Source organism: Methylobacter sp., from assembly GCF_030680395.1.
GTDB lineage: Bacteria > Pseudomonadota > Gammaproteobacteria > Methylococcales > Methylomonadaceae > Methylobacter_A.
In genome coordinates, this window is record NZ_JAUXVR010000007.1 from 340,674 (window position 1) to 398,344 (window position 57,671).

50 protein-coding genes (2 of these 50 cut by a window edge) are annotated in these 57,671 nt (G+C 48.2%); 27 read left to right on the forward strand and 23 right to left on the reverse strand.

Going from position 1 to position 57,671, the window contains the following annotated elements; genetic code table 11:
* Positions 1 to 832 carry the 5' end (the start) of a TonB-dependent receptor gene (locus tag Q8L79_RS04205; RefSeq protein WP_305268252.1) on the reverse strand. 1,646 nt of this gene lie to the left of the window's left edge, so the window shows 832 of its 2,478 coding nt (coding positions 1–832); its start codon is at positions 830 to 832; the stop codon falls past the left edge of the window.
* A 270-nt stretch (positions 833 to 1,102) separates the two neighbouring features.
* Between Q8L79_RS04205 and Q8L79_RS04210 the strand changes: the two genes are divergently transcribed.
* Positions 1,103 to 1,342, forward strand: a complete 240-nt coding sequence (locus Q8L79_RS04210) for a hypothetical protein (RefSeq protein WP_027148760.1) — start codon at positions 1,103 to 1,105, stop codon at positions 1,340 to 1,342.
* Between the two features lies 1 nt (position 1,343).
* Positions 1,344 to 1,616, forward strand: a complete 273-nt coding sequence (locus Q8L79_RS04215) for a type II toxin-antitoxin system YafQ family toxin (RefSeq protein ID WP_305268253.1) — start codon at positions 1,344 to 1,346, stop codon at positions 1,614 to 1,616.
* Positions 1,617 to 1,636: 20 nt separating this feature from the next.
* Here the strand turns inward: Q8L79_RS04215 and Q8L79_RS04220 are convergent, their stop codons facing one another.
* On the reverse strand, positions 1,637 to 2,617 hold the full coding sequence (locus Q8L79_RS04220; protein ID WP_305268254.1) for a FecR family protein: 981 nt from the start codon (positions 2,615 to 2,617) through the stop codon (positions 1,637 to 1,639).
* Between the two features lie 61 nt (positions 2,618 to 2,678).
* Positions 2,679 to 3,194 (reverse strand): RNA polymerase sigma factor, encoded by a 516-nt coding sequence (locus Q8L79_RS04225; RefSeq protein WP_305268255.1) that lies wholly within the window; start codon positions 3,192 to 3,194, stop codon positions 2,679 to 2,681.
* 357 nt (positions 3,195 to 3,551) lie between these two features.
* Between Q8L79_RS04225 and Q8L79_RS04230 the strand changes: the two genes are divergently transcribed.
* Positions 3,552 to 4,901: a PepSY domain-containing protein gene (locus Q8L79_RS04230; protein ID WP_305268256.1), complete on the forward strand. Its 1,350-nt coding sequence runs from the start codon at positions 3,552 to 3,554 to the stop codon at positions 4,899 to 4,901.
* Positions 4,902 to 4,971: 70 nt separating this feature from the next.
* Here the strand turns inward: Q8L79_RS04230 and Q8L79_RS04235 are convergent, their stop codons facing one another.
* The 3 genes from Q8L79_RS04235 to Q8L79_RS04245 form a co-directional block, all read right to left on the reverse strand.
* A complete protein-coding gene (locus Q8L79_RS04235; RefSeq protein ID WP_305268257.1) occupies positions 4,972 to 5,457 on the reverse strand; it encodes a cupin domain-containing protein in 486 nt (161 codons plus the stop codon).
* Between the two features lie 177 nt (positions 5,458 to 5,634).
* A complete protein-coding gene (locus Q8L79_RS04240; RefSeq protein ID WP_305268258.1) occupies positions 5,635 to 6,135 on the reverse strand; it encodes an OmpH family outer membrane protein in 501 nt (166 codons plus the stop codon).
* A gap of 229 nt (positions 6,136 to 6,364) precedes the next feature.
* Entirely contained in the window at positions 6,365 to 6,694 is a 330-nt protein-coding gene (locus Q8L79_RS04245; RefSeq protein ID WP_305268260.1) for a TraR/DksA family transcriptional regulator, read from the reverse strand.
* Positions 6,695 to 6,796: 102 nt separating this feature from the next.
* Between Q8L79_RS04245 and Q8L79_RS04250 the strand changes: the two genes are divergently transcribed.
* The 4 genes from Q8L79_RS04250 (at position 6,797) to Q8L79_RS04265 (ending at position 12,174) form a co-directional block, all read left to right on the forward strand.
* A complete protein-coding gene (locus Q8L79_RS04250) occupies positions 6,797 to 7,702 on the forward strand; it encodes a MoxR family ATPase (protein ID WP_305268261.1) in 906 nt (301 codons plus the stop codon).
* Positions 7,699 to 8,634: a DUF58 domain-containing protein gene (locus Q8L79_RS04255; protein WP_305268263.1), complete on the forward strand. Its 936-nt coding sequence runs from the start codon at positions 7,699 to 7,701 to the stop codon at positions 8,632 to 8,634. Before Q8L79_RS04250 ends, Q8L79_RS04255 begins: the two co-directional genes overlap by 4 nt.
* Positions 8,635 to 8,639: 5 nt before the next feature.
* Positions 8,640 to 10,580 (forward strand): DUF3488 and transglutaminase-like domain-containing protein, encoded by a 1,941-nt coding sequence (locus tag Q8L79_RS04260; protein ID WP_305268426.1) that lies wholly within the window; start codon positions 8,640 to 8,642, stop codon positions 10,578 to 10,580.
* Between the two features lie 217 nt (positions 10,581 to 10,797).
* On the forward strand, positions 10,798 to 12,174 hold the full coding sequence (locus tag Q8L79_RS04265) for a TolC family outer membrane protein (protein WP_305268264.1): 1,377 nt from the start codon (positions 10,798 to 10,800) through the stop codon (positions 12,172 to 12,174).
* 105 nt (positions 12,175 to 12,279) lie between these two features.
* Here the strand turns inward: Q8L79_RS04265 and Q8L79_RS04270 are convergent, their stop codons facing one another.
* Positions 12,280 to 12,723 carry an NfeD family protein gene (locus tag Q8L79_RS04270; protein WP_305268266.1) on the reverse strand — a complete coding sequence of 148 codons (444 nt, stop codon included), beginning with the start codon at positions 12,721 to 12,723 and terminating at the stop codon, positions 12,280 to 12,282.
* Positions 12,724 to 12,734: 11 nt separating this feature from the next.
* A complete protein-coding gene (locus tag Q8L79_RS04275; RefSeq protein ID WP_305268267.1) occupies positions 12,735 to 13,655 on the reverse strand; it encodes an SPFH domain-containing protein in 921 nt (306 codons plus the stop codon).
* Between the two features lie 222 nt (positions 13,656 to 13,877).
* On the opposite strand from Q8L79_RS04275, the gene Q8L79_RS04280 reads away from it, so the two are divergent.
* Positions 13,878 to 14,174, forward strand: coding sequence for a hypothetical protein (locus Q8L79_RS04280; protein ID WP_305268268.1), 297 nt, complete (start codon positions 13,878 to 13,880; stop codon positions 14,172 to 14,174).
* A gap of 18 nt (positions 14,175 to 14,192) precedes the next feature.
* Complete coding sequence (locus Q8L79_RS04285; RefSeq protein WP_305268270.1) at positions 14,193 to 14,987, forward strand: hypothetical protein; 795 nt, start codon at positions 14,193 to 14,195, stop codon at positions 14,985 to 14,987.
* 64 nt (positions 14,988 to 15,051) lie between these two features.
* On the opposite strand, the gene Q8L79_RS04290 is transcribed toward Q8L79_RS04285, so the two are convergent.
* The 3 genes from Q8L79_RS04290 to Q8L79_RS04300 all read right to left on the reverse strand — a co-directional run bounded on the left by Q8L79_RS04290 (position 15,052) and on the right by Q8L79_RS04300 (position 16,975).
* Positions 15,052 to 15,798 carry a DUF5765 domain-containing protein gene (locus tag Q8L79_RS04290; RefSeq protein ID WP_305268272.1) on the reverse strand — a complete coding sequence of 249 codons (747 nt, stop codon included), beginning with the start codon at positions 15,796 to 15,798 and terminating at the stop codon, positions 15,052 to 15,054.
* Positions 15,799 to 15,913: 115 nt separating this feature from the next.
* Positions 15,914 to 16,342 carry a heme-binding protein gene (locus tag Q8L79_RS04295; protein ID WP_305268274.1) on the reverse strand — a complete coding sequence of 143 codons (429 nt, stop codon included), beginning with the start codon at positions 16,340 to 16,342 and terminating at the stop codon, positions 15,914 to 15,916.
* A gap of 30 nt (positions 16,343 to 16,372) precedes the next feature.
* Positions 16,373 to 16,975: an arylesterase gene (locus tag Q8L79_RS04300; RefSeq protein WP_305268275.1), complete on the reverse strand. Its 603-nt coding sequence runs from the start codon at positions 16,973 to 16,975 to the stop codon at positions 16,373 to 16,375.
* 1 nt (position 16,976) lies between these two features.
* On the opposite strand from Q8L79_RS04300, the gene Q8L79_RS04305 reads away from it, so the two are divergent.
* From Q8L79_RS04305 to Q8L79_RS04315, 3 genes are all read left to right on the forward strand, one after another.
* Complete coding sequence (locus Q8L79_RS04305) at positions 16,977 to 17,714, forward strand: ABC transporter ATP-binding protein (RefSeq protein ID WP_305268277.1); 738 nt, start codon at positions 16,977 to 16,979, stop codon at positions 17,712 to 17,714.
* A gap of 16 nt (positions 17,715 to 17,730) precedes the next feature.
* Entirely contained in the window at positions 17,731 to 20,214 is a 2,484-nt protein-coding gene (locus Q8L79_RS04310; protein ID WP_305268279.1) for an ABC transporter permease, read from the forward strand.
* A 175-nt stretch (positions 20,215 to 20,389) separates the two neighbouring features.
* On the forward strand, positions 20,390 to 20,785 hold the full coding sequence (locus Q8L79_RS04315) for a glycine zipper family protein (RefSeq protein ID WP_305268282.1): 396 nt from the start codon (positions 20,390 to 20,392) through the stop codon (positions 20,783 to 20,785).
* Positions 20,786 to 21,042: 257 nt separating this feature from the next.
* Here Q8L79_RS04315 and Q8L79_RS04320 read toward each other — a convergent pair whose 3' ends face one another.
* Entirely contained in the window at positions 21,043 to 21,669 is a 627-nt protein-coding gene (locus Q8L79_RS04320) for a DedA family protein (protein ID WP_305268283.1), read from the reverse strand.
* Between the two features lie 383 nt (positions 21,670 to 22,052).
* On the opposite strand from Q8L79_RS04320, the gene Q8L79_RS04325 reads away from it, so the two are divergent.
* Entirely contained in the window at positions 22,053 to 22,250 is a 198-nt protein-coding gene (locus Q8L79_RS04325; protein ID WP_305268285.1) for a hypothetical protein, read from the forward strand.
* 45 nt (positions 22,251 to 22,295) lie between these two features.
* Here Q8L79_RS04325 and Q8L79_RS04330 read toward each other — a convergent pair whose 3' ends face one another.
* The 6 genes from Q8L79_RS04330 to rpe form a co-directional block, all read right to left on the reverse strand.
* The gene (locus Q8L79_RS04330; RefSeq protein WP_305268287.1) at positions 22,296 to 22,976 is read right to left on the reverse strand and encodes a tRNA1(Val) (adenine(37)-N6)-methyltransferase; all 681 of its coding nucleotides are present in this window, start codon (positions 22,974 to 22,976) and stop codon (positions 22,296 to 22,298) included.
* Positions 22,977 to 23,191: 215 nt separating this feature from the next.
* Positions 23,192 to 27,328 carry a hypothetical protein gene (locus tag Q8L79_RS04335; RefSeq protein ID WP_305268288.1) on the reverse strand — a complete coding sequence of 1,379 codons (4,137 nt, stop codon included), beginning with the start codon at positions 27,326 to 27,328 and terminating at the stop codon, positions 23,192 to 23,194.
* A gap of 484 nt (positions 27,329 to 27,812) precedes the next feature.
* Positions 27,813 to 28,403, reverse strand: coding sequence for an aminodeoxychorismate/anthranilate synthase component II (locus Q8L79_RS04340; protein WP_305268289.1), 591 nt, complete (start codon positions 28,401 to 28,403; stop codon positions 27,813 to 27,815).
* Entirely contained in the window at positions 28,400 to 29,887 is a 1,488-nt protein-coding gene (gene trpE / locus Q8L79_RS04345) for an anthranilate synthase component I (protein ID WP_305268292.1), read from the reverse strand. The genes Q8L79_RS04340 and trpE overlap by 4 nt, the downstream gene beginning before the upstream one ends.
* Before the next feature lie 267 nt (positions 29,888 to 30,154).
* Positions 30,155 to 31,165 (reverse strand): Swt1 family HEPN domain-containing protein, encoded by a 1,011-nt coding sequence (locus tag Q8L79_RS04350; RefSeq protein WP_305268293.1) that lies wholly within the window; start codon positions 31,163 to 31,165, stop codon positions 30,155 to 30,157.
* A gap of 61 nt (positions 31,166 to 31,226) precedes the next feature.
* Entirely contained in the window at positions 31,227 to 31,898 is a 672-nt protein-coding gene (rpe, locus tag Q8L79_RS04355) for a ribulose-phosphate 3-epimerase (protein WP_305268295.1), read from the reverse strand.
* Positions 31,899 to 32,016: 118 nt separating this feature from the next.
* Here rpe and Q8L79_RS04360 point away from each other — a divergent pair, with 118 nt between their 5' ends.
* The 7 genes from Q8L79_RS04360 to Q8L79_RS04390 all read left to right on the forward strand — a co-directional run bounded on the left by Q8L79_RS04360 (position 32,017) and on the right by Q8L79_RS04390 (position 40,758).
* Positions 32,017 to 32,907 carry a fumarylacetoacetate hydrolase family protein gene (locus tag Q8L79_RS04360; protein ID WP_305268297.1) on the forward strand — a complete coding sequence of 297 codons (891 nt, stop codon included), beginning with the start codon at positions 32,017 to 32,019 and terminating at the stop codon, positions 32,905 to 32,907.
* Positions 32,908 to 33,084: 177 nt separating this feature from the next.
* On the forward strand, positions 33,085 to 33,612 hold the full coding sequence (locus Q8L79_RS04365) for a GspH/FimT family pseudopilin (protein WP_305268299.1): 528 nt from the start codon (positions 33,085 to 33,087) through the stop codon (positions 33,610 to 33,612).
* Positions 33,613 to 33,632: 20 nt separating this feature from the next.
* Positions 33,633 to 34,169 (forward strand): type IV pilus modification protein PilV, encoded by a 537-nt coding sequence (gene pilV / locus Q8L79_RS04370; RefSeq protein ID WP_305268301.1) that lies wholly within the window; start codon positions 33,633 to 33,635, stop codon positions 34,167 to 34,169.
* Positions 34,166 to 35,212: a PilW family protein gene (locus Q8L79_RS04375; RefSeq protein ID WP_305268303.1), complete on the forward strand. Its 1,047-nt coding sequence runs from the start codon at positions 34,166 to 34,168 to the stop codon at positions 35,210 to 35,212. Before pilV ends, Q8L79_RS04375 begins: the two co-directional genes overlap by 4 nt.
* Before the next feature lie 12 nt (positions 35,213 to 35,224).
* Positions 35,225 to 35,731: a PilX N-terminal domain-containing pilus assembly protein gene (locus Q8L79_RS04380; RefSeq protein ID WP_305268305.1), complete on the forward strand. Its 507-nt coding sequence runs from the start codon at positions 35,225 to 35,227 to the stop codon at positions 35,729 to 35,731.
* Between the two features lie 47 nt (positions 35,732 to 35,778).
* Positions 35,779 to 40,266: a pilus assembly protein gene (locus tag Q8L79_RS04385; RefSeq protein ID WP_305268307.1), complete on the forward strand. Its 4,488-nt coding sequence runs from the start codon at positions 35,779 to 35,781 to the stop codon at positions 40,264 to 40,266.
* A gap of 63 nt (positions 40,267 to 40,329) precedes the next feature.
* On the forward strand, positions 40,330 to 40,758 hold the full coding sequence (locus Q8L79_RS04390) for a type IV pilin protein (protein WP_305268308.1): 429 nt from the start codon (positions 40,330 to 40,332) through the stop codon (positions 40,756 to 40,758).
* 25 nt (positions 40,759 to 40,783) lie between these two features.
* Here the strand turns inward: Q8L79_RS04390 and Q8L79_RS04395 are convergent, their stop codons facing one another.
* Both Q8L79_RS04395 and Q8L79_RS04400 read right to left on the reverse strand, forming a co-directional pair.
* Positions 40,784 to 42,385: an ATP-binding protein gene (locus tag Q8L79_RS04395; RefSeq protein WP_305268309.1), complete on the reverse strand. Its 1,602-nt coding sequence runs from the start codon at positions 42,383 to 42,385 to the stop codon at positions 40,784 to 40,786.
* A gap of 170 nt (positions 42,386 to 42,555) precedes the next feature.
* Positions 42,556 to 43,215 (reverse strand): response regulator, encoded by a 660-nt coding sequence (locus Q8L79_RS04400; RefSeq protein WP_305268310.1) that lies wholly within the window; start codon positions 43,213 to 43,215, stop codon positions 42,556 to 42,558.
* Positions 43,216 to 43,386: 171 nt separating this feature from the next.
* Here Q8L79_RS04400 and hemW point away from each other — a divergent pair, with 171 nt between their 5' ends.
* The 3 genes from hemW (at position 43,387) to Q8L79_RS04415 (ending at position 47,363) form a co-directional block, all read left to right on the forward strand.
* Entirely contained in the window at positions 43,387 to 44,520 is a 1,134-nt protein-coding gene (gene hemW / locus Q8L79_RS04405; protein ID WP_305268311.1) for a radical SAM family heme chaperone HemW, read from the forward strand.
* A 30-nt stretch (positions 44,521 to 44,550) separates the two neighbouring features.
* Complete coding sequence (pyrE, locus tag Q8L79_RS04410; RefSeq protein WP_305268312.1) at positions 44,551 to 45,207, forward strand: orotate phosphoribosyltransferase; 657 nt, start codon at positions 44,551 to 44,553, stop codon at positions 45,205 to 45,207.
* Between the two features lie 209 nt (positions 45,208 to 45,416).
* Entirely contained in the window at positions 45,417 to 47,363 is a 1,947-nt protein-coding gene (locus Q8L79_RS04415; protein WP_305268313.1) for a dynamin family protein, read from the forward strand.
* Positions 47,364 to 47,495: 132 nt separating this feature from the next.
* Here Q8L79_RS04415 and trmB read toward each other — a convergent pair whose 3' ends face one another.
* From trmB to Q8L79_RS04430, 3 genes are read right to left on the reverse strand one after another with little or no spacing between them, the layout of a single operon-like run.
* Complete coding sequence (trmB, locus tag Q8L79_RS04420; RefSeq protein ID WP_305268315.1) at positions 47,496 to 48,185, reverse strand: tRNA (guanosine(46)-N7)-methyltransferase TrmB; 690 nt, start codon at positions 48,183 to 48,185, stop codon at positions 47,496 to 47,498.
* Positions 48,186 to 48,237: 52 nt separating this feature from the next.
* The gene (thiS, locus tag Q8L79_RS04425) at positions 48,238 to 49,215 is read right to left on the reverse strand and encodes a sulfur carrier protein ThiS (RefSeq protein WP_305268316.1); all 978 of its coding nucleotides are present in this window, start codon (positions 49,213 to 49,215) and stop codon (positions 48,238 to 48,240) included.
* A complete protein-coding gene (locus Q8L79_RS04430; protein WP_305268318.1) occupies positions 49,212 to 50,300 on the reverse strand; it encodes a 3-deoxy-7-phosphoheptulonate synthase in 1,089 nt (362 codons plus the stop codon). Before Q8L79_RS04430 ends, thiS begins: the two co-directional genes overlap by 4 nt.
* Before the next feature lie 593 nt (positions 50,301 to 50,893).
* Between Q8L79_RS04430 and Q8L79_RS04435 the strand changes: the two genes are divergently transcribed.
* The 4 genes from Q8L79_RS04435 to Q8L79_RS04450 all read left to right on the forward strand — a co-directional run.
* Positions 50,894 to 53,278, forward strand: a complete 2,385-nt coding sequence (locus Q8L79_RS04435; protein ID WP_305268319.1) for a TonB-dependent receptor — start codon at positions 50,894 to 50,896, stop codon at positions 53,276 to 53,278.
* An 86-nt stretch (positions 53,279 to 53,364) separates the two neighbouring features.
* Complete coding sequence (locus Q8L79_RS04440; RefSeq protein ID WP_305268320.1) at positions 53,365 to 55,785, forward strand: TonB-dependent receptor; 2,421 nt, start codon at positions 53,365 to 53,367, stop codon at positions 55,783 to 55,785.
* Positions 55,786 to 55,926: 141 nt separating this feature from the next.
* Positions 55,927 to 57,180 carry a sialidase family protein gene (locus Q8L79_RS04445; RefSeq protein WP_305268321.1) on the forward strand — a complete coding sequence of 418 codons (1,254 nt, stop codon included), beginning with the start codon at positions 55,927 to 55,929 and terminating at the stop codon, positions 57,178 to 57,180.
* A gap of 117 nt (positions 57,181 to 57,297) precedes the next feature.
* A protein-coding gene (locus tag Q8L79_RS04450; RefSeq protein ID WP_305268322.1) for an ABC transporter ATP-binding protein crosses the window boundary here: on the forward strand, positions 57,298 to 57,671 show its 5' portion. Its footprint extends 352 nt past the window's final position; 374 of the gene's 726 nt are visible here — the first part of the coding sequence; its start codon is at positions 57,298 to 57,300; its stop codon lies off the right edge, out of view.

Below are 57,671 nucleotides of genomic sequence, written 5' to 3' on the forward strand. Positions count from 1 at the left end.
TATTGCCTCCGTGTGCATCGCCATTGCTGCGATAAAAGACCGAGCCCTGGCCTTTTACCAAGGGAGCCTCGCCATCCTCGGCAAATTCGGGATCGGCTGAATTAACGCGAATAGTGCCGCCGATACTGTCGCCACCCATGCTGACCGGCGTGATTCCGGCAAGCACTTGGGTGCTGAGCACACTGGATGGCGCGACATAAGAGAGCGCAGGATTCATGTGATTGGCGCAAGCCGAAATCAAATTCATACCATCGACTTGAACCCGTAAACGATCGTCCGCCAAGCCGTGGATAACGGGTCGGCTGGAAATACCGCCACCGCCGGAGAAGCTCACGCCCGGCGTACCTTTGAGCATATGTGCGGTATCGCTGACAGCGGTTCTGGACAGCGCTATTTTGGAAGGGTCGAGATAGCTGCCGAACGGCTGATCGATGTTGGACTTTTGAGCTTTGATGGTCAGCATGTCCAAAACCAGCGGTTCTTCTGTATTTTTTGTACTTTTGTCTTTTTGATCGGATTTGGCGACGGCCACAGGAGCCTTAACCGCCACAGTGTTGTCCCCGGTGAACGTATAGTCTAGCCCGCTTTGCGCCAGCAGTTTTTCCACTGCCTCGCGTTTACTGTAGTTTCCTTTCAGCGCCGGGCTTTGTTTGCCGACTAAAGTGCCGTCCGCGTAAAAGGGTTGCAATCCTGTTTGCCTGCTCATGGCCTCTATCGCTGCGGCTAGCGGTTGCGCAGGGATGTTGAGGTTGAAAGTGCTTTCTTCGGCTACGGCAGTTCCCATGACCATCACCATCGGCAGGGTTGCTATCAGTTTGGGTAGTGTACGCATCAGTTCTCCTTTAAAGTTTGTTTTGTTGTGACACTAACTTATAAGACTGATTTGGCGGTATTAGACCGCCACTTAGTACGAAAAAAAATTGTATCGTTCCCATATTCCAGGTTCGTAGGGGGTAAATTCACTTCTACAATGGTTTTTCATGGGAGCCGCCTTAGCTTAATAGCACCCTTATAGCGACGCAACGGTAGCAAATGAATGCCCTTTGACTATTCTATGGATACCTAATAGACTGACTAACTATCATTTATCAGGGGAATCACCATGCGCAAAGAAGTACAAATGTCCATCAAGATGGAGCCGGAATTGAGAGATCAATTTGTGGCTGTTGCCGCCAGTGTCCATCGTCCGGCCGCTCAAATTGTACGAGAACTGATGCGGCTTTATATCGCTCAGCAACAACAGCCGAATCAAGCGACACGCACCGCAATGGAAGAACTGGAACAAGGTAAGGGAATGCGCTTCGCTTCGGCAGATGAGTTGTTTAAAGATTTGGAAATTTAATGTGCTCAACCTAATTCGTTCCAGCCAATTTAAGCGTGATGTAAAAGTTGTCAAGAAACGTAGTAAAGACATGGATAAGCTAAGGACATTACTTATTCTGCTACTTGAGGGAAAAACGCTTCCCGCAGAATACCTGGATCATCCTCTTAAAGGTAACTGGAATGGTTATCGAGACTCACACCTCGAACCGGATTGGCTATTAATCTACCGTATTTCAGGCGATGATTTATATCTTGTAAGAACAGGGTGTCATGCTGATATTTTTAGCAGTTAATGGTTACAAAACTCTCTAAGCTAATCAGCCGGGGCTATGACGAAGGTATTTGTTACGGTTTGGCTTACTTTGATCGGCAAGGCGCCGGCAATGGTGTTGAGCGCAAGGCTTAGATTGTTGGTGGGAAATACTCCGCTGACCTTAAGCGACTGCAAGCGCGAATCGGGCACTTGCAGCGAGGTATCGTGATAGCGACCCAACTGCTCCAGCACGCTATTCAAGGGCTGGCCTTTGAATACCAGTTGTCCTTTTTGCCAGGCGGTGGCAGCATCGATATCAATAGGTGAAATGGCGGAGGTTTGCCCGGTCGAGTCGTAACTGATCTGTTGGCCGGGAATCAGGTTTTGCGTCGTGGAGCTTTGGCTTGATGCAACGCTGACTTCGCCTTCCAGCACCGTTACCGAGACGCGATCGGCTTGCCTATAAATATTGAAGCGAGTGCCGATGTCCTGAATACGGCCCCCTGCGGCGCTGACTTCAAAAGGTTTTTCCGGGTTGTGAACGACTGAAAACAGAGCCTCGCCGCGTTCCAGTTTCACGCTACGCGCTGTCCAGGTGTACTGTACGCTCAGTTCGGTATCGGTATTGAGGTCGATGCGCGAGCCGTCGCTAAGCTCGATGCTGGTGGACTCGCCTTTGGCGGTACGGTAAATGTCGGTGCTAAGCCATGTCCACCCAAACGGACTGAAACCGGTTATAAGGATAAGCGACAAGATTCCCGCCAGACGTTTTTTAGTCAATGCGCGCCGGGACTGCCGGGTTTTGCGCAGATAGGCGCGTGCGGCCGCAAGTTGGGGCGCGGCAAGCGGCTCAATTCGACTTAATCCTTCCCAAAACGCTGCAACGTCCTGGTGAGCGATGCGATGAGCCTCGCTTTGCGCCAGCCAGACTTCGAAATCATGCCGTTCCTGGTCGGTACAATCGCCGGAATGAAGTCGTGTTACCCAAAAAACGGCTAGTTCATGGACGGAGCCTGATGAGGTGTCGTAAGTATCAGTCATAGAATAATGGAGCTGTGAATGGCGCAGTATAAAACAATAGCGGCTGCCGGTGTGCGCCGATTTAGCCCTGACTGCGCAGAGTATGGGTAAAACAGTGGACAAGCGCCTTGGCGCAATAGCGTTCCACGGTTCGCCGGGGCAGCTGCAAGGCATCGGCGATTTCGAGGTGGGTCAAGCCGTCGATCCGGTTCAGGAAAAAAACATGACGGTATACCTCGGGCAATGTTTTCAGCGCCGCCAGACAATTCCGCAGCAAAAGTTCTCCTTCCATTAGCGCTTCCGGTCCCGGCAGCGGCGAAATCAGGTCATCCGGTTCGACTTCATCGGTCTCGGTGGGCTTGTTGCGAACGGTCTCCTTGCGGTGGTGATCGAAGCCGAGATTGGCGACCACCTTGTAAAGATAAGCGCGCGGATTACTGATGGAGGCGGGTTCTGGATGCTGTAGGAAGCGCAGATAGGTTTCCTGCACCAAGTCTTCGGCCGCGAAATCGCCCACCCGCCAACCGGCGAAGGCCAACAGCTCTTTGCTGTGATGCTGGAACAGGCTGTTGAGTAGATCGTGTTTGGATTTAGGCATTGTTGGGCAACTGTTAAAGTCGGGAGTCAGGCTATGATTTGCAAGTTTTAATAAACAAAAGCAGTATCCATGCCACAATTAGATATGACTTGCGTACGCGTGTTCGGAAGCCAGTGTTGGCAGGGCTTGCGCTGTATCGAACAAGATTATTTTGGTATTGATTGGAATAGGAGGGAGTTGGTGTCGCTGGTAAAACTGTGTGATATGACACAGTGAAATAAGGCATATCACGTACGGTTTTTGGGTAGGGTTAGCCTGTTGGTATTGCTGATTTTACTTGTCGGCGCGTCGGACAAAAATAAACAGCGCATAATCCGGTATGGGATAATGATCGCTTTTTAAGCTCACAATAACGCCATGCAATTCCCGATTCAACGCCTGCTTAGCCGGGCAACCTGGCTTAAGGTTCATCTTTATCTGGCATTAATCGCCGGCTTCTTTTTTGCGCTGATGGGACTGACCGGCAGTCTTAGCGTTTACCGCGAAGAACTGGACGAGCTGTTGAATCCAAAACTGGTTATCGAGCAGCCGGAAAGCAAGCGTCAGTCGCTGGATAAAATTATGGCGGCGGTGCATGCGGCACATCCGAACCGCTACGGCTCCTGGACGTTGGAGCTGCCCAGGTCTTCGCATGGCATGATTACGGTCTGGTACGATAAACCCAGAGAGACTTTCTTTGAGCTGTATGCGCCGCTGATGGTGTCGGTAAATCCTTATACCGGCGAGGTCGTTGCCAGTCGGTTCTGGGGGCAAACCGCGACTACCTGGTTGCTTGATCTGCACTCCCAGCTTCGACTTGACCGCTTCGGCTGGAATGCGGTGGGTATTTTTGGAGGATTGCTGATGGTGTCTATCGGTACCGGCGTTTACTTGTGGTGGCCGGGTTGGCGGGGAATCCTGAGTGCTTTAAAGATTCGTCATAATGCCGGTATGATACGGTTTGCGTTCGACCTGCACCGCCTGATCGGGCTGCTTAGCGCATCGATCTTGTTGCTGCTGGCGTTCACCGGTTTTAATCTGAGTTATCCTTCGGTGTTGGAAACGCTGGTCGGTTCGTCCGGCATGGAACATGGCGAAACGGGGCGCAATATCATCAGCACGGCGACGCCCAACAATCATCCGGTCGGCCTGGAATCGGCGGAATTTGTTGCGCGCGGCCCGTTCCCCCGCGCCGAACTCAGGCGGGTTACCACGCCCGCCGGCGACAGCGGGATTTATCGGATTAATTTGCGCCAAGGCAGTGAAGTCAATCAACGGCATCCCTATACCACGGTTTGGGTGGATAGATGGAGCGGGCAGGTCAAAGAGGTACGCGACCCGTCCGCATTTACGCAGGGTGAAACTTTCGCGACCTGGATATGGCCTATGCATACCGGCGAAGCTTTTGGCGCCACGGCGCGGTTTGTTTGGTTTCTTAGCGGTATAGGGCTGTTCGTTCTCTACGTCAGCGGCTTGCTGCACTGGCTGCATCGGCGCGGCAAGGTCAAGGATCGGGAGATTGATGTTGCCGCGTTGCGACCGCTGTTGTACCGGCTGCAAGAAGTGGGCTGTCGCGCCGGGTTGGCGCTTTTTAAGCTGACCGTTTTGCTGCTGCAAAAGGCAAAGCTCCATGCACCACAGGTTATGAAAGGCTGTACAACACTATTGCAACGGCTGCATTCGATGCTAAACCGACAAAAACGGCTGGGGAAAAATGATTGGGAGTGACTTAAATGACAGGGGAAATTATATAGAGGGCAAAGGTCTTTTGCTCCCGGCCGTACCGATTAAGCCGGTTTTACCTGACGTATTTTGAAATTCGATCCCAACTTTGCGGAAATTGATTTTTTATTATGGTTTGTTCCGCCAATTCCATATCTTCATATTCAAATCCAGGCGATACCGCTTCACTGATCAAGCCGAATTCTCCCGTCTCTAACTCGGTTGCTTTCCAGCAGCCGCCTTTGACAATTAATTGCAGTTGTTGGCCGTTATCAAGATCAACGCCCAGTATCTTCTTCTCAAGATTACCGTCAGGATGGAGGATCAAGTAGGTTAAAGGGGAGCCGCCGTGAAAGTAATGGATGATATCCGATTTATTCTTATGCAAATAACCTATTGGGCTGTCGTCAGTCAGCATGTAAAAAATAGAGGACAGCAAACATCTCGGTTTCAAATCGGCAGCTATGCCGGTTTTTAGGTCGGAACTATAGGTTCTTGAAAAATAGCCGCCCTCAATATGGGAAACCAATGATAGCTTTTCGATGAGCTGTTGTTTGTTCATGTCATCCTGCCTAATGCAAGCTGTAATGCGGCGGCGAAAATATCCATCATTAGCCGCTGACTAATAGGGGAAAGACTGGAAGGGGATTGTTCTATGTTGTAAAGGCGGCCGATTGACCGCCTTTACAAGGGGACTTGGTGCGCCGTCAGTCGATTCAGGACTGACGATTAAAACCAATTAATTTGGCAAAGCTGATAACTTTTGTTGAACTTGAGCAGTGACATCAATCTGTTCGCTGGCATAAATAACGCCGTCTGTAAGCAGTAAATCAAAGTTTTGAGTTTTGGCTATATCGCGTATAACTTCAATGATACGGCTTTGCAATTTACCCAATTCTTCATTACGACGCACATTAAAGTCTTCGCTAAATTCTTGTTGCGCTCTTTTTGCATCTCTTTTCTTGTTCAGAATGTCTTTTTCCATGTTAGAGCGGGCTGACTCGCCCATCACCGCTGCATCACGGGTCATTTTTTCATCCATGCTTTGAATTTCTTTTTGTTGAGCAACTAATTGCTTATCGCGCGGCGAAAACTCTTGTTCCAGACGTTTTTTGGCTTTTTCAGCTTGGGGGGCTTTTTCAAGAACGGCGGGTATATTGACAAAGCCAATTTTTAAATCAGCAAAGCTCACATTAGTAATAAGTAGCAGTCCTAAAAATAAGGCAATTTTCATTTTCATCGTTAAACAAGTCTCTGGTTGTAGTGAAATAAATAGGAAATGGAAAAAAACTTGGAAGTTTTGTTGGATTATAAGGGGGGCAAGCTTATTAAACAAAAGATTTGAGCAAATTGTCTTGTAATTTCTAATTTTATGTTGAGAAGTTTCAGTTATGCGGACTGTACCAAATTAACGGGCGACCGACCGGTTGCCCTATGCGGCATCGTTTGTTCAGATTATTTGGATTTCCTTAACAGCCTGCCTGACTGGCGCATTTTATGCACATGTTGGAATAAGGGACGATTTTTAAGCGTTCCTTGCCGATCGGTTTGCCGCAAACCTGACACAGCCCGTACTGGCCTTTATCTATTCTGGCGATAGCCTGTTTGACCATTTCTATTTCCGTTCTGGCCGCATTGCCCAAGCTATCCAGAACTTCGTCATTCTCAGCTTGGGTCGCCTGTTCTTCAAAGTCTTTGTCTAAAGGTTCTTTGACATCATGAGTAATTTTAGCCAGTCGATCATCAAGGTCTTCCAGCATTTCAATTAAACTGTTGCGTACTTCTTTATATTCTTTCATGGCAAATCCCTCTTTTCGGTTCGGCCTGTGTGCGTTTGAATCTTGCTTTATAATAAAGTCGAATTTCAATACATTTATAATCCAAACATCCTAACACCCCTCATGCAAAATGCAATCAATCAGCTATTAGATTCAGCCAATAAGGTCATTCTCGGCAAGCCCCGGCAGGTTCGGCTTGCACTTTGCTGCCTGCTGGCTCGCGGCCATCTGTTGATAGAAGATATTCCCGGCGTCGGCAAAACCACGCTGGCCCATACCCTGGCAAAACTGCTGGGTTTAAATTATCAGCGGATTCAGTTCACCAGCGATATTTTACCGGCCGACATCATCGGCGCTTCGGTATTCGATGCTAAGAATCACGAATTTAAATTTCATCCCGGCCCGGTTTTTAACCAGATGGTGCTGGCGGATGAAATCAACCGCGCCACGCCCAAGGCGCAAAGCGCTTTGCTGGAAGCGATGGAAGAGCATCAGGTGACGGTGGAAGGAAAAACCTATCCGCTGCCTCAGCCTTTTTTTGTGATTGCCACGCAAAACCCGTCCCATCAAATAGGCACGTTTCCGTTGCCTGAGTCGCAACTGGATCGTTTTTTAATGCGCATTGAACTGGGCTATCCCGACCATCAGGCAGAAAGGCAATTGCTTATCGGACAAAGCCGCCACAGTTTGTGCGAATCGCTGCCCGTAAAACTGCCGCCTGCACAATTGCAAAGAATACAGCAGGCGGTTAATGAGGTTCATGTATCGTCCGCCTTGCTTGATTATTGCCAAGGCATCATTAACTTTACCCGCGATTCATCCGAGTATCACTGCGGTTTGTCGCCCAGAGCCGGGCTGGCATTGCTGACTGCGGCCAAAGCCTGGGCGTTTATGGATCAGCGCGATGCGGTTATCCCGGAAGATCTTCAAGCCGTGCTGGCGGCTGTTGCGGGGCATCGGCTACGAGCGGGCAACACCCAATCGGAAGCCATCGTCGCGCCCATTTTAGCTAACGTTGCCGTCCATTGAATTTAAAAGAACGCTTTAGGCTCAGCCGGTTTGTTTCCGGTGAAAAAGCCGTCGATGCGCCTGTTGTTTTAAATCACCGGCGTATCTTTATCTTGCCCACGCAACGGGGCTTGGGCTTTGTGTTGCTGATTACCGTGCTGTTGCTGATTGCCTTTGTTTATAACAATAACCTGGCCTATATGCTGGCTTTTTTACTGGCGAGTATTTTTTTCGTCACCATTTTGCACAGCTACAAAGCGTTAGCCGGTCTGGTGGTGCAAAAAGGCCGGAGTCAATCCGCGTTTGCAGGCGAAGCAGCCGGGTTCGACATTCATATCAACAACCCTACCGGTATGGAACGCCACCAGTTACAGATTACACTGCAAGACACTCAAAACCTGGACATGCAGCCGCAAAGCGCCGCTCATGTCACGCTTTATTCGGTAACTAAAAAAAGAGGCCGGTACCAAGCGGGATCTGTCACGCTCTCAAGTACTTATCCTTTGGGCTTGTTTCGCACTTGGTCGCCGATTCGCTTTAATCTTCATACGTTGGTTTACCCCAAACCGGCTCATCTTGAAATACCTTTTCCAAAAACGCCATCCGCGCAAGCCCAACAGGGGTTTAGCAAGAACGGCGATGAATTTTACGGCCTGCAGGAATACCAGTCCGGAGATTCCATCAAGCACATACACTGGAAAGCGTTTGCCAAAGGTTTGGGCGTATTTAGCAAGCAATACGGCGGCGAACAAGCATCAGAGGAAATCCGGCTGGATTACGACCAAACGCCCGGACACAATATTGAAGAACGTTTAAGCCAACTGTGTCGCTGGGTAATCGATGCGGAGCAAGCAGGCATCCGTTACGGTTTTTCTTTGCCGGGATTAACACTGCCTCCCGATAGCGGTTTGGTGCATTACCGAAAATGCCTGGAAGCATTGGCGCTGTTTTGATGATTATGAAACCTGAACTCGACAAAAACATTTTAATCTTTCTACTGTCTGCCATCGGGCTGATTGTTTTTCCGCATATTTACCATATACCGATAGCCATCTTTAGTTTTTTTTGCCTGCTGCTCAGCTGGCGTTTTATCGGGGTCTGGCAAAAGAAGTGGCTGCCCGGCAAACTCATTATTTTTTTACTGTTTGTTTGCGGCATCGCCCTGCTGTATAGCCGGCATCAAGGCTTATTCGGGCGTGATGCTGGAACCAATCTGTTTATAACCGCGCTGGGACTCAAGCTGTTGGAGATTAAAAAAGAGCGCGATCTTTATCTGATCAGCTACTTGGCTTTTATCGTCGCGGCCTCCCAGTTTTTATATGAACAAAGCATACTGATGGCGGCTTATATCCTGCTGGTCTGTTGTGTGTTGCTGGCAATGCTGGTTTCTATCAACAGTTATAAAATGCAAATCTTTGCGGCCTTTAAAACGTCAGTTATTATCATCGTTCAGGCCCTGCCGATTGCGGTGGCCTTGTTTATTTTATTCCCTCGGATTGAAGCGCCAAAATGGCTGCTGTTTAACGAGCAGCGCCAAGCCAGGACGGGTTTAAGCGACAGTATGGAGCCGGGCTCCATCAGCGATCTGAGGTTGTCTGACGAACTGGTTTTCCGGGTAAAATTTGCAGGCGCCATTCCACCGCAAAGACAACGCTATTGGCGCGGTCCGGTTTTGTCTTATACCGATGGAAAACACTGGACTCAAGCGAATTTCCAAAAGCCCTTGGTCAAACCTGTCGTTACCGGCGCATCTTATCAATACACGCTGCTGATGGAACCGCAGGATAAAAACTGGGTTTTTGCGTTGGATATGCCCAAAGAATTTTCCGCGCCTTTAACCCTGAATGCCGGTTACCAGCTCATTACTTCAGAAAGCCCCGATAAACGCGCCGAGTATAAAGTGACTTCCTATGCCGGGTACAACACCGGCTCGATCAATCGCAGCGAGTATCAAACCGCAACACAGCTGCCAGGCGAACCGTCGGATAAAATCAAACAGCTGGTCGGTCAGCTACACGGTTTCGACAGCGGCCCCGACAACTTTATCAACCAGCTGCTAAAGCATTTCAGGGTGGAAGACTTTCACTACACCTTGACTCCGCCAATGATGGAAGAAAATCCGATTGAAAGCTTTTTATTTAAAACCCGATACGGATTTTGCAGTCATTACGCTTCCGCCTTCGTGTATTTGATGCGCGTCGCTCATATTCCGGCGCGCGTCGTGACCGGCTATCAGGGCGGGGAATTGAACAAAGTCGGCGATTTTCTGGAGATAAGACAAGCCGACGCCCATGCCTGGGCCGAAGTCTGGCTGGAGAAGCGGGGCTGGGTTCGGGTTGATCCTACAGCCGCCATTGCACCGGAAAGAATCGAACGGGAGATTAACATAGACCGGCAAACCGCCTACAGTATCGTAGCGGCAAATAATTACCTGCTGCGACCTGCTTACAACTGGCTAAAACAGGCCCGGCAACTGTGGAGCAACGTCGATTATAACTGGCAACGCTGGGTCATCAATTACGACAACAAGAGCCAGTCCAACTTTTTGTCGTCATTCGGCATTAACGACATCAAGACCATGATTTACTGGATGATCGCCGTCATCGCATCGATAACGGCTGTGCTTTGCTGGTTTCTGCTCTATCAAAAGCCGAAAAGCACCGATAAAGTGCTGCTGATCTATAACCGGTTTTGTAAAAAGCTTGCCAAGCATGGACTGTTGAGAGGCGCGGGGGAAGGCGTTAAAGATTTTGCCGAAAGGGTAAAAATAAAGTTGCCCGAGCAGGCAACGGGCATTGATCAAATCACCGCAGTATTTATCAAGCTGCGTTACGAGCGGGTTGCAACCGGCGAAGATTTGCAGCAACTCAAGACGCTGGTGGGTTTGTTTAGAATTTAGCTCTGAGGATACGGCAAACTGCCACAGGCGACTTTAGCCGTTGCTGCATTCGTATGCAGAACTCAAGCCGGCCCGCTTCCTCCTGCTATAATGGCGCTTTCAAGTCAAACCGATTTAATCGCAATCGCCATGATGCATTGAGCAGCTACCTTGTGAAATATGCAAGGCGGCTGCTTTGTAAGGCCGTAAATGCATCTAACCAGAGAAATAAAATTGCATGTCAATTAATATAATCAAGCAAGCTGTCTCCAATTATTTATCTGGTTTTATTGTTATTTTTTTAACAGGAATTTCCCCTGCCGTCTATGCCCAGGACTTACTCGAAGTCTATGAGCTGGCGTTGCAGAATGATCCTGTTTTAAAACAAGCGCACGCCAGCCAGCTTGCCGTTGGCGAGTCAAAAAACCAAAGCATTGCGAATTTTCTACCCAATGTTTCGGCAACAGGCATTAGCACTCTGAATCGTTTAAATAATAAAAGGACAACTTTCCAAGGCAGTGGCTTGCAGAAATACTCCGACAACAATTTTAATGTGAACTTAACTCAACCTTTGTTTCACTGGGAGCATTGGATACAACTCAGCCAATCTGATAATCAAATTGCTCAAGCCGAAGCAGATTATCAGGCTGAACTGCAAAAACTGATGGTTAAAATCACTGAGGCTTATTTCAATGTCTTATCTGCCGAGGACAATCTTGAATTTAGCAGCTCGGAAAAGCAGGCGATTGCACGACAGCTTGAACAGGCTAAACAACGATTTGAAATAGGCGTTATTGATATTACCGAAAGTCGTCAGGCTCAAGCAGCTTTCGATGCAGCCACTGCCAATGAAATTGAGGCATCCAATAATGTGGATAACCAAAAAGAAGCGTTAACAGAGATTATTGGCGAGCAAGACATCGCACTTAATCCTCTGGGCGAGAATATTCCGTTAGCCAGACCGGAGCCGGATGAACTATCGGTGTGGAGCAGTTCTGCGGAAGTCGGTAATTTCAGCATCATTTCAGCGTTTAATCAGATGGAATTTTCTCGGAAATCGATTGATTTACAACGCAATGGGCATCTGCCGCAATTGGATTTAACTGCTTCTTTGGGCGAATATGACACTACCAGTAACTTTGGTTTACGAGGATCGACAGAAGTGGTAGGTCTGCGCTTAAATGTTCCTTTGTTTGAAGGCGGCGCGGTAAATTCCAGAACCCAGCAGGCCAGTTATAAATATGAACAGGCTAAAGAACAGTTAACTGCTGCGAAAAGAGCGGTAAATCGTCAGGTAAAAGACGCTTATCGAGGGATCACTACCAGCATCAGTCGCGTAGAAGCACTGAAAACCGCAGTTAGCTCCGCCGAGATTTCCCTGCAATCCACTGAAGCCGGTTTTGAAGTCGGCGTACGCACACTGGTTGAAGTACTGGACGAGCAAAGAAATCTATATCGGGCTAAACGGGATTATTCACGCACCCGGTATGATTATTTGTTGAACACCATCAAGCTAAAACAAGCGTCCAGCAGCCTTGCCCAAGAAGATATTGAGCAAATAAACCGGTTATTGGTAGCAAGCGCTGCTTCAAGGCACAAAAAACAGGCCGATTAAGTTTTTAGTGGTTCAAACCTGATCCGGCATTTACTGTCTTTTGTAACTACTTACATTCGCCTGCTTCTATCTACTCTAGATTTATATCAAAAGCGGTGTGGAGAGCTATTCAACTTTTTCCACATCAAACACCGTGCCGCGAACCGCGATGACTTTTACCTTGGTGTTAATATCGCAATCTTCGCCATGAACTTTCCAGATGGAATCGTCTACTTTGATTTTTCCCTCGCCGTTTTCTATCGGCTTGTACAGGGTAAAGACTCTGCCGATATACTGCTGACCGCGTTTGTTCAATAGCGGATGATCTGTTGTTATGGGGTGTTTTTTGCCGTAAAGCTTCCATACGGTAATGGCAGCAACAGACAGTACGGAAAAAATCGACACCTGTAATTTGATGTCGATTACAGGTATCAGTAATAGCAGGCATCCGGTTACAAAACCTGATGCCGCCATCCACAGGAAGAAAAATCCGGGAACCAGCAGCTCGACTACTAACAGAATGAGGGCTAATACCCACCAGTTCCAGAAAACAATCTCTAGCTCAGCCATATCAGCTCTTTCTAGTGCCCCGTGCGGGTATTAGCCATGGCTTCTTTCGCCAGTTCGCCAATGCCGCCGAGGGCGCCAATCACACTTGATGAGTCCAACGGCATGAAAACCAGTTTACTGTTGGTAGAGGCGCCAATATCTTTTAACGCCTCTATGTATTTTTGCGCGACAAAATAGTTAATAGCTTGGACATCGCCTTTGCCGATCGCTTCCGAGACCATCAGCGTCGCTCTGGCTTCGGCTTGTGCCAAGCGTTCGCGGGCATCGGCATCGCGGTAAGAAGCTTCTTTGCGGCCTTCCGCTTCCAGAATGGCCGCTTGTTGCGCGCCTTCTGCGCGTAAAATCTCGGACTGCCTTAAACCTTCGGCTTCAAGAATGGAGGCGCGTTTCAAGCGCTCGGCTTTCATTTGCCGGCCCATGGCTTCGACCAAATCTTTGGGCGGGGCAATGTCTTTTATTTCGATACGGGTGACTTTGATGCCCCAGGGTGTGGTGGCGTCGTCCACAACGGACAGCAGTCGCGCATTGATGTCGTCCCGGCGCGACAACAATTCATCCAGATCCATCGAACCCATGACAGTACGAATATTGGTCATCACCAGATTCAGAATAGCCCAGCCCAACTGGCTGACTTCATAAGCGGCTTTGGCGGCATCCATAACCTGGTAGAAAATCACCCCGTCCACGGTCACCATCGCATTGTCTTTGGTGATGACTTCCTGTGACGGCACGTCCATCACCTGTTCCATCATCACCATCTTTTTACCGATACGGTCGATAATCGGCACGATAATATTCAAGCCGGGCGTCAATGTATTGGTATATTTTCCGAAGCGCTCAACCGTATACTCCATGCCTTGGGGAACCGACTTGACGCTCATGAAAACTATCAAGACAGCAAAAACCAATAATGCTAAAACAAAGCCACCCATAGAACCTCCTGATTTGTATATAAAAACCCTGTAGATAAGAGTTCTTTGACACGGGATGTGTCAACTTTCAACTGCTTGAAAATCTTGTTTTGTTAGCCGACGTGAAAAAGCAATGCTAACAATTAAAGTAAAACCGTTAAAATAACAGCGTGCGTGTTGCAAACGGCCGCCCAACTAATAATAATATAAATCTGTCTAAATGTAAGTTAACGAGTAATTATAATGCTGATAACCGCCGCTTTTCACACAGGGATCTGGACTCTGCTTTTTCTTATTGTCGGAATGATTAAGCCGAAATGGCCTTTGTTCTTTTTGAAAAAGCCGGACAGATTTTTAGTCCTGATTATATCGACCGTCTTGTTTATGGTTTCCGCTACGCTTTATGGCGAAGGCAATCGGCAAAGAGCCGAGGAGGAAAAGGCTTCTAAAGAAACTGTATCCAAAATCATGGATCCATCTTCCGCACCGGTTCCAGTACCTGAGGTTCCCGCGTCCAAACCAAATTCTCCGAAGAATTAACACAGGTGCATTAACGGATTGGATATTTCCGGCCTCACTGTGATAAAAATCGCCGGAACAACAGGTTTAATAACATTATTCAAAGCTTTTGCCGCACAGGCGCTGGGTTTGGCGCTGACAACCACTCTGGCCTGGATGTCGCCTGCGCTGTTTCACGGCGCATGGCGTTTGGCGCTGGTACAAGGCGCTATGGCGGCCTTGTGGTCCGGCGCATTGCGCCAGCCGTACTGGTGGTTTCCGATTCATTTACTGTTTTTGCCCGCGGCAATCGCCATGTTCACCTTGCAGTTGCCTTCCTGGCTGTATCTGCTGACCGTGCTGCTGCTGGCGCTGGTGTTCTGGGGTACGGTCAAGGGCGATGTGCCGCTGTTTTTGTCCTCGAACGCCGTAGCGGATGCGGTAGCGGCCATTGTTGAGCGGGAAAATGCCGGCGTGTTTGCCGACCTTGGTGCCGGAATCGGTTCAGTGGCGGTGCCGCTGGCGCAGCATCTACCCATAACGGTCGATGCATGGGAGCGCGCGCCGCTACCGTGGCTGATCACCGCCTGGCGCTGCCGTAAATTGCCGAATGTGAACGCAAAACGCGCCAGTTTATGGGACTGCAACCTTGCCCGTTATGGGGTGGTGTTTGCCTTCCTTTCTCCGGCGGTCATGGTGGAGCTGGGCGAGAAAGTCAGGCGTGAAATGCGTCCTGGCTCCTTGTTTATCTCTTCATCCTTTCCGATCCCGGATTGGGAGCCGGAAAAGATAGTAGACATTGCAGACCGACGCAGGACTAAGCTTTTTTGCTACCGGTTGTGTAGACCGGAATAAGCCCATCCAAGCGCGTAGCGCGAGGTGGCTTATTCCGGCCTGCATATCATCGGGCATGGTTTTCTCAGACTTTCAGGTATTTCCACCAAAACCAGCTGCGCACATGCAAATAATTGCGTATTGGCGTTTTAACCAGTAACAGCAATAAACCGATTGAGTACAAACACCAAACCGCCGCCCATTCGTTGGGATTAGTAGTGGTCAGCCAAGCCAGCAATGGCCCGGTAATAATGTGGTAGGTCGTCATTTTCCATGAGCCGTAGAAAATAGGCATGATGAATGCCGCGACAACATACATATTGAACAGTACCAGGTTTGCCGTAGCGGGTATTTCCCAGGCGATATGCCAGTCGCCGGAAGTAGAGCAGATCCGCCTGCCGCAAAACGGTACGTTGAACGACTCGGCATATTGGCTGAACAGGATAAACCGGGTTTTGACCTCGTAACAGAGCGGAGCCCATTCGAACGGATACAGGCGTATCAACAAGCAGACCGTAGTCACCAGACAGATAAAATAAACCGATGCGGAAATCTTGTCCCTGACTTTTTCGGGGATAAAATACATCGACACTGCATTGACAAAAAACGGCTGAAAAGCGATATGAATATAGCCCAACAAGGTCGCCACCTGATTGCCGGGATTGGCGCAATCGTCAATCACCGTATAGGTATAGGCCTGCAAGGCCTCCATTAACGAAAAGAAGCCCAAGGCATAACACAGCGGCGCAGGTTCTTTTTTATAATAAAAATAAGCGGTACTCGATAATCCGATGGTCGCTAATACGGTTGACGCTTCTCCACTCCAGCACATAGTTTTTCCGTTATTTTGTTAAATCTGAATGCTCTATCAGACAGCTTGGTTTGTTGACTATCCCGGCTTATAAAGAAGGGGATAAGCGTTGGATATTCAGGTCGGCTTACCAACCTCAAACTCCGGCAATAAAACCTACTGCCTCAATGCCCGCAATCGCGCAACGCTCGTCCTGGTCGGAAATGTCGCCGCTGATGCCGACTGCGCCGATCAGGTTGTTTTTGGTATCGCGAATCAGCACGCCGCCCGGAACCGGCATTATTTTTCCATCCGCCATATTTAGCAGGGCATTCATAAAGTCGGGCCTCTTTTCCGCCACGCTGGCCAAGCTGCGGGATGATATGCCCATGCTGACCGCGCCCCAGGCTTTTGCGGTGGCAATCTGTTCCCTGATCATCGTTGCGCCGTCTTCCCGTTGCATGGCTTTTAAATGTCCCGACGCATCCAGAACGACTACGGTAATCGGTTCCATGTTCAGTTTACGGGCCTTGTTGGTTGCGGTATTGATAATGAGGTTAGCTTTTTCGAGTGTTAGTGATTTCATCTATGGTTCTCTTCTTTGTTGAAGGTTTTATTATTTTAATAACGGCATCAGCTGCCGCGATACTTTATCTGCAATGACCGGCTGCCCGTTGGCATTGGGATGCAGTCCGTCTTGTTGCATCATGTCCTTGGTCAGGGCGACATCTTCCATAATGAAAGGCACATACGGGACGCCCAGCTCCGTAGCTAATTGCGGGTAAATATTGTAAAAAAGATCGGTATAGCGCTTACCGTAATTGGGCGGAATTTTCATGCTCAGCAACAAAACTTTTGCACCGGCAAGCTTCGCACGATGGGCAATTTCGGCAAGGTTGCTTTTTATCAACGTCGGCGGCAAGCCGCGCAAGCCATCATTAGCCCCCAGCTCAATGATGACGATATCTGGTTTGTGCACGGTCAAGGCCCGGTCTATACGCGCCAAGCCGCCGGCCGTAGTATCGCCGCTGATGCTTTCATTGTGGATAACATGGTCGGGGGCTTTTTCATTCAGTTTTTCCTGCAATAACGCTACCCAGCCCTTTGAGACTTCAATTCCGTAACCGGCACTGATACTATCTCCCAATACAACAATGGATTTGGCCGTAACGGTCATCGACATTAACGAAATTATCACGGCAAATAAGAATCTGGTCATTATGAAAACTCAATCATTAAACAACATTCGCCGTCCCCACTCCCGGCAGGCTTACGGCATAGATACCATCCCCGGCGTTATAGTAACGGAAAACCTGAGTAAATCGGTAGCTACGTCCGATGGAATATTGCATATCTTGTCATCCATAGATTTGATAATCAAATCCGGTGAAAGTATTGCCATCGTCGGCGAATCCGGTTCAGGCAAATCCACCTTAATCAGCCTGCTGGCCGGGCTGGATGCACCGACTTCCGGAACTATCAGTTTGAATGGAAAATTATTAACCGCGATGGACGAAGACGGCAGGGCGGCAATACGCAATGAGTTGATAGGCTTTGTGTTTCAGTCCTTTCAATTACTGCCGGGGTTGACCGCGTTGGAAAACGTGATGCTGCCTTTGGAGTTAAGCGGCGATAAAAACGCCAAAGCCTCAGCGACTCTGTTATTGGATAGAGTCGGCCTGTCGCACCGTTTATCGCATACGCCCCAGAAACTTTCCGGCGGCGAGCAACAGCGTGTGGCGCTGGCCAGGGCCTTTGTCACCAAGCCTGCGATTTTGTTTGCCGACGAGCCGACCGGCAATCTGGACAGCAAAACCGGTGCGCATATTATTGATTTGCTGTTCGAGCTTAACCTGGAAAACAAAACTACGTTAATTCTGGTGACGCATGATCAGGTACTGGCGGCTCGCTGCCAACGCACCATTAAACTGGATTCAGGGCATATAGTAGCTAATTGATTTTATAGGTACATTTATGACACGTTTTAATTTGGCATTGCGACTGTTATGGCGCGACAGCCGTTCCGGCGAGTTAACCATACTGACGCTGGCTTTGATCATTGCCGTCACCAGCTCGACCGCCATATCGCTGTTTGCAGACCGCCTGCAACGGACCATGACCACTCAAGCGGCGGAATTCCTGGCGGCTGATTTAGTGATCACAAGCCCGGCCGCGGTTCCTGACGAATGGCTGTCCAAGGCAACGCAACTCAATCTTGCTCAGGCGCAAGCGGTTGAATTTTCCAGTGTGTTGATTGAGCACGACGAACTCTTGCTGGCGGGCATTAAAGCGGTCAGTTCCGCCTACCCGTTGCGCGGTTTTTTAAAAGCCACCGCCTCGGATTATTCGGCTGAAACCGTCGAACACACCGGCCCAAAACCCGGAACCGCCTGGGTTGATAAACGCATCTTGTCGGCGCTTAAACTTAAGCTCGGCGAACTGTTAACCGTCGGTGAAAAAAAACTGACCGTCAGCAGCATCATTACTTACGAGCCGGACAAACGCGGCGATTTTTACAGTTTCTCCCCGCGCGTGATGATTAATGCGGACGATTTGCAGTCTACCGGCATTTTGCAGCCGGGCAGTCGTGTGCATTATTTCTTTCAATTCAGCGGCGATAGCAAAGCGTTAGCCGAATTCAGTCGCTGGATCAAACCGAAGTTGAATCCGTCCCAGCGCATCATGGATATCCATGAAGACCGCCCGGAGCTGGGTTCGGCGCTGGAACGCGCGGAACGCTATCTGGGTTTATCCAGCATTATCGTTATTTTGATTTCCGGCGTGGCGATTGCCATGACGACGCGGCGTTATACCGAACGGCACTTTAACGCCACTGCGATATTGCGCTGCCTGGGCTGCAAACAGAACGAAATACTCTGGCTTTACGGCAGCCAGTTTGTCGTGTTGGGTTTATTGGCCAGCGCCATAGGTTGCCTGTTGGGCTGGTTTGCGCAGGAAGCGCTGTTCCATTTATTAAGATCGTTATTGCCTCAGCAGGTCGCCGCTCCCGGTTTGTTGTCGATTTTTTTCGGGTTTATCATCGGTATGGCTATTTTGTTGGGATTCGCGCTGCCGCCGTTATTGCGTCTTAAAAAAGTGTCGCCTTTACGCGTGTTGCGCCGCGAACTGGAACCTTTGCCGAACAGCGCGTGGCTGATTTACGGTTTGGCAATCGGCATTATCGGCGTATTGATCTGGCGTTATACCGATGATCTTAAAATGACCTTGACCATTATCGGTGTCGGTATGGGGGCGGTGTTGCTGCTCGGTTTTTTGGTTTATGCGGTGCTGCGGTTTAGCCGGAGACTGTTGCCGCATCTTGGCCTGACCTGGCGTTTCGGCTTGCAGGGTTTATTAAAAAACAGCCAGGGCAGCGTCGGTCAAATACTGGCTTTCAGCATTACGTTGGTGGCGATGGTGCTCAGTTTTACCGTGCGCACCGATTTAATCAATGACTGGCACAAACAGTTGCCTGAAAATGCCCCCAATCATTTCGCGCTGAATATTTTTCCCGATCAGCAACAAGATTTTCAACAAGACCTGCAACAGCAACAAATCAACGGCAGCCAGTTCTATCCGGTAATCAGGGGCCGTTTGGTAGCCATCAACAACACGCCGGTACAACAAATCGTCAGCAAGGACTCTCAGGGTGAAAGAGCTACGCACCGGGAATTAAGCCTTACCTGGGCCAAAGAACTGCCTGCGGATAATAAAATCACTGCCGGAAGTTGGTGGGACGATACTCAAGCCGGGCAGGTTTCTGTCGAGCAGAAATTGGCCGATAGCCTGAAAATCAAGCTGGGCGACCTGTTAACATTTACCGTCGGCAGTCAGCAGGTTACTGCCACCGTTGCCGGTATCCGCGAGCTTCGGTGGGATACCATGAGGCCGAATTTTTATATGATCTTCTCGCCCGGTACGCTGGACGCTTTTCCCAGCACGTTTATCACCAGCTTCTATTTGCCGGAGAGCCAAAAAGATTTTTTAAACGCATTGGTAAAAAAATACCCCAGTACCACTCTCCTGGAAGTCGATTTAATTCTGCGCCAATTTCAAACCATACTGAGCCAATTGACTGAAGCCATTAATTATTTGTTGTATTTTGCGCTAATGGCCGGTTTTACAGTGTTGTTCGCCGCCGTTTATGCCACGTTGGACAGTCGTATCCATGAGGGTGCATTGATGCGAACGCTGGGCGCCAATCGCTCATTTTTAAGAAAAACCCACATTATCGAGTTTAGCCTGCTCGGGCTGATTTCCGGTGTGTTAGCGGTCATCATCTCGGAAGCCATGCTCTACGCTTTGTACACTTATGTTATGCATATGGGGTACAGCGCTAACTTTTACTTATGGGGAATTGTGCCGCTAACCGGCGCTTTATTTGTGGGCTTGGCGGGCTGTTGGGGCGTAAGAAATGTGGTTAATAAATCGCCGCTTCAGGTTTTAAGAGGGCTATAATTTTAGGATTTTGGAGGTCCGTTATACTACTTATTTTAATTGACGAAATTGAATTCGTTATGCTAAAAAATCTTTATAAAATTCCAACTGATTATAGTGGTATGGTGTTCATACTTTATTCATAAAAAATGAAGTATTCTGTAAGGAAACAATTTTTACTAGAGGTAATATTAATATGAAAAAATTAACAATCAGCATCGTTTTTATAGGCAGCGCATTAATGTCAGGCTGCTACAGTCAAGGTGGATGGACGCCAACCGTTGACGGCTATAACGACCCTAATGCCTACCGAATTAATCAGGATATGGCTGAGTGCAAAAATTTGGCGAGTCATGCCTCTGGCGGTACTGCAAAAGAAACCGCTATCGGTGCAGGCGTAGGCGGCTTAATCGGTGCGGCTGGCGGTGCGGCAATAGGCGCAATCGCGGGGAGTCCCGGAACCGGTGCAGCGATAGGCGCGGCCGCCGGTGGTATTGGCGGCGGCGCTAAACAAGGGTTTGAGAGTGAATCTCAATATAAAAGAGCCTATTCCAACTGTATGAGAAACCGTGGACACCGGATTGTAAACTGATTGGTTTAACATCCCTGTGCAATAAAACTGCACAGGGATGCGTTCGGTTAAGTTACATCAGGGGCGGTCGGCTACGCCCCCTTTGCAATAATAGTCTGTAGGGTTTGCATACCATTTGCCGAATAGCCCCTGAAACTCAATAAAGATATGCGATACATATCTTTTTACATTCAAAACCAGATTCGTCTCAAAATAGCGAGGTGAAGCCGGAACTCCAGCATCGATACAATTCAAAGCTTACATTAAAGCATTAGGCACTATGGCTTGGGACTGTTCAACGGTTGTCCTGCAATATTCGAAAAACGTTTATTCCGTTTTTGTAAAAAATGCCGCTCCAGTTTTTGAAAATAAGCACAAATACCATAAAGAAAGCTTCCTGCTATTGGCAGCGCAAAATACCAATGCTGTTTAGCATAAGCCAATAAGCTTAATATTTCCTCACCGTAGAAATAAGCGGGCGTTATGGTAATCGTGGCCCATACCCATGCGCTAATAAGATTAATGAATGCAAACTTTTTTGCCGAATATTTGGTAATACCAATCGACATGGGAATGACAGTGCGCAAGCCATACATATAGCGTTGCGCAAAGATAATGGGCCAACCGTATTTCTTTAACAGTAAATGCGCAATCGCAAACTTACGCCGTTGAGAATGCAGTTTGCGCTGAATCAAGCCTTTATTAAAGCGACCTACATAAAAATAGATTTGATCTCCGGTGAAACCGCCCAGACCTGCGACAAAAACCGTTATGCAGTACTGCATGTCGCCGGTGTGAGACATGATGCCCCCCATGATCAAGCCCATTTCTCCTTCTATTATGCTCCATAGAAACAAGATAACGTAGCCGTATTCCTTCAGCCAACCGATAAATAGTTCTTCCATAAAATCCTTAATTTCGTTGAGATACTGCGCTAATTGCAATCATGTTTACAGTCATCAAATTGAAAACTTAGTCTTCAATAATCAATAAAATATCGGATATGAAGAATGTAAAAATTTTTGTGTAAACTATCGTTAAATAAAATCAGGCATGCCGTTCTGACACGTAATCATAAACTGATTAATGGCTGGTTTCCATAATATAAAGGGCGGACCCTTTTTTCAGGCGTTTTTTATTGCCGGGATAACATGTTTTCATTGCAGATTTGGACATAGGGTAATATTTTTCCTGACATTGGTTGCCTTTCTAATCACGCTATTTACGGATTCAATTGCATTAGTGCGGAAAGCTGCGCAATGCATAATGCATGGTTGGTGAATTCAATATGAGTGAAAATAAAAATATGAACCGGGTAAAAGTATGTTTAACGGGGCATCATTTTTATATCCTACATAAAGGTGAAGTTGGCGTTTCCATTAGAAACAACGAAAAGCCAGTCGTTATTGGCAGGTTAAGATCTGGCGCGTTTTCAGCAAGATGGAATTGTTCTTCAACGGGCTTTGATCAGCTTTGTGTAAAGTAATGACTCTGCCCGGACAGCAACGGGAATAAAATACACTATAAAGCTTTAGCTTGACTGCACAGGCCGGTCTTTGGCAAACCGCAACAGAAAATTCGCTAAATAAGCTTTGCTGTCCGGGCTATAAATGTTGTGGAATTCATAGATCGTCAATAACTTCGTCGTGAACAAATCCGCTGTGCGGCTGAATGTCAGCGCAGATACTTTGGCTTCGTTATGGGCATAGCCGCGAAAATCGGTTTGCTGGACCAAATAAAACCCCGCCGTTAAGGCCTGAGCGGAAAACTTTGCGACTGTATGAGCGGGAATCAGCAGATAAAACGAGCCCTGAAGGGATAATAATTGTCCGGCAATGCTGATCAAATCGATAAACGGCAGTTGGTCAGTGTGCCGAGCGGTATTTCTAAGAGTATCGACGGTTTTGAGGTGGTTTTCAAAAAACGGCGGGTTGCTGATGATCAGGTCGTATTGCCGGTCGGCGGTTAGGGCGAAGCTTTGGATATCCTGATGTACGGCTTCAAGTCGCTTTGCCCACGGGCTGTTGTTGAAGTTAATATCGGCTTCTTGATAAGCTTCTTGCGTCAATTCCACTGCGGTGACTTTCGCCGCGCCGAGCTGGGCTGCCATTAGTGCAAGCACGCCGGTACCGGTGCCTATGTCCAGTACGTGGTCGCCCTGATTGACCGGGGCCATAGCACCGAATAACACGGCATCGGTGCATATTTTCATGCCGGAGTGTTGCTGTAATACTGAAAACTGCTGGAAGTGGAAGGTTGACATGATATTGGGCTTAAAAATTCGGTTATTCAGCGCGGTTACGGTTTGCGCTTTTTAGGCGCTATTTGGGAAAGTATAGGCATAAATAACGCGCCATCCCGGGCAGGAAATACCGGGATGGCGCAGTTACGACATTGAGAATGAAAGGCGGCTGACTGGTCGCGCCTTTATTGCACTTTATCTTTCGGCTTATCAGCTAACCACGTATCTTCCTGTGCGACAGCTACAGTTTTCTTTTTCTCTACGGCCTTATTCCAAAGCCCATTACTTGAAAAACACTCCCAGCCCCATTTCAGCCAGTTGAGCAATGACACCGCCAACCAGAGCGACCAGGCCAGCATCAACACTCGATATACGATGAGCGGTACTGAAATCAGCGTTGCTACGGGTAAAGTCGCCAAACTTCTATCCTGATACCAGTTTAAGTTGAACGCCGAGGACTGGTTGCCGATGATCTGCATATCGGGCGACCCCAGTAAACCCTGCTCGACCGCTAAAAACAGCATACCCAGCGATACCACGGTTAATCCGCCGATGATAACTTGCAGCGCATTAAAATAGCGAATGCCGGAAACGGGTTGCGTCTTGCGCCAACCTAGCAGCATCAACCACGCAATAACAATACTTGCCGATTCAAGGGATATTTGACTAAGCCCCACCAATAATAGAAACCATTGCCGGGCTTTTAAGGGTGTCAGCCGGATTTTACCCATACCCAAAGACAACATAACCATAACAATCAGCACGCCCCAAAATAAAACCGCAGGCCCCAGTTTCGGTCCCATCGCAAACAATACCCAGCGATCCTGACCCAAGCCGATATTCAGGTTTGCGTTGACACTGGCCAGCCCCAAGTCTACCTGCGGCGTAGGCATCACGCTTGTTATGCCGGTCGCTTCACGCCAGTTTATCGAGACTTCCTGCTTGCCGGGATTGATCGGCACGGTGAGCTTTCTGCCTTCCTGCCTGATCGGTTGAATTTGTCCATTAATGGCGACGGATTGCAACACGGCTTTTTCCGGCAGAATTAGCGTGTGTTGCGATCCTTGCGAGCTTCTCAGGCTGATATTCAATTCGGCTTCCTGGCTACGTTGCCCGGGTTTGATGCTTAACCGGCTGTTGTCGATGGTTAAGGTTTGTCCTTCCACCGCTGCCGGGCGGGTTATTTGCAGGGTGATTTTTTCGCCCGGCCAAGGATGCCATTCAGGTAGCCATTGCCCTTCGTTATTCAGATGTATCATCGCAATACCAGTCGTTTCAAGATGCCAGATGGGGCTTACATCGGCCATCAACACCTCTATCCATTGCGCAGTTTCAGTCGCGACAAAATCGATTTTTTCCGATTTTTCCAGCGTCGATTCCCAGCGCAATTCGGTTTGCTGTGCCGGAATATTAACCTCGGCTTTGCCTTCTTTAACCCGAATGCCTGCCGTAGTGACCGACTCGCCCGGCAATAAGGGCACGGCCAATACCACGGCGGAATCTGCCGGCGAAACCCGGACGATCCGGGTGATGACCCGCCAATCCAAGCCCAGTTGCAAGGTGCGCTCAATCCTGATAAACGGAGGCAACGCGCCCGGCTCCAGCTCGGTTGCGCTTTGCTGCTGCTCCGTCCGGTTTATGCGGCTAAATTGCAGTTGATCGTCAACCTCGTTGTTTTCCTGTAGGCCGATGACTTGCCAGCCGGTATTTTGAATGCTGACCCAGTTTGGCTTTAATGGCAAAGGCAGGGTGAATTTGCTTAATAAAGGTGTAACTCCACTCAACACAACCTGATGTTCGCCTTCGCTGAGGTTAATCCACAAGCCGTTGTTATCGCGGTAAAGTCCTGGTGCTGTTTTGCCATCAACAAGGATCTGATCAGGAAACCATTGCTCATATTCAGCGGGTAAAGGAATAGCTACCGATTGTTGGGCGTGAATCTGTAGAGCGATTGTCAATTCCTTGTCGGTAATCGTAATTTTCATTTGCGGGATTTGCGCGCAATTCGGCAAGCAGTCCGGCGGCACCGGTTTTTCCAGCAGCTTGTTTCTCAGTTCGTCCAGTACGGCTTTGTCCGGAATTTCGGCATATGTTTTTTGCGACGGTATCGACAGCATCGGCAACAACAAAAACCACAGCAGTAACGATGTCGAAGGGCGAATAGCTTTAAACCTGATCTTTTCCGCAACGCCGAACATCAGCAAGGCCAGTACGGCGACTAAAATTACGCGGATGAAATTGAGCAGTAGAGTCAGCGTCGGCGTTAAATACCATAAGTGCAGTTGTTGCTGCGCATCAACCGAACCGTTCCATGACAACAATACTTTATTCCATTCCCATTGCGGTAAACCGGGACCGGTCTGCACCTTGGCTTTAGGGTCGATGCGGTCAAAATCGACCGCCGTGTCTGAATAACTGTAAGACGATGAGGAATCGGATGGCATCGATTTTCTTAACATCTTTTCTTTCATCTCATACATCGCTTGAGGCACCGGGGTGCTCGCCGGTGCATTCATTTCAGCCACCTGCCCGGCCATATCGCCATATTGTGAACCCGGCATATCGATCACTTGCCAGGGCTTTTCCAGTTGCGGGTAAAGTCCGGTGCGCACCTGCGCCACCATAAAAGGCAACGTGATCATGATTAACGCCAGCCAGAAAACATTGCGATACCAGCTCATGAATTTTAAAAACTTACCCAGCGGCAATACCTTGATTAATGCAGTCGCAGCCAGAATATTCAACCAGACGAAATGAGGCGAGCCCGGTTCATGCCAGATTAACACCAGCGTTACCAAGGCGAGGAAGCCCCAATAGGGATTCCATAATCGGCCTGTTGCCAATGCTGCAATTAAAACCAGAAACAAGTCCAGCAATGTCCAGCGGGAAATCCAGCTGTCAGGCACATTGTCCACGCCGCTGGCCGCCAGTAAACGCCAGCCCGGCGGCAAGTTCAGTTCGGCACTGACGTTATGAAAGTCCTGTTCCCAGCCCACCGCGCTGGTTGAGCCGATAGCGCCGGTAATGCGGCTGTCGGCATCCAGTGTTATCGTGCCGGTTCTGACTTCAACGCCTTGCTTGCCGGTTTTATCCTGAGTAATAAACTGGTTGCTGCCGTTTAAGCTGACTTTGCCCAACTGTGTTTGCGGCAAACTATTAAGCCGCCAACCGCGGGTCACCTTACCGGTAATCGTGTCATTGACGGTATAGCCTTGACCGTCAAAGTCCAGCCATAGCTTTCTGGATAGGTTGAGTTGATTGGGTTCAGGCTCCGGGTCGCCCCGGCGTATGGTCTTAAAACTCATAGACTGGCCCTGACTGATTTTATAGGCCGGAAAAGTTTTCCAGTCTTCGGGCAAGTTGGTTTGATTGGGATCTATGGCGCTTAACTGTTCGACTTCAACCACGCGCAGTTGGGGGCGTGCATCGAATACCCAGATTTCCGATTCCGGCCATTGTATGGCTTGCTCGTTCTCAAGTTCCAGTTTAGGAGGGAGGGGGAGTGCATTCAGCTCTTTACTGTTTCTCGCCAGTAAGTCGATCTGCCAGTGGCCGGGACGAAGTTGAACCAATAACTGCCCGTCCGGTTCCAGTCGGGCGGGTAATGGACTTTGCAAAGTCAGCGGGATAAAGCCGTCCATGATAGGCCGGGGCAGTTTTACCTCGCGCTGTGCGCCGGAGACTTCCAGCACCAGCCGGGTTAAAAGCTGTGCGGGTACTTCATCGATGATTTTTCGAAATACCTGAATGTCCAGGTTGTTTTGGATGTTTTCCGGTTTCTTTAAGCCTATCTCGCTTTCTTTTAACCACAGTTGCCCGTCTTTAATGGTCGGTGCCGGTATTGCGAGCCCGTTAATACGAAGATCAATCAGCCCGGTGTCGTCGGGTATCTTTAGGTTATCAGGAATGGCAGTCCACAAGAACCCGCCTTTGATTTGGTGCTGTAAGCCCGCAGCCAGTTTAACCGAGGGTCTGCCGTTTTTATCCATGACCAGCGCGGTCTTGTTATCAACAGTCACATTAAGCGGCCAGTGTCTTTTATCGCCCGGCAAGCTGATCCAGCTGTCTTGATACACCAGCCAGCTCATCGAAAAAACGCCTTTATCGGGCGTTAAATCCAGTTGGGTTTGCGTAGGCCAGCTACAGCGTTTTTGCTCGTAACTGTTATAGATGAAAGGGCAGGCGGGTTCCGGGCTATCCTGTAAAACCCAGGCTATCCAGGGTTTGAGTGGTTCCGGCACTTGTTCAGGGGTTAGCGGCTTTGCCTGAGCGGCTGATGCAAATAATACTGCGCTTAGAAACAGCCAGACGATACGACTCATGATGAACTCCTGATTGATTAACCACGAAGAACACGAAGGACGCGAAGTTTTTTCTTTGCGTCCTTCGTGGTTTTATGCTTTCGGTTGATACGTTATTATCCCTGGTTAGAGACTCTTTGCCTGTAATGGAAAACGATCAGGGTGTCTGATAATTTCCAGCGTTAAATCGACATCAATATCCGGCCAATAAAAGTGCCCCGGCGATTGCTTTTCAACATTAATAACCGTATCAATATATATGTGGGCATCAAGCAATAACACATGCCGCGCACTAAGCTTATATGAAGCAACAAGGGCGACATTGCTTAGATTTGGTGATCAGTCATCTCCTGAGATATGGTTTTCTGCGGCACTCCAGAACGCTTCTCAAGAGATTGTTGAGTGTCGGGATGATATTCCATTAACAGTTTAAGGTTCCGCGCGAAGTTTTTGCTTTTCATTCATGTGATTCGCCTAGTTCCGCGGCGCTGGAATGTGGGAACAATTACCGCTCCAAAAAATTCCTCAACATATCATGCCCATGCTCGGTCAGAATCGACTCGGGATGAAATTGCACGCCTTCAATATCCAGCTGTTTGTGCCTTACGCCCATGATCTCATCTAGTTTACCGGCCTCATCTTGAGTCCAGGCGGTTATCTCGAGACAATCGGGAATGCTCTCCTGTTCGATGACCAACGAGTGGTAACGGGTGGCGGTAAACGGATTGTTAAGCCCTTTGAACACACCTTGATTCTGATGATAAACCAGCGAGGTTTTACCGTGCATAATGCTTTTGGCATGGACGATATTGCCGCCGAACGCATAACCGATACTTTGATGCCCGAGGCAAACGCCAAGGATGGGAGTTTTTCCGGCAAACTTTAAAATGGCGTCAACGGAGATGCCCGCTTCTTTGGGCGTACAAGGGCCGGGAGAAACCACCAGCTTATCGGGCGCCAGTTTTTCTATATCCGCTACGGTTACCTGATCGTTACGCACGACGGTGACATTGGCGCCCAGCTCGCCAAAATACTGTACCAGGTTGTAAGTGAACGAGTCGTAGTTGTCGATCATGACCACTTTAACGGCGCTCATGATTGCTCTCCTTCCAAGCCTGCTTCGGCCATACTCACAGCGCGGAATATTGCCCGGCCTTTATTCATGGTCTCATCCCACTCGTTTCTGGGCACGGAATCGTACACGATACCGGCTCCGGCTTGTATATGTAACATGTTGTTTTTGATGACGGCGGTTCTGATCGCGATTGCCGTATCCAGATTGCCCGACCAGGCTATGTAGCCGACTGCGCCAGCATAAACGCCGCGCTTGACGGGTTCGAGTTCGTCGATAATTTCCATCGCGCGGATTTTCGGCGCGCCGCTGACGGTGCCTGCGGGGAAAGTCGCTGCCAGCACGTCAAAGGCGTTGTTGCCTTGATGCAGCTGTCCGGTGACGTTAGAGACGATGTGCATCACATGCGAATAGCGTTCGACGATCATTTTATCGGTTAACTGCACGGTGCCGATTTCCGCGACCCGACCCACATCATTGCGGCCCAGATCAATCAGCATTAAATGCTCGGCCAGTTCTTTAGGATCGGCCAGCAGGTCTTGTTCCAGTTCAATATCCTGCTCCGGCGTTGCGCCACGGCGACGGGTACCGGCAATCGGGCGTACCGTGACCATGTTATCCTCCAGTCTGACCAGGATTTCCGGCGATGAACCGACGATATGAAAATCGTCCAGGTTCAGGTAAAACATGTAAGGCGAAGGATTCAGGCAGCGCAAAGCGCGGTATAAATTAAGCGGCGAGGCAGTGTAAGGGATGGACATGCGTTGCGATAACACCACCTGCATGATGTCGCCGTCGGTAATGTATTCCTTGGCTTTCAATACCGCATCTTCAAAGCCCTGCTGGGTAAAGCCGGAGATGAAATCGGATTCCTCGACTTTTTTGTGACAGTGGTTCTTGGTCGGCTTGGCTTGCAACTCGCGCAGTTTGACGGCCAAATCGCTTACGCGTGTAACGGCGCGGTCATAGGCATCGGCTTCTTCAGGATTGGCGTGAGTCAGCAGCAGCATTTTGCCGGACAGATTATCGAATACCAGCATTTCTTCCGATACCATCAGCAGAATGTCGGGATTTCCCAACGGATCCGATTTTTCCGTGCCACGCAACTTCGGCTCGATGTAGCCGATGGTTTCATAACCGAAATAACCGACCAAGCCACCGTTAAACCGGGGCAGGGTGTCAATGTCAGGGACGTTATAACGCTCTTTAAATTGCTCTATCCAAATCAGCGGATTATCGTGCGTGACCGCTTCCAACAGTTCGCCGTTTTGTTCCAGACGGATTTGGTTGCCGGTAATTTTGACGATGGTTTTACAGGGCAGACCGATGATCGAATAACGACCCCATTGCTCACCGCCGTGTACCGATTCGAATAAATAAGAATAAGCGCCGTCGGCCAGTTTCAGATAGGCGCTCAGCGGCGTATCCAAATCAGCCAGCACTTCACGGCTAATCGGGATACGGTTGTAGCCCTGCCGGGCGTATTGAGTGAATTGTTCTGGGGTCATTTTTTGTTATTCAGTTGTATTAGAGTTCGGCAAGTAAGGCCGATTTTAAAATAAAGAGCTATCATCAAAGTGTGTATTGCGCTTTCTAAGCGAATCAAGGTCTTGCCTTTATGAAATTTTAGCTCTGCTAACTTTATTTTTATTAATTAACTCTTGCTACGCCAATACAATAACTTTAGTTTTTGTTTTAATGTTAATAAATTGCATGGCTTCTTATGTAACTCTTCGGTTGAATAAGTCGTTGTTTTCATTTTAGTAGCTCTTTTGTTAGCCATTTTTTATAACATTAAAGAATGAGCATGGCATGTCAGATCCTAGAAATGTTAACGGATTATTGGGGCCTAAAACATATTCTGGCCATTTCTCTGATAGGTTTTGCACAGATAGGTCATCCGCATTTATTTGGCGACTAATTTCCATTGTGTATTCTGTTGTACTTATAAGTTCATCTATTATTTCAATTACTTTGGGACTTCCTAGAATTGCGGGCAATGTAACTCTTATCGAACCAGAAAAAGTATCTAAACATATATGCACGAAATTCGAATGGATTGTTTTTGTTTGGTCTAGAAATTTCTTGTAATTGTACTGCCGTCCATTACGTATCACGATTCTTATGTCGTATAAGTATCCGGGTGTCCCATCAACTATTTCAGATTGCTCCGCCCATTTACGCTTAATCGTATTTACGCTTACGATATAACGCATATCTCGTGGAGCACTGCCACACATCGCCCACTCATTTTCACTGATTTGCTTATAGGCAAAAGGATCTAGTTCAAGGTATTTCTTTGTGACTGGGTCTTTATCTTGAGGAAGGATTGGGATTAAATCATTGTAACTTGTGCAAAATTCCCACAATCCCCCGTCAATATCTCTCATTAGCTGCAACAACCTGTCAAGATCATCAGAGTGCCCTTTTCTATAATGAGCAATTCTATTTCTTATCTGTACTATTTCTTCTAATTTTGCTTCCCACTGGTTTAAAGGGGGCAAATATATTGAAAACAAAGCCCAATTTTTTTTTATTAGACCCGTTAATTCTGAAAAAGTTAGGAAGCTTACTGGGCTGCAATCAGATGTGGGCATATGATGAAGTTTTTTATCAGCTTCATATGTATTTTTGGTCTTGCTAAAATTTATCCAATTTCTTCCTTTCTTGGATTTTAGCTCAACATATAACATTTCTCTCAGCCAATTCTCCAATTGCCATAATCTGGCATATACAACAAGAGATTGTTCATTTACCTCGGAAATGTTCTTTAATTCAGATAACATAATGTTGTGCGTAATTTTAGCTGATTGGCGGTTTGCTAACGCGAAACCGCCCTACTAACCTTTAAACCGCTTTAGCCAATTCAGCACGCATTTCATCAATGACTTTTTTATAGTCCGGCTGGCTGAAAATTGCCGAACCTGCGACGAAAGTATCGGCTCCGGCCGCTTTAATTTCGCGGATATTGTCGACTTTAACGCCGCCGTCGATTTCCAAACGAATATCCAGGCCGCTGTCGTCGATTCTTGTTCTGACTTGACGCAATTTATCCAGCGCCGAAGGAATAAACGACTGGCCGCCAAAGCCGGGGTTAACCGACATCAACAAAATCATGTCCAGTTTATCCATGACATAATCCAGATAATGCAGCGGTGTGCCTGGGTTAAATACCAATCCAGCCTGGCAGCCGCAATCTTTAATCAATTGTAAGGTGCGGTCGATATGCACAGAAGCTTCAGGATGGAAAGTGATAATACTGGCTCCGGCTTTGGCAAAGTCGGGAATAAGACGATCAACAGGCTCAACCATTAAATGCACATCAATCGGTGCGGTAACGCCATGTTTTCTGAGCGCTTCGCAAACCAAAGGTCCGATGGTCAGATTGGGTACGAAATGGTTATCCATCACATCAAAATGCACAACATCGGCACCGGCTTTTAAAACATTATCAACTTCTTCGCCCAATTTTGCGAAATTGGCTGACAGGATGGAGGGAGCAATCCAGTTTTCGTTCATCTTCTGATCCTCTTAAATTAAAAAATTATTAATTATATCTTTTTTTTTGCCCAAGCTCTTGAGTTTACGCTTGGGTTTATAATGGCCCTACCTGAAATTATACGGATAAGCTTAACTTATGAAACTGGTAACCTTTACTTATAATCACGAAACCCGCGTAGGCGCTGTTGTTGATGGCGTTGTCGTTGACGGTAAAAATAATACTAAAATCCCTGCAACCATGCTTGAATTTCTGAGCGCAGGCTCCAGTGCGCTGGACGCTATGCGGCTGCAAATCGACAGCGGCTTGGGCCGTATCGCGCTGGAAAAGGTCAAGCTGCATGCACCGGTGCCGAGGCCCGGTAAATATCTGGGCATCAGCCTGAACTATGCCGATCATATCGAAGAAACCGGCCGGGATAAGCCGGAATACCCCAGTTTTTTCACCAAACAAAGCACCTGTGTGATAGGACACGGCGATGCAATACATCGGCCCAAAGTCTCCGATAAGCTGGATTATGAAGGCGAACTGGCTTTTGTTATCGGCACCCGCTGTCGCCATGTGCCTGTCGATAAGGCTCATCAAGTGATTGCCGGATTTACCATTGCCAATGACGTTTCGGTGCGCGACTGGCAGTTTCGTTCACCGACCTTTACCTTGGGTAAATCGTTCGATACTCATGGACCGTTGGGACCGTGGCTAGTGACTAGCGATGAAATCGGCGATCCCCATAACCTGAATCTTAGAACCTGGATTGATGACGAACTGCGGCAAAACGCCAATACCGGGCAGATGATTTTTAATTGCTATGAAATGATTGCCTATTTATCGCAAGCGATGACGCTGGAGCCCGGCGATGTGATCAGCACCGGCACACCCGGCGGGGTTGGCGTAAAAATGAAACCGCGCGGTTATATGTTGCCGGGGCAAACCGCCCGGGTTGAAATTGAGGGCATCGGGACGCTGGTTAATCCGGTTATTGAGGAGCCCGATAGTTTATATGTCATAAATTCTACTCAGAATCTATAATGCGATACTTGTCATCGGAAAGTAATGCTCTCGTGATATCTCAACAGCTTGTCGTTAGCTGTACTTGCCTCCGCCTTGTATTTATGAATTGAATATAAAAACTGTGATCAAAAGTACTGTTCTGTGCATGGGGGCCAAGTATATTAAAAATCAATAATACATGGAGATTAATCGCCGATGGGTAACAAATTAACAAAAAACCTTGGTTTTACCATGATTGAACTCATCATTACGATTTCCATTGCCGGTATTCTGGTGAGTATAGCCATACCAAGTTTTAACTCAATCATAAGCAGCACCCGGCTAACGACCTATGCCAACGAATTGGTTGCCTCGTTAAATCTGGCACGTAGCGAGGCCGTTAAACGAGGTGTGCAGGTCAGCGTTAGAAGAAAAGGAAGTACAAATCAAAACTGGGACGCAGGTTGGGATATTTTTACCGATTCGGACGGGGATGGCGTATTTGATGCCGCAGATACGTTGCTGAAAACCTACCCGGCTTTAACAAACGGTTTTACCTTAAGAACCGGAACTGTCGGCTATCAGGACTTCGCGGCCTATTTGCCCAGCGGTTTAAGCTTAAGCTCTATCGGCGACACATTCAGGTTATGCGCCAGTCCAGCCGATACCGCAAACTCCCGTGCAATTGCGATAAATGCCGTGGGTCGGCCGAAAGCGTCTGAAAAAACAGCAGCATGTCCGTAATCCAGTCACCGTGATACCTTATGAATAAAGACAGCGGATTTACCTTAATTGAAGTTTTAATCGCGACGCTGGTTTTGGCGGTCGGCTTATTGGGGTTGGCAGGGCTTCAAGTGACCAGCATCAGGAACAACCTGAGTGCCTATAATCGTAGTCAGGCTACACAGTTGGCTTATGATATGGCGGATAGAATGCGGGCCAATAAAAATGAAAGTGTAAATCCGACAACCGGCAATGTTATTGCAGGCAGCGTATATCTTACTATGGCACTTACCTCCGCCGTAGCTCAATCGACTTGCACAGCTGTGACCGGCTGTAGTGGTGCGCAAATGGCTCAAAATGACCTCTTTCAGTGGAATGCAGCTTTAATCGGAACCCTACCCAGTGGTACAGGAACAATAACGGTTGTCGCTGCAACCCGGACTTTTACGATTACTATCAACTGGGATGATAATCGGGACGGTGATGTTGATGGCAATGGCGGTGCTAGTGAGGGTGATGTCGACAATGATGGGGATACTGATGATGATCCCTTCTTTGAAACGAGCTTTCAGTTATGAAACAGTCTAAAAGCCCGCAAACAGGTTTTACGCTGATAGAACTCATGATAGCCATGTTGCTGGGCGTGTTCTTAACAGGCGGCATAATCCAGATTTTCATCGGCTCCAGACAGACTTATAGAATGCAGGAGAATCTGTCCAGACTTCAGGAAAACGGGCGCTTTGTCATGGATTTTATTACCAGGGATAACCGGATGATGGGATTTCAGGGCTGTGCATCCCGATCAATAATCCCCAACATTATCATTGATCCACAAAATCCCAATCCGAATCCCGCTCCTGATACGATTTCTTCCGGTCTTAGCACGCCACTTATCGGTATCAATAATGTTGCCAATAATTGGAGCGCCGACGCATGTGGCGCTGCCAACGACTGTGTTGCCGGAACCGATGCGATCACTTACCATTTTGGCGGCAGTTGCGGCGGATATTTGGCAGGGAATATGGCAACAGTTAACGCCAACATTCAAATAACTGCGGCTAATACCTGCAATATCAACATGTATGATGTGCTTTTGATTTCCGATTGCAGTGCATCGGATATCTTCATAGCAACCAGCGCTTCATCCGGCAGCGGAACCCAGACTATAGCGCATGCCACTAACCAAAACACCACTAATAACCTCAGCAAAATCTACGGTTCCGATGCCGAAGTGCTGGTACTTCGGGCATACAGTTTTTTTATTCGTAATAATGCCAGCGGTGAGCCGGTATTATGGCGCCTGGATAATTCCGAACCTACGAGCACAACCAATCCAATCGAATTGGTTGAAGGCATTGAGAATATGCAGATTTTATACGGTGCGGATACTGATGCAACGCCGGACGGTACGGCCAATTATTATGTGCCTGCGGGTACAGCCGGGCTCAATATGAGTCAAGTGGTCAGTATCCGCGTGAGTCTTTTAGTAAGAAGCATGGATGATGGTTTGGCCGCCCAGCCCTTAGCTTATACTTATAATGGCGCAACCGTCACGCCGACGGATCGAAGAATCAGGCGGATTTTTACTTTAACCATTGCCTTGCGCAACAGGCTTTCATAAAAGGAAAGTTTAATGCCTAACAAATATTCTTCATTAAAAAAGCGTCAGTCCGGTGTTGTATTGCCTATCAGTATGATTATGCTGTTATTGCTCACATTAATCAGTGTTACCGGTAGCCAGGTAGCCGGCCTTGAAGAGAAAATGGCCGGAAACAGCAGGGATTCTAACCTTGCCTTTCAAGCCGCAGAAGCGGCATTGCGTGGCGGCGAAACATTTTTGACCCAAGCCACCTTGCCCGCGTTCACAGCGACAGGCACTAACGGTTTATACAGCGAAGCCGGCACGCCGCCCCAACAGAGCGACGACTGGTCAAGTTTCAACACGGTAACCTACAGCGATGCCTCTTTGGGCCATACGGCCAGCGCACCTCTTTATGTGATTCAACAATTAAAAGCTATCGGCAGCGGCTCCCTGGATGCCGGAAATTACAATGAAAATGAATTATATCGAATCACCGCGCGGGGTGTCGGTGGCACCAGCGATGCCGTTGTCGTGCTGCAATCGGTTTTTAAACGCTAATCCTTCCATCAACCCGAATATCGTCACACACCATCGGAGCGGCTCTCATGAAGACGAACAACACTACAAGATGCCTGCATATGGTTTTTCAGCTTGTCTTTGCCGCCTGCTCAAGCATGCTGCCAACGGCTTTTGCTGTGGATTTAAATATTTCCCAGTCGCCATTGACTATCTCGCAGGCGGCCTCACCACGAGTCATGCTTACCATGTCCCGCGATCACCAGCTTTACATCAAAGCTTATACCGATTATTCCGACCTGGATAACAACGGTACACTGGACACCAGTTATATCGATACTTTTGATTACTACGGCTATTTCGATAATCAAAAATGCTACACCTACACCAATAGCCGCTTTGAGCCGGCAAGTGTCGCAACAGGCGCCAACAGTCATCACTGTAGCAGCCAATGGAGCGGCAACTTCCTGAACTGGGCCACGATGACACGAATGGACGTTATCCGCAAAGTGCTGTACGGCGGTTTTCGTTCCACGGATACTGCAGATACGGTGCTGGAACGCAGTCTGATACCTTACGATGTGCATTCCTTCGCCAAGGTATTTACCGCCGCATCAACAACGGACATGCAAAAATACGTCCCATATGCCCAAACAACCATCAGTTTATGCAACCTCACCCAAGGCTCCGGCCTTGCCAAGAATGCCGGTACCACAACCTATCCTCCTTTGCTGAGGGTAGCGAGCGGCAGTTTTCCAAGCTGGGCGGCTTCCGAAGTTACCCAGTGCCAGTGGGGTTCGGGAACACGGCCGGCCAACAGCAGCAACTTGGTCAGCGCAAATGCGGATACCGGACTCAATGTCCGGGTCAAGGTTTGCGTATCAGGACTGGAAGAAACAAATTGCAAAACCTACGGCAGCAATAAAAAGCCCACCGGTTTGCTGCAAAAATACGCCGAAGCCAGCAAGCCGGTGTATTTCGGCCTGATGACCGGCAGCTGGGCTAAAAACAAATCGGGCGGTGTATTACGCCGCAACGTGAACCAGATGTTTGACAGCAGCACCGGCAGTGCCAACGAGATCGATAAAACCAATGGTCAATTTCTTAATCAGGCAACTACCGATGCCGGCATTATCAATGCCCTTAACCGGTTTAGAATCAGCAGTTATGATTTCACCAACCATGTTTACCAAAGTTCCTGCAACAGCCCCGGTTTACTCAGTTTTAACAATGGGCAATGCGTAGAATGGGGCAACCCTTTAAGCGAAACTTACCTGGAGTCGTTGCGCTATCTGGCCGGTAAGACTGCTCCGACGACGGCTTTTGATACCAGCGATTCCGGCTTCATTCCCTCACTGCCCCAAGTCAGCTGGGTCGATCCGATGCCCGCCGCCGAATGGTGCGCCACCAATTCAGTCATAGCGATTTCAACCGGACTCAACTCCTTTGATGGCAATGAGCTCAGCAACGATTTGGGCATCAATGCCGCAACCGAAACCGACACCGTCGGTACCGCAGAAAACATTAGCGGCAACTATCTGGTCGGCAGCAATGGCACCACCAACAATAAACAGTGCTCCTCCAAGTCGGTAAGCAATTTATCGTCGGTGGCGGGCATTTGCCCTGAAGTGCCCAGTTTGGAAGGCACCTATAATATAGCCGGTTTGGCTTATTACGCCCGCACTCACGACCTGCGTTCCGATAGAGATAAGACACAAAATGTTCATACCTACAGCGTAGCGCTGGCGGAAAGCTTGCCGAAGTTTGAAATCCCGGTCGGCAACGGCACCGTCACCTTGCTGCCTGCTTGCGAAGCCAATTCTACGGCCAGCGCAACGGTGGCCACCAGCAACTGGCGCATTTGCAGCATGACCGATTTAACGGTGGAAAGCCTCACCTATGCCGACGGCAAATTGGTCTCCGGCAGTTTAAAAGTTAACTGGGAAGATTCAACCTGGGGTAATGATTACGACATGGATGGCATCGCCGGACTTAAGTTCTGCGTAGGTTCAAGTTGTACGCCGGGAGCCACAAACAATGCCGCTCCCAGTATGGGGAATACGACCATCAAAGTCGAAGCTTCCGTACTGCAAGCCGCAGCAGGACATGCATTGCGCTTTGGTTACACTATAACCGGCACCACCAGCGATGGCGTTGTGCTGCCGATTTTGCGTCCCGGCGGCAGCAACTTCAATTTAGGCGCTGCTTTACCCTCCGGCGTTACAAGTCCCTCGACCACCAGCTATACCCAAGGCACGCCAAGCGCCAAGTTACTGGAAAACCCGCTGTGGTACACAGCCAAATACGGCGGTTTCGATACGGTCGATTCCAGTTTGGCGGATACCCCTGCCAACCAATCCTGGGATAAAGATAACAATGGCATACCCGATGCGTTTTTCAAGGCTTCCAATCCCGCGCTCCTGGAAAATGCGCTGGATACCATTCTTAACGATGTACTGATCAAGTCCGGGTCATCAGCGGCGGTAACCACCAATTCAACCCGCCTGGATACCAACAGCGTTGTTTACCAGGCTAAGTTCAACAGTGGCGATTGGACAGGCCAGTTGCTCGCCTATGCGATCAATGCCAACGGCAGCATCGCTGCCAATCCAACTTGGGATGCCGGGCAACGGGTAACCGCGCAAGGCATCAATGACCGTTCGGTTTTTAGCTATAACCCGACTGCAACGCCAAAAGGCATTTCATTTCTGTGGAGTAATTTGAATGCGACCCAGCAGGCATTAATTACCGCAAACCAAGTCGACTATCTGCGTGGCGACCAAACCAACGAACAACCCTCAGGCACACTTCGCAAACGCACGGGTACAAACTCATTATTGGGCGACTTGGTTAATTCAGACCCCTGGTATATCAACAGTAACCGCAATTTTGGCTTTGATAAGCTGTCCGGCACCGAAGGCAGCAGTTACTTAACCTTTCGTGACAGTGCTGCGTTTAAGGCCAGAACGCCGATGGTGGCAATTGGCGGAAACGATGGCATGCTGCACGTTTTTAACGCCAATACCACCGGTACCGGCAACGGCAACGAGCTCTTCGCTTATGTGCCCCACACGGTATTAGCCAATTTATCGGCATTCACCTCCCCGACCTACTTAAGCAGCGGCCAGCATAAATATTTTGTCGACGGCGCCCCTATTGCCGGCGATGCTTATTTCGATGCCGATGGCAACGCTCAGAAAGAGTGGCGAACGGCACTGGTTGAAACCTTGGGCGCAGGCGGCAAGGGCATCTTCGCTTTGGATGTCACTTTTCTGAATCCGGCCAACTATGCGAGCGCTGAAACAAGCTTCACCGCAAATAGAGTGTTATGGGAAATCAACACCAGTTCCGCCCCTGTGGCAACCGACCTGACAGACGATTTATCAGGCAGCAACAAACGCTATGGCTTTACCAATCATTTGGGCTATATGCTAGGCCAAGCCTCGATTGTGCGTATGGCGAACGGCGATTTTGCCGCGGTATTCGGCAACGGCTACAATAGTGTTAATCAAAAAGCCGTACTGTATATCGTTGATATAAAAACCGGCGCACTTATCAAATCAATCTCAACAGAAACCGGCGACACCAGTAGTCCAAATGGCCTATCAACGCCCATTAGTATTGATGTTAACGGGGACCGTATCGTTGATGTCATTTACGCAGGCGATTTTAAAGGAAATCTCTGGAAATTCGATGTCAGCAGCAACACTGCCAGCCAATGGGAGGTGGCATTTAAAACCGGCAGTACCCCCAAACCGCTATTTATAGCCAAAGACAGACTTGGGGTTGTCCAGCCTATCACAGCCAAACCGCAGGCAGGCTTACATCCCTCTTCATCGGGCACATACGGTGTGCTGGTTTATGTAGGAACAGGCAAATATTTTGAAACGGGCGATAATACAGTGCCTGCATCGCCGCAAACACAAAGCTTTTACGGTATTAAAGATCTTTGCGTAAAACGCGCCGGTACCAGCGACACATGCAGCAGTACCACCCCCAATGCCGTACGTTCAGAACTGGTGCAACAAACCATTCTGGCTGAAGGCAGCAAGGGTAGCTTTAATGTGCGGGTTACATCCAAAAATGACGCTACTAGCCTTGGCGATCCTGACAAAAAAGGCTGGTACATGGATTTATTAACACCGCCCAGTACCGCTGCCGGCGAACGCGTGGTTGTGCAGGCACTATTAAGAAACGGGCGAATTATTTTTGTGACCATGACGCCCGATAATGGAAAATGCTCTTTTGGCGGAAGCAGTTGGCTAATGGAACTGGACGCGCTTACAGGTAACCGTCTTAGTGAAACACCTTTCGAGTTAACAGGTAATGGCCTTATCAATGACGAAGATATGGTTAAACTTATTGACACTAACAGCGACAATGTTGTCAATAGTAGTGACGCCAACACGTCGGTATCGGGTAAAAAGTCAACGGTGGGTATTATCAAGTCACCTGGTGTAGTCAGTGCGGGAACTGTTGAATACAAATACACCAGCGGTTCCTCAGGAACACTGGAAAGCACTATGGAATCGACATCCGGCGGAGGAAGCCGCCTATCCTGGCGACAATTACGCTAGGGAATACAGTGCTCATGCGGAATATTAATTTTTCACATTCTCTAATATGTATATTAAAAAAACATGAACAAACAAAAAGCGTTTACTTTAATTGAACTAATGATTGCGGTGGCAATTGTCGGCATTCTTGCCGGCATTGCTTATCCCAGCTATCAGAATAGTGTTATGACATCGCGTCGGGCGGATGCGAAAGGGGCATTATTGGGGTTCGCTAATGCGATGGAGCGGCATTTCACAGAAACGAACAGTTATTTAGGGGCTGGAACAGCCGGCGGTAATACCGGTAGTCCAACTATTTTTTCGACCACCAGCCCCGTTGATGGGGGAACTCCGTATTACAACTTGACCATTAATGCGGCGACTGCCGGTAGTTACACGCTGAATGCGGCACCAACCGGCGCGCAGGCCAACGATCAATGCGGTACGTTATCATTAACTCAAACCGGCGTTAGAGGTATTTCAACTGCTCTTTCGGTGACGGATTGCTGGTGATTTCCAACTTATTGATCGCTAGCTCTCAAGTACTTTTCTTGATGGTAAAAAAACTTAACTTACCAACATTTTTTTTAACCACGGCTCTTAACGGCAAAGTAAATATAACCGTCACTTTCAAGCCGCCAAATTGGGACTCGTCCAAGACAAGCTCGGCATCATGTATTGTCGCAATGCGTTGTACGATAGAAAAGCCAAGGCCGGTACCCTGTGCTTTATTGGCGGTTTCAACGCAACGATGAAATCGTTTTAGAGAGTTTTCATATTGATCAGGGGCTATACCCGGCCCCGAGTCTTCAACGCACAGCTGCAATTGATGTTCGGTCCCGATCAAGCTAACTCTGACTATTCCTTGAGCCGGGGTATATTTAATCGCGTTGTCGATAATGTTTCGGGCCAAAATATTGATCAGCAGGGTGTTTGCTACGATGGGCACTGCATTAATTTCATCGTATTCCATGTGAATCCGCTTTTTATGGGCCTCCGGATCCAGTTCGGCAATAATCCGCATCACTTCACGACTGAGCACCGTCGTTTCTTTGGCTAAATACTCGGTGCCGGATTCAATGCGCGAGAAGGTCAATAACTGTTGCACCATGTAAGTCATGCGATTAACGGCTTGTTCGATTCGCTTGAGCGCCTGATGACGAACCGTTTCATCGCCGGTGCGCATGGCAACTTGGGCTTGGGTGAGCAGTCCCGCCAGAGGGGTTCTTAATTCATGCGAGGCATCGGCGGTAAACCGCCGCTCATGCTCAAAGGCCTGCTCAAGCTGGGCAAACAGGTTGTTGATTTCATTGACCACGGGAATGATTTCTTTGGGCAGCCTTTTACTGGATAGCGGCTTAAGAAAACTGGCTTCCCGCCTGGATAAGGCTATTTCCAGTCGATTAAGCGGTTTTAAGGCATGTCCGACAATAATCCAGATAACAATGCCTAGAATTGGTAAACCAACCAGAAATTGCATCACCAATTGAGCTGAAATTTCATCGGTTAATTCGGCGCGGATCTCTTCCTTTTGTCCGACATGAATAATATATTCGCCATTTGAGCTGGAAATACTAAACACATGCCACACATGTTTATCGATATTGGTTTCACTGAAACCGTTGGCTGCCGAGGAAAAGGCAAATGTTGGCGCACTTTCCGAACGCAACAGCAAGCCGTCATTTTTGGACCACAGTTGGAAGGCGACTTTTCTTTCGTATTTATGGCCTAAAGCGCTTGCTTCCAAAAGCCCGTCAAATACATCCCATAATTGGTCATCAATATTTTTCTTGCTGAAGCTGTGTACCGAAAACTCAGGTGAATTTTCCGAACGCAGTAATAAACTGTCACCTTTAGCCCAGAACTGGAAGGCGCTTTGTTTTTTATTTTTACGCCCGGTGTAGGGGTGTAGCCGTTGATCAGTCTGTGTTTGCGCCCAATGTTTGGATAACGAACCTTCCCGCACCAGACTTTCAACAAACACATGCAACACTTTTGCCGATTGCGCCAATTCCGCATCAAACAGACTGGCAACTTCGTCACGGGTGACTTTATAGCTCATATAAGCCGTGACTCCCCAGATCAACATTGATGCGGACAGCAGGCTAAACAATAATAGTTGGCGTAGCGAATAATTCATTAATTCTCGGTGGTGACTACTGGATGGATAGAAAAATGGAATAGGGATGATGCGGGTTAGGGTGGCAAGCACTCTGATAAAAGGCACAAGACGAAAGGCGAAAGACAAAGGCAAAAAGCGGTTTTTCGTCTTTCGCCTTTTTTATTCGTGTTCCATTATTAAAGTTAATCCTAATCTTCATCAATGATATACCCCACGCCTCTGACGGTGCGGATAATGGATGGTTCAAGTTTTTTTCTAAGATGGTGTATATGAACCTCGACGGTATTGCTTTCTACATCCGAATCCCAGGAGTACATGCTTTCTTCAAGTCGGGCGCGGGAAATAACCCGGCCGATATTACTCATTAAAAAACTCAGTATCTCAAATTCTTTTTGCGACAGATCAACCTTTTCATCATTCCAGGTAACCTGGTGTGAGGCCGGGTCCAAAACAATACCTTTATATTCAATATTGGGAACGCTACGGCCCTCGTTTCTTCTCGCCAATGCCCTTAACCGGGCGCAAACTTCATCCAGTTCAAATGGCTTAATCACAAAATCATCGGCGCCGCTATCCAAGCCCATTACGCGATCGGGAACGGTATCCTTGGCGGTCAAGACCATCACCGGGGTTTCATCTTTCCGCCCTCTTAAGGCTTTCAAAATGTCCAGGCCTTCCATGTCCGGCAAGTTCAGGTCCAGTACAATCAGCTCATAGCTATTGATTTTTAGAGCCTCGTCGGCAAGTTTGCCGTTGGTTAGCCAGTCAACCGCATAACCTTCCATTTTTAAGCCTTCGACCAGTCCTTCGCCCAGTATTTCGTCGTCTTCAACCAGTAACAGTCGCATATGCTCTCGCTCTAAAATAGTTAGTTATCAACAAAAAGATATAAGCGTAATCAAGCAAAGTTAAGTTCTACTTAAGCTTCGTGCAGGCTTTAAAGTCGGCAAGGTGTCTTATTCATCAGACGCTCTCGTGTTAAACTGACCGCTATTTTAAACTATTTAGTAAAAAATCTCTTGCCGCCGCTTAGTCTCTATATTCATATTCCCTGGTGTATCAAAAAATGTCCTTATTGCGATTTTAATTCACATGCAGTTAAATCCGCACTGCCTGAATCGGCCTATATAACTGCATTGCTGAATGATTTAGCCCTCGACATACAGCGCTATAATATTACTAGGCCGATAAGCAGTATTTTCATCGGTGGCGGTACGCCCAGTTTGTTTTCGCCTGAAGCGATTAATCGGTTATTGCGCGGCATAGAGCAACAGCTGAGGCTTGAAGAGGGTTTGGAAATTACTCTCGAAGCTAATCCAGGTACTTTTGAAAGTCATAAATTCGCTGAGTTCAGAGCGCTGGGTGTCAACCGCTTATCGATCGGCATACAAAGTTTTAACGATCCCTTATTAAAAAAGTTGGGTCGTGTTCATTCGGCGCAGGAGGCTATTCATGCTGCCGAGATTGCCCATCAGTCAGGTTTTGACAATTTTAACCTGGATTTGATGTTCGGCTTGCCGGGTGCAAGTCCTGATAGCAGTAAAATAGACATAGAAACGGCGATAAGTCTCAAGCCTACCCATATTTCTTTTTACCAGCTAACGTTGGAACCTAACACCTGGTTTCATAAATTCCCGCCCAAGCTGCCTGATGATGAAACAATCTTTCGTACGCAAAAAGAGTGTCAGCAAATATTGGCGGATCACGGTTATCAACAATATGAGGTCTCGGCCTATAGTAAACAAGGTTTGCAATGTAGACATAATGTAAATTATTGGCAGTTTGGCGATTATTTGGGCATCGGTGCGGGCGCTCACGGGAAAATCACCCAAACTCTACCGCAATCCATTATTCGTAGCTTTAAGCCGAAAAGCCCGGAACAATATTTAAGCAACTCGCATCAGAACGGCGGGGCCGATGTTATTGCTGTAGCGGAGTTGCCTTTAGAATTTATCATGAACCATCTGCGCTTGAAGCAGGGTTTTAGTTTGGAAGCCTATCAAGCAACAACAGGTCTTGCTCCCGCTACGCTGGAGCCCGCTTTATCCGCTTGTGTGCAACAAAACTTGCTTATCCGGCAAAACGATCACTACTATTGCTCAGAACAAGGCTGGAATTTTCTGGACAATATTTTAGAGAACTTCATTCCTTAATCTCTGTAAACTTAACTTCCATAATTTATCATGCTTGATTATCAAAAAGACTTTATTTCCTATGCCCTGGAATGCGGCGTACTAAAATTCGGTGAATTCCAGTTGAAATCGGGTCGCACCAGCCCTTATTTCTTTAATACAGGTTTATTCAATACCGGCGCCCAGTTGGGTAAACTGGGCGAGTTTTACGCTCAGGCATTGGTTCAATCCGATATTAAGCCGGATATCCTTTACGGACCTGCCTATAAAGGTATCCCACTGGTCAGCGCGACATCGATTGCCTATGCCCGGTTAACCGGTGAAGATATTCCCTTCGCTTTCAACCGCAAAGAAGCAAAAGATCATGGCGAGGGTGGTAGTTTGGTGGGTGCTCCGTTACAGGGCAAGGTGCTCATCCTTGATGATGTGATTACTGCCGGCACTTCGGTCAGAGAATCCGTAGATATCATAAAAAATGCCCATGCAACACCGGCAGGCGTATTAATTGCGTTGGACAGACAGGAAAAAGGCCAAAATGACGTTTCCGCTATTCAAGAAGTTAAAGATCAATTTGCAATGCCTGTGATTGCAATCATTACGCTGGCAAATATTATCGAATATCTAATGGCTGATACTGCCGTGGAAACACTGCATGCCGCCGCTCTACTCGACCAAATAAAAGCCTATCAGCGTCTTTACGGTATTTAAAAGCGTGGTTAAAAATAAAATTATCTTAAGCTAACAGTTCTTAATATATAGACTACAATTATTCAAAAAACATCGTCATCTGGCGATTGAGTGGGTAGATATTTGCCTGCGCAATATCTGCATTCACCACATCCATGGGGTTTATGCAGGAGCACAAACCGATAATTTCGACTAACTTAAAAAATCATGTTAGCAACAAAAGGCGTACCATGAGGAATATGGAATTTAAAGAACAAATGCACGAATATTCGGTATGGCGTGCAAAACTGGTTCAAGCTATAGAAATGTATCACCAATGGCGCAGTCGCTATGGTATGAACGATCCTCACAGTGCCGATACCATTTTAAATATTCTTAATGGGTTGCAATCAGACAAGATCACGCTGGCTTTTGTTGCTGAATTTTCCCGCGGTAAAACCGAACTGATTAATGCCCTGTTTTTTGCTGAAACGGGCGTCAGGTTGCTACCGTCTTCGCCGGGACGCACTACCATGTCGCCCACCGAGCTTTTTCATGATGAAAAAGGCGGCAATTATATCCGTTTACTCAATATTGAAAGCCGTCTTGAAGATATTTCACTGGCTGAGTTTAAAAAAAATCCGGATCGTTGGACCCAGATCGATCTGGACTGTGACTCGCCCACACAAATGCAGGAAGCGTTTAAGGAACTGGTCGCTACCAAGCAAGTTGCCCGGGATGTTGCCGACAAGTTGGGCTTGTGGAACGAACGTGAAGCGGCAGAGCAGGGCATTATCAATCCGGAGAAAGTTGAGATTCCCTGCTGGCGCCATGCCTTGATCAGCTTTCCCCATCCGTTACTAAAAGAAGGCTTATCGATACTCGATACGCCCGGCTTAAATGCTTTGGGAACCGAGCCGGAGCTGACCTTAAGCATGTTGCCCAGCGCTCAAGCCATTATTTTTGTGCTTGCTGCCGATACCGGCGTTACCAAAAGCGACCTGGAAATGTGGCACAACCATGTTTGCCATAATCGTGGCGGCAGTAAACAGGGTTTAGCCGTAGTGATGAATAAAATCGATGCGATGTGGGACGATCTTGCCGATGAAAACGGTTATGACGATTCCATTCGCTCACAAATAAAAGCGTCGGCGACGACGTTAAAGGTAAAAGAAAGCGTCATTTTCCCCGTTTCAGCTAAACAAGCCCTGCTTGCCAAGGTTAAAGACGATGGGCCTTTGCTTGAGAAAAGCCGTCTGGCCGCATTGGAAAACTACCTTGCCAATGATATTTTAAAGCAGCGCAAAAATATTCTATTGGGAACCATTAATCGTGATATTGGTTTTCTGGTTAATGAGTCGTCCAACTTAACAGGTGCTTCATTGGCGAGTGCTGTTGCGCAGCTTGATGAATTCAGAAAGATTGATTTACAAAATGAGGATATGACCGGCAAATTGATGGCCGAGACGCGGGACCGACAAAATCTTTACATGGCCAATGTCGAAAACTTTCAGGCCAGCCGCCGGGTTTTTGCAGTTCAAGCCCAGCTTCTGATTGATTCATTCGCTAAGGAAAAAGTTGATAGCATCATTAAAGCGACCAAAAAAGACATGGAAAAAAGTCTGACAACTTACGGCATGAAGCAAAACATCCGTAAATTGTTTGATGATCTGCGGGATTTGTTGCAGGATTCTGTCGATATTACCAATGAAACCCGGCGCCTGGTCAAGGCGATACACAAAAAATTCAAGGATGAATACGGCTTTAAGGAAATCGAACCGCAGTTGTTTTCGATCAAGCAGTACCAGATTGAACTGGAACAGATTTTTGATGAAGGCGAGGCCTTTCGCTCCAGCGCCAAAACGACGATGTCGGAACAAAGCATTGTCATCAACAAGCTTTACAGCACCCTGATCGCCAAGGCCAGAAATATACTCAGGCAGGCGCATGCCGATGCCACAACCTGGAGTAACGGCGTTTTAACGCCTTTGATGCATCAAATTAAAGATCATAAAAAACAGATTGAAGGTCGTCTGCAAATGCTAAGAAAAATCAACGAATCGAAAGACAGCATTATTGAAAATATTGCCAATCTTGAAGCGGAATTGGAACCGTTAAAACGGCAACGCGAAGAATTGGCTATCATCATTAACGCGATGCAACTGGATGTTAATAGTCAAGCGCACATAAGCGGATAGGATGGGTGCGACTGCATGGACAGGAAATGATCCCGTCATTTCTCTGCATTCCCCACATCCCTGTGGCTTATGCAGGAGCGATTACCGAGGAGCAAAAATCTGTGCATGCAATTCGTACCGATCCTGCGCACTTCATTTTTTCCTGAAAATCAAATCCCATACACCGTGCCCCAGGCGTATACCGCGCTGCTCGAATCTTGTTAACGGACGATATTCCGGACGTTCGCAATAGTCGCCGGTATGACTGGTATTGCTTATACCAACGCTTGCCGATAATACTTGCAGCATGCTTTCCGCGTAATTTTGCCAATCCGTCGCCGCATGAAAATAACCGTCAGGCTTTAATTTTCTGGCTAATAATTCAACAAAGGCAGGGCGGACAATACGCCGCTTATGATGTTTATTTTTCGGCCATGGGTCGGGAAAGAACAAATGCACGCCAGCCAGACTATTGTCGGCAATCTTGTGTTCAATAATATCAATGGCATCGTGACAATAGATCCTGACGTTGGTCAGGCCTTGTTGATCCAGCAGCAGCATTAAATGCCCAACGCCCGGTTTATGCACTTCAATGCCGATATAATTATTGTCAGGATTAGCCTCCGCCATTTTCGCCAGACTGTCGCCGGTGCCGAAACCTATTTCAACAATCAACGGCGCTTCCCGGCCGAAAACCTGGCTAAAATCATAATCGGCATCAGGATTGAGACAATATCTGTCCCAATGGTTATCCAAAGCCAATTGTTGGCCTTGGGTGATTCGTCCTTGTCGACGGATAAAGCTACGGATTCTGTGCGAGGGATTTTTTTCAGAAGAGAGCATAAAAATATTGACCGCAGATTTGTGGAGCGGGCTACACCCCGCTCTTACGTAACTAAAAAAACAAACCGTCTATTGGCGATGAGGCGGAAGCAAAACGTCGGCGCGGCATACGTCCCGCTAAAAACGCTTCCCTACCGGCTTCGATGCCTTTGCGCATGGCCGAAGCCATCAATATCGGATTTTTAGCGGCGGCAATCGCGGTATTCATCAATACCCCGTCGCAGCCCAGCTCCATCGCAATGGCTGCATCGGAAGCCGTGCCGACACCGGCATCGACCAAAATGGGCACGTTGGCATTTTCCACAATGGTCAAAATATTATAGGGATTACGTACGCCCAGGCCGGAACCGATCGGCGCGGCCAGCGGCATGACCGCCACGCAACCAATCTCTTCCAGCCGTTTGGCGGCAATCGGGTCATCGTTGGTATATACCATGACATCAAAGCCGTCTTTAACCAGCAGTTCAGCGGCTATATACGTTTCCGCGACATCAGGAAACAAGGTAAGTTGGTCGGCCAATACTTCCAGCTTGACCAGCTTATGGCCTCCGAGCAATTCCCTGCCCAAACGACAGGTTCTTACCGCATCTTCCGCAGTATAACAACCGGCGGTATTGGGCAGAATGGTGTATTTATCCGGCGAAATGACATCCAGTAGATTAGGCTCGCCGGGATTCTGGCCGATATTGGTACGGCGGATCGCCACTGTCACAATTTGCGCGCCGCTGGCCTCAATGGCCAGGCGGGTTTCTTCCATATCTTTATATTTGCCCGTGCCGACCAACAATCTTGAATGATACTTTACTCCGGCAAGCATGAAAGAATCATCCTGCCCGCCGCCGATAGCATGCACAATTTCCAGGCGATCTCCGGCCTGTAGCCGCTGAGTGTCATATTGCTGGAACGGTAAAATTTCCTTATTTAATTCAATCGCAATTTTTTTGCCGGTTAAACCCAAGTCAGTAACCACATCGGCGACCCGACTGTTTTCAGCGCAATCACGGGTTTCGCCGTTAACATAAACTATCATTTACTTAAACTCCGGCTGGTGTCCACGGTTCTGCGTTTTTGCACCGCTAGCGCCAGCTCTCTTAACAATGGAACGGTATCATCCCAGGACAAACAGGCATCGGTAATGCTTTGGCCGTAGACCAACGGCTGTCCTTCAACAACCTTTTGGCTGCCTGCCTTAAGATGGCTCTCGATCATCACACCCATAATCCGATGGTCGCCGTTGGCGATTTGTTCGGCGACATCGTCGCCGACGATCAATTGCCGTTGGCACTGTTTCAAACTATTGGCATGACTGAAATCAATCATGATATTCGGTTTTAGCTCGGCCTTGACCAAGCCCTCAGCGACCTGCTCCACGCTGACGGCATCATAGTTGGGGCGATCGTTGCCGCCTCTTAAAATGATATGCACATCCTCATTTCCGGTGGTTGAGAAAATAGCCGAATGACCGGCTTTATTCAGCGAGATAAAGTGATGCGGACTCATCGCCGCGCCTATCGCATCAATGGCGATTTTAATGGTGCCATCGGTGGAGTTTTTAAAGCCGATAGGGCAGGACACACCCGAAGCCAATTCACGATGTCCCTGACTTTCGGTAGTTCTGGCGCCGATTGCGCCCCAGGCGATCAGGTCGGAAACATATTGCGGGGTGATTAAATCCAGGTATTCGGTTGCGGCAGGAACGCCCGCTTCATTCACATCCAGCAACAAGCGTCTGGCGATGCGCAAGCCTTTGTTGATATTAAAACTGGAATCCAGATCAGGGTCGTTAATCAGGCCTTTCCAGCCTACCGTGGTGCGCGGCTTTTCAAAATAGACCCGCATCACGATTACCAGATCATCGGCTAACTCATCTTTAACCGCTTTCAAAAGCCGGGCATATTCATGCGCCGCTACCGGGTCATGAATAGAGCAAGGACCCACCACCACGATCAACCGGTCATCAAGGCCGGTCAATATTTTGTGGATGTCCTGCCGGGCCAGTGCAGTGGTTTGCGCCGCAGCCTCGCTAATCGGCATTTCAGTATGAACCTGAACAGGGGCTATGACTTCTTTAGTCCCACAAATTCTCAAGTCATCAGTGTTATATTTTGTATGCATGAAAGCTATCAACCCGTTACAGGATTATTATCAGAATTTGTTATTTTAACCGATTTTAAAATTGTTTTGTTAGAGTTCTTGCCGCCTTAAACACGGCTACCTCTCAAGTCATGCCAAATTAATCGCAGGCAAAATCAAATTGACCGCTTGGGATAAAATTTAATTAAACCGGGGCATCTACATGCTTAAGCCTGTAGCCACATCAATGTTGGAATATTCCGCTTATAAGGTTTACTGATACACATGTTATGAAGAAGGCTTATGCAGATAGCATTATTTATATAGGAAGTCATGGTTTTGGAAGTAGAGCCATAGCGATCCGCTGATTGGGGTGTTACCTAATTAAACTGTGTTATTTAACACATTAAAAATAGGTCATATGACTCACTTTCATTAAAACACAACTCCGATAAAAGTGCATAGTCCGTACAGAACAAGCTCATTAAAATAAGAAGACTGAAAATTGATTCGCAACCAAAGAGTAAGTAATTGATTACAATAAATTAAAAAGCTAAAGGCAATAGTCCTGATAATCGGTATTACCATGAGCTTGGCGCATTGGCATGCAACGTGCTCTTATGAGCGGACTACCCATGATTATAAAAATTAAAACAATGAAAAAATATCTACTATTGCTGGGAATAACTTACTTAGGCTGCGGAGTTGCGGCCGAACCCGCCAAGACCAAAAAGACCGATAAACAAGCCCAGACAAGAAACGATAAATATCAGGGCGAGGAAATGGTGACCTACAGCACTATGACCGATAGAAAGTTTCCGGATACCGCCAAGGCAACGCCTACCTATACTATTGACGCGGCGGACGTTAAAACAAAAGTCAATGCGACAACGGTTGAGGATACTATCAGGTATGCCCCAGGCGTACTGATCCGCAAACGGTTTATGGGCGACCCGAACGGCACCTTGGGCATACGCTCTTCAAATTCGTTCCAAACCGCGCACAGCATGGTTTATGCCGATGGGATGCCATTGCACAATCCTTTGCGCACCAGTTTCAGCGGAGCACCCAGATGGTCGATGGTATCGCCGAGCGAAATCGATTCGGCGGAAGTACTTTACGGCCCGTTCTCATCTCAATATAGCGGCAACTCAATGGGCGGTGTGATTAACCTGAATACTAAAATGCCGGAAAAATTTGAAGCCCAAATGGACGCTACCGGCATGTTCCAGAATATGCACAGGTCAGGACGCAATGAAACGTTAATGGGTTATAAAACCTTTATTTCAGCAGGCGACCGGATCGATAAGTTCAGCGTTTGGGCCTCTTATAACCGTTTTGAAAACGAGGGCCAGCCGCAGACCATCAATGCCGCCGCTTTAACTACGGCAGCGGGCGGAACGCCAATCACCGGCGGAGAAGGATACCAAACAACGACGGAAGCTCCGGCTATTGCCTACGGCGACATCGGCATCGCCCAACAAACGACGGACCTGTTCAAGGCCAAATTCGCTTATGACTTTACCGAAGAGCTGCAAGGGCGTTTTACCATTGCCTATGAAGATCGCGTAGGGAAAGTTGACGATCCGAACACCTTGTTAAGGGATGCGGCAGGTAATAAAGTATGGGGAGGAGCCACCGCCGCAGGACTGTCAGCCAGTCAAAACTACAGAACAGCGGGCGGACGGCGGTTTGCCGTTCCCGGCTCGGTTTTCTCGGTCAGCGACTCCGAGCGTCAGGCGTTAAATTATGGTTTGGGGTTAAAAGGCAAAATATCGGATAACTGGAGCATCGATACCACCGCCAGTTATTACGACGCATTCAAGGACAGAAGCATCAGTTCGAATCTCAATCCCAACCACCCGTTAAACCAAAACAAAGGCCAGATTTCCGATGAAAAACCCTGGTGGGCCACTTACGACCTGAAGTTGGCGACCGACAAATTTATGGGCAGGGATGATTTGTCCTTTATGGGCGGCTACCAGTTTAATCACGCCAGCCTCAATCTGGATGTTTATAACAGCAATAATTACAAGGCCGGATCGGCCGATGTTAAAACCAACGACAGCGGCGGCGCAACTCAAACCAACAGCGCTTTTTCGCAGTTGGAATGGCGATTTTTGCCCGACTGGAGCGTGATGGCCGGAGGACGATTCGACCATTGGCAAGCTCTTGACGGGCATGTGCATACTTTTGGCGCGACAAACAATATCCAAAACTATGCCGACCGCGACGCCTCCCGCATTTCGCCTAAAGCGTCGCTGGAGTATTCGCCCGACAACTGGACTTTCCGCTATTCGTTTTCCAAAGCATATCGCTTCCCGATTGCCGAAGAAATGTTCGCCAGCCTATCCCGGCTTAACAGCGCGACTTTTTCTGCTCCCGGCTTGGGACCTGAGGCGGGTTATTTCCATAACTTCATGACCCAGTACGATATTCCCAGAGGTTATGTGCGCGCCAATTTCTTTTTTGATCAAATCAATAATGAAATTAACAGCACTCAGGTAACCGTTAACGGCCAGACGACAACAACCTTTCAGCCGATTGACCAAACCGAAGCTATCGGTGTGGATCTGACTTTTCAACAGAATGAGGTGTTTAACCTGCCGGTGGATTTAATGGCCAATACCACCATCATGAATAAGCAGATCACCAAGCATAATCCTATCGGCACTAACAGCATCAACTACACCGGCAAAGAGTGGGATCGCATACCCCAACTGCAAATCAACGGCTCGGCAACTTATCATATTACGCAGCCATGGGCCGCGTCAGTGGGCGTCCGTTATCGCAGCGATTCGTTTCAAACGTTGACCAATACCGACACGGCGGCCAATGTTATGGGCGGTACCGATGAATCTACCTTTGTCGATTTAAAAACTTCTTATCAATTGCCGATTAACCCAAAACTGAAAAGCACTATCTCAGCGGGGATCGATAACGTTTTTGATGCCAATGCCTTTGAAAATCATCCTTTTCCGCAACGTACTTATTTCGTTAGCGCGTCGCTGAAATATTAACCGCAGGCATGAAATAGTTTTTGAATGGCACAAGGATGTGCTGCTTTTAAGCGCTACTTATAATAATAATTTTTTAGGAAGACTCCATGACCCATTCCAAACCGCCTTATCCGCTCAACGCCAGACGGGCTTTGATCTGCTTGCTGATATTTGCAACCCCGCTTGCCGCGGCCGAAACCAAACAAAACGTTAACGGAAAAAAAGCGCCTGCCGACAAATCCAAAGCGGTGATGGCAGATATGACGGTAACCGAAAAAATAACGCCGACTGCCAAGGAAAGATACAAACTGCCGACGACTACAGAGAGTCTCACGCGCGAAAAAATCGACAACACCATCAATGCGATGAATGTCGAGGATACTATTAAATACCTGCCCAGCATTCAAGTGCGTAAACGTTATATCGGCGACACCAACGCGCCGGTAGGCTGGCGCACTTCAGGCACAGGCGCCAGTGCCCGCGGCTTGATTTATGCCGATGGCATCCTGCTGTCTTCCCTGCTTGGCAACAATAACGGCAATACCGGTTCACCGCGTTGGAACATGGTATCGCCTTCGGAAATTGAACGGGTTGATGTGATGTACGGACCGTTTTCAGCCGCCCATGCAGGTAATTCGATCGGCGGCGTGATTGACATCACGACGCGGATGCCGGAAAAATTCGAGGCTGGCGGCGATATAAAATCGACTTGGCAGGATTATGGCTTCTATGGCAAGAAAAAGATGTTCGACAGCCAGGAATATTCTTTCAACGTAGGCGATCGCTACAAAGACCTGTCATTCCGTTTTGATGTCAGTCACCTGGACAGCCACAGTCAGCCTATCGTCTTTGTGAATCCTATCACTTCAACGACCAACGCAACGGCTGCGGATACGCCGGTAACGGGCGCTATTGCCAACTTAAATGGGGCTGGTGTTCCCGCTCAAGTGCTGGGCGAGTCTGCACTCAATCATACGGTACAGGATAACTTCAAATGGAAACTAGGCTACGACATCACCCCGACCATACACGCGGCGTATACGCTGGGACTGTGGCAGAACGATAATCATGCCGGTTTTAACAGTTTTCTGCGCAATGCCAATACCGGCGCTATAGTAGACAGCGGTAACGTCAATATCGGCGGAAAACGCTATGCAACAGGTTTTGCAGAAACCAGAGCCGAACAAATGCACTGGTCGCATGGCATGAATCTTAAATCCGACACCGGCGGCGTATTCGATTGGGATTTGGCCGGCAGTGTGGTCGAATACGGCACCGATCTTAGCCGCACATCGACTCAAACACCCGCGTTAGCCGCTAGAAACGGCGCAGGCAGAACCACCAGCTTAACCGGAACCGGCTGGCATACCGCAGATGCCAAGGGGATATGGCGTCCCGGTGCTGATCTGCTCGGTAAGCATGAGGTCAGCTTTGGCTTTCATCATGATTTATACAATTTGGACAATACGGTTTATAACGCGACCAACTGGCAAACCAGCGATGGCGGCAGTATTTTTTCCGATTCGCAAGGCAAGACGCAAACCGAAGGCTATTGGCTACAGGATGCCTGGGACTTTACTAAAGACTGGAACCTGACGCTGGGTGGCCGTGTGGAAAGCTGGCATGCTTACGATGGCTATAATGCTGCTGTAGCAGGCGGCGCACTCCGGTCAATCAATCAGGCCGAACGTAATGAACTGGAATTTTCGCCCAAGGCCAAGTTGACCTGGAAGCCAATGGATCGTGTACAAACTGGCTTAGCCATCGGCCAGGCCTATCGCTTTGCTACCGTGACGGAGTTGTTTCAGACGAGTACGATTAATGTGGGCGGGGTAACTAATATTGTCAATGGCAATCCCAACCTCAAGCCCGAAGAAGCGCTATCCTCGGAGCTTTCCGGAGAATATTTTCTGGATCAAGGTAAATTGCGTCTTAGCTTATTCCAGGAACGGATAAAGGATGCTATTTATACGCAACAAACCTTTTTATCCACTGGAGGTACTTCCAGTACGCCTTCAAATGTCGGCGAAATTCAAACCTACGGTATCGAATTTGCGGGCGAAGCCAGTGATGTTGGCATACAAGGCATTGATCTTTCCGGCAGCGCCACCTGGACCGATTCCAGGATTACCGAGAACGCTGCCGGGGATGCCGCGGCCGCAGCTGCGGGGGCTACAGCCGCCAATCCTTACGCCAACCAACCGTCAACCGGTAAACGTCAGCCGAGAGTTCCCGAGTGGCGCGCCAGCGCAACCATTGGCTATCGCCCGACAGACAAGTTGACTACCTCGGTAAGCGGTCGTTACAGTAGCCCGCAGTTTGGTCAATTGAACAACAGCGACACCAATCCGGGAACTTATGCATCGGGCGGTACTGCATACTTTATTGTCGATTTACGTGCTAAATATCAAATTACCAAGCAAGTCAGCGCTTCGGCGGGTATTGATAACGTCAACAACCAGGAAGTTTGGCTATTTCACCCTTTCCCATCGCGCACTTACTTTGCTGAGTTAAAGTATAATTATTAATAACTTAACACTATAGAGAAAGCAATAAAGCCGGGCTTTTTAAGCGTCCGGCTTTATTGCATAAAGACTGAAAAGATATTTTTCTCCTCTATCCGGCTTTCTCTTTATAATTCAGCTCGACTTTTTAATTCGGTGTAATTCATGAAATCCCTTATCTCTTTTCTAGCTCTTGTAATGCTGACAACCTCCGGTTGTGTAAATGACGCCGCTGTAAAACCTGCAGACGATGCCAAACAACAGCATGCGCGTCATCATTCGGCAGAAGCAAAAGGCGTTTGTGCCGATACCAAAGCGCTGCCTTCAAACCAATGCGCTGAAACAATAAGCGCTGCTTTCGATGGCAAGGGTGTGTTGTGGATTACCTGGGCAAGCAATGATCACGTTTATGTGCAATCATCGAACGATAAGGGACTCAGCTTTACCGCGCCGGTGATGGTCAATCCCGTTGCAGAGAAAATCGAAGCTAAAGGCGAATATCGCCCGAAAATAAAACCGGATGCAAAGGGCAATATTTATTTAAGCTGGACGCTGAAACTAGAAGGCCGTCATAGCGGCCATATCCGCTTTAGCCGCTCGACTGACGGCGGCCGGCATTTCTCCGCTCCGGTTACCGTCAACGATAATCTGGACGTGATCAGCCACCGCTTCGACAGCATGGCGATCGGCAAAAACGGCGAAATCTTTATCGCCTGGCTGGATGCCCGCGATGTCGAAGAAGCAAAAAAAGCCGGCAAGCAATTTGAGGGCTCTTCGCTTTATTACAGCTGGTCGGACGATGGCGGCCAGCATTTTTATCCGAATAAAAGAATCGCTACCCATACCTGCCAGTGCTGCCGTTTGGACACCGCGATAGCACCAGATAACACGCCGGTCATTACTTGGCGGCATGTTTTTGAAGGCGGCATACGCGACCACGCGCTGATTAAATTTAACGACTGGAACACTCCCGGCGATACCCACCGTTTAGGCCAGGATAACTGGAAAATCGATGCCTGTCCGCATCACGGCCCCGGCTTGTCGATTTCCGATTCCGGCATTTATCACGCGGTATGGTTTAGCGGTTCCCCTACCAACCCAGGCCTGTTTTATGCTTATTCGACCGATGCCGGACGGCATTTTTCCACGCCTGTTAATTTCGGTAAGGAAGGCGCAGGCCATCCGCATGTACTGGCTTTGGGTTCACAGGTCAGAGTGGTTTGGCAGGAGTTCGATGGTACTCACAATGTTATTAAGCTGATCAAATCCATTGATGACGGCAAAAGCTGGTCGAAGCCTGAAGTGATTGCGCAAACCGCCCAGTCCGGCGATCAGCCTTTCCTGGTCAGTGACGGGCAGAAGATCTATCTGTCCTGGAAAACCCAGCAGCAGGATTATCAATTAAAGCCTATTGAGTAGGGGCAATATGGTTGATTTTACGCGGGTTCCCAAGCCGGAGCTTGGGAATTCAGTACGCAGTAAAATCTTTAGCTTAATGGCAATGATCCATCGGCCTGAATGATTTAAAAACTTATTATGTCGCCAAATAAAATCCTGCTTGAAGCCAAACAACTGGTAGTCAATTATAAAAACCATCGCGCGATTGACGGACTCGATTTGTCGGTTCCGGCAGGGTGCGTCTACGCTTTGTTGGGCGGCAATGGCGCGGGGAAAACCTCGACCATTAACACATTTTTGGGGTTCAATCGGCCGACCGGCGGCAATGTTTTTATTGATGGCGAGTCGCCCGACCAAAACCCCGCGGTGGTTCGTGCCAAGCTGGCCTACTTGCCGGAAAACGTTGCACTTTATGAATACATGAGCGGCCTGGAAAACCTGAGCTTTTTCTGTAAGTTGGCCAATATCCGCATATCTCGCCAGCATGCGCACGATCTGCTGGTGAATACAGG

What these genes read in the sequence shown, in the direction of transcription:
- Q8L79_RS04210 (WP_027148760.1), top strand. Translation starts at nt 1,103, where the DNA reads ATGCGCAAAGAAGTACAAATGTCCATCAAGATGGAGCCGGAATTGAGA.
- Q8L79_RS04220 (WP_305268254.1), bottom strand. Translation starts at nt 2,617, where the DNA reads ATGACTGATACTTACGACACCTCATCAGGCTCCGTCCATGAACTAGCC.
- Q8L79_RS04225 (WP_305268255.1), bottom strand. Translation starts at nt 3,194, where the DNA reads ATGCCTAAATCCAAACACGATCTACTCAACAGCCTGTTCCAGCATCAC.
- Q8L79_RS04230 (WP_305268256.1), top strand. Translation starts at nt 3,552, where the DNA reads ATGCAATTCCCGATTCAACGCCTGCTTAGCCGGGCAACCTGGCTTAAG.
- Q8L79_RS04235 (WP_305268257.1), bottom strand. Translation starts at nt 5,457, where the DNA reads ATGAACAAACAACAGCTCATCGAAAAGCTATCATTGGTTTCCCATATT.
- Q8L79_RS04240 (WP_305268258.1), bottom strand. Translation starts at nt 6,135, where the DNA reads ATGAAAATGAAAATTGCCTTATTTTTAGGACTGCTACTTATTACTAAT.
- Q8L79_RS04245 (WP_305268260.1), bottom strand. Translation starts at nt 6,694, where the DNA reads ATGAAAGAATATAAAGAAGTACGCAACAGTTTAATTGAAATGCTGGAA.
- Q8L79_RS04250 (WP_305268261.1), top strand. Translation starts at nt 6,797, where the DNA reads ATGCAAAATGCAATCAATCAGCTATTAGATTCAGCCAATAAGGTCATT.
- Q8L79_RS04260 (WP_305268426.1), top strand. Translation starts at nt 8,640, where the DNA reads ATGAAACCTGAACTCGACAAAAACATTTTAATCTTTCTACTGTCTGCC.
- Q8L79_RS04265 (WP_305268264.1), top strand. Translation starts at nt 10,798, where the DNA reads ATGTCAATTAATATAATCAAGCAAGCTGTCTCCAATTATTTATCTGGT.
- Q8L79_RS04270 (WP_305268266.1), bottom strand. Translation starts at nt 12,723, where the DNA reads ATGGCTGAGCTAGAGATTGTTTTCTGGAACTGGTGGGTATTAGCCCTC.
- Q8L79_RS04275 (WP_305268267.1), bottom strand. Translation starts at nt 13,655, where the DNA reads ATGGGTGGCTTTGTTTTAGCATTATTGGTTTTTGCTGTCTTGATAGTT.
- Q8L79_RS04280 (WP_305268268.1), top strand. Translation starts at nt 13,878, where the DNA reads ATGCTGATAACCGCCGCTTTTCACACAGGGATCTGGACTCTGCTTTTT.
- Q8L79_RS04290 (WP_305268272.1), bottom strand. Translation starts at nt 15,798, where the DNA reads ATGTGCTGGAGTGGAGAAGCGTCAACCGTATTAGCGACCATCGGATTA.
- Q8L79_RS04295 (WP_305268274.1), bottom strand. Translation starts at nt 16,342, where the DNA reads ATGAAATCACTAACACTCGAAAAAGCTAACCTCATTATCAATACCGCA.
- Q8L79_RS04300 (WP_305268275.1), bottom strand. Translation starts at nt 16,975, where the DNA reads ATGACCAGATTCTTATTTGCCGTGATAATTTCGTTAATGTCGATGACC.
- Q8L79_RS04305 (WP_305268277.1), top strand. Translation starts at nt 16,977, where the DNA reads ATGAAAACTCAATCATTAAACAACATTCGCCGTCCCCACTCCCGGCAG.
- Q8L79_RS04310 (WP_305268279.1), top strand. Translation starts at nt 17,731, where the DNA reads ATGACACGTTTTAATTTGGCATTGCGACTGTTATGGCGCGACAGCCGT.
- Q8L79_RS04315 (WP_305268282.1), top strand. Translation starts at nt 20,390, where the DNA reads ATGAAAAAATTAACAATCAGCATCGTTTTTATAGGCAGCGCATTAATG.
- Q8L79_RS04320 (WP_305268283.1), bottom strand. Translation starts at nt 21,669, where the DNA reads ATGGAAGAACTATTTATCGGTTGGCTGAAGGAATACGGCTACGTTATC.
- Q8L79_RS04325 (WP_305268285.1), top strand. Translation starts at nt 22,053, where the DNA reads ATGAGTGAAAATAAAAATATGAACCGGGTAAAAGTATGTTTAACGGGG.
- Q8L79_RS04330 (WP_305268287.1), bottom strand. Translation starts at nt 22,976, where the DNA reads ATGAAAATATGCACCGATGCCGTGTTATTCGGTGCTATGGCCCCGGTC.
- Q8L79_RS04335 (WP_305268288.1), bottom strand. Translation starts at nt 27,328, where the DNA reads ATGAGTCGTATCGTCTGGCTGTTTCTAAGCGCAGTATTATTTGCATCA.
- Q8L79_RS04340 (WP_305268289.1), bottom strand. Translation starts at nt 28,403, where the DNA reads ATGAGCGCCGTTAAAGTGGTCATGATCGACAACTACGACTCGTTCACT.
- trpE (WP_305268292.1), bottom strand. Translation starts at nt 29,887, where the DNA reads ATGACCCCAGAACAATTCACTCAATACGCCCGGCAGGGCTACAACCGT.
- Q8L79_RS04350 (WP_305268293.1), bottom strand. Translation starts at nt 31,165, where the DNA reads ATGTTATCTGAATTAAAGAACATTTCCGAGGTAAATGAACAATCTCTT.
- rpe (WP_305268295.1), bottom strand. Translation starts at nt 31,898, where the DNA reads ATGAACGAAAACTGGATTGCTCCCTCCATCCTGTCAGCCAATTTCGCA.
- Q8L79_RS04360 (WP_305268297.1), top strand. Translation starts at nt 32,017, where the DNA reads ATGAAACTGGTAACCTTTACTTATAATCACGAAACCCGCGTAGGCGCT.
- Q8L79_RS04365 (WP_305268299.1), top strand. Translation starts at nt 33,085, where the DNA reads ATGGGTAACAAATTAACAAAAAACCTTGGTTTTACCATGATTGAACTC.
- pilV (WP_305268301.1), top strand. Translation starts at nt 33,633, where the DNA reads ATGAATAAAGACAGCGGATTTACCTTAATTGAAGTTTTAATCGCGACG.
- Q8L79_RS04375 (WP_305268303.1), top strand. Translation starts at nt 34,166, where the DNA reads ATGAAACAGTCTAAAAGCCCGCAAACAGGTTTTACGCTGATAGAACTC.
- Q8L79_RS04380 (WP_305268305.1), top strand. Translation starts at nt 35,225, where the DNA reads ATGCCTAACAAATATTCTTCATTAAAAAAGCGTCAGTCCGGTGTTGTA.
- Q8L79_RS04385 (WP_305268307.1), top strand. Translation starts at nt 35,779, where the DNA reads ATGAAGACGAACAACACTACAAGATGCCTGCATATGGTTTTTCAGCTT.
- Q8L79_RS04390 (WP_305268308.1), top strand. Translation starts at nt 40,330, where the DNA reads ATGAACAAACAAAAAGCGTTTACTTTAATTGAACTAATGATTGCGGTG.
- Q8L79_RS04395 (WP_305268309.1), bottom strand. Translation starts at nt 42,385, where the DNA reads ATGAATTATTCGCTACGCCAACTATTATTGTTTAGCCTGCTGTCCGCA.
- Q8L79_RS04400 (WP_305268310.1), bottom strand. Translation starts at nt 43,215, where the DNA reads ATGCGACTGTTACTGGTTGAAGACGACGAAATACTGGGCGAAGGACTG.
- pyrE (WP_305268312.1), top strand. Translation starts at nt 44,551, where the DNA reads ATGCTTGATTATCAAAAAGACTTTATTTCCTATGCCCTGGAATGCGGC.
- Q8L79_RS04415 (WP_305268313.1), top strand. Translation starts at nt 45,417, where the DNA reads ATGAGGAATATGGAATTTAAAGAACAAATGCACGAATATTCGGTATGG.
- trmB (WP_305268315.1), bottom strand. Translation starts at nt 48,185, where the DNA reads ATGCTCTCTTCTGAAAAAAATCCCTCGCACAGAATCCGTAGCTTTATC.
- thiS (WP_305268316.1), bottom strand. Translation starts at nt 49,215, where the DNA reads ATGATAGTTTATGTTAACGGCGAAACCCGTGATTGCGCTGAAAACAGT.
- Q8L79_RS04430 (WP_305268318.1), bottom strand. Translation starts at nt 50,300, where the DNA reads ATGCATACAAAATATAACACTGATGACTTGAGAATTTGTGGGACTAAA.
- Q8L79_RS04435 (WP_305268319.1), top strand. Translation starts at nt 50,894, where the DNA reads ATGATTATAAAAATTAAAACAATGAAAAAATATCTACTATTGCTGGGA.
- Q8L79_RS04440 (WP_305268320.1), top strand. Translation starts at nt 53,365, where the DNA reads ATGACCCATTCCAAACCGCCTTATCCGCTCAACGCCAGACGGGCTTTG.
- Q8L79_RS04445 (WP_305268321.1), top strand. Translation starts at nt 55,927, where the DNA reads ATGAAATCCCTTATCTCTTTTCTAGCTCTTGTAATGCTGACAACCTCC.